This is a genomic window from Prevotella sp. BV3P1 (genome assembly GCF_000479005.1).
In the GTDB taxonomy this organism is placed as follows: Bacteria; Bacteroidota; Bacteroidia; order Bacteroidales; family Bacteroidaceae; genus Prevotella.
The window spans coordinates 57,672-115,342 of the sequence record NZ_AWXC01000051.1 but is presented as its reverse complement, the minus strand read 5'-3'; the positions used below and the strand labels follow the sequence as shown (position 1 = coordinate 115,342).

Annotated in this window: 49 protein-coding genes and 2 pseudogenes (1 of these 51 only partly in view); 26 read left to right on the top strand and 25 right to left on the bottom strand. The window is 45.0% G+C overall.

Going from position 1 to position 57,671, the window contains the following annotated elements; genetic code table 11:
• Window positions 1-854: the 3' portion of a DUF5687 family protein gene (locus HMPREF1254_RS09685; protein WP_023058413.1), read on the top strand. It extends 685 nt beyond the left edge of the window; the window shows 854 of its 1,539 coding nt (coding positions 686-1,539); its start codon lies off the left edge, out of view; its stop codon occupies window positions 852-854.
• Window positions 855-881: 27 nt separating this feature from the next.
• Here HMPREF1254_RS09685 and HMPREF1254_RS09680 read toward each other — a convergent pair whose 3' ends face one another.
• Window positions 882-2,087 (bottom strand): L-serine ammonia-lyase, encoded by a 1,206-nt coding sequence (locus HMPREF1254_RS09680; RefSeq protein ID WP_023058478.1) that lies wholly within the window; start codon window positions 2,085-2,087, stop codon window positions 882-884.
• 142 nt (window positions 2,088-2,229) lie between these two features.
• Between HMPREF1254_RS09680 and HMPREF1254_RS09675 the strand changes: the two genes are divergently transcribed.
• Window positions 2,230-2,895, top strand: a complete 666-nt coding sequence (locus tag HMPREF1254_RS09675) for an MgtC/SapB family protein (RefSeq protein ID WP_023058432.1) — start codon at window positions 2,230-2,232, stop codon at window positions 2,893-2,895.
• Between the two features lie 435 nt (window positions 2,896-3,330).
• Here HMPREF1254_RS09675 and rny read toward each other — a convergent pair whose 3' ends face one another.
• The 4 genes from rny to HMPREF1254_RS09655 all read right to left on the bottom strand — a co-directional run bounded on the left by rny (window position 3,331) and on the right by HMPREF1254_RS09655 (window position 6,408).
• A complete protein-coding gene (gene rny, locus HMPREF1254_RS09670; RefSeq protein WP_023058456.1) occupies window positions 3,331-4,863 on the bottom strand; it encodes a ribonuclease Y in 1,533 nt (510 codons plus the stop codon).
• A 172-nt stretch (window positions 4,864-5,035) separates the two neighbouring features.
• Complete coding sequence (locus HMPREF1254_RS09665) at window positions 5,036-5,338, bottom strand: cell division protein ZapA (protein ID WP_023058501.1); 303 nt, start codon at window positions 5,336-5,338, stop codon at window positions 5,036-5,038.
• A gap of 8 nt (window positions 5,339-5,346) precedes the next feature.
• Window positions 5,347-5,640: a hypothetical protein gene (locus HMPREF1254_RS09660; protein ID WP_036872006.1), complete on the bottom strand. Its 294-nt coding sequence runs from the start codon at window positions 5,638-5,640 to the stop codon at window positions 5,347-5,349.
• 138 nt (window positions 5,641-5,778) lie between these two features.
• Window positions 5,779-6,408 (bottom strand): hypothetical protein, encoded by a 630-nt coding sequence (locus tag HMPREF1254_RS09655; RefSeq protein ID WP_023058409.1) that lies wholly within the window; start codon window positions 6,406-6,408, stop codon window positions 5,779-5,781.
• Window positions 6,409-6,706: 298 nt separating this feature from the next.
• On the opposite strand from HMPREF1254_RS09655, the gene rfbA reads away from it, so the two are divergent.
• The 11 genes and pseudogenes from rfbA to HMPREF1254_RS09600 all read left to right on the top strand — a co-directional run.
• The gene (rfbA, locus tag HMPREF1254_RS09650; protein WP_023058488.1) at window positions 6,707-7,588 is read left to right on the top strand and encodes a glucose-1-phosphate thymidylyltransferase RfbA; all 882 of its coding nucleotides are present in this window, start codon (window positions 6,707-6,709) and stop codon (window positions 7,586-7,588) included.
• 53 nt (window positions 7,589-7,641) lie between these two features.
• Window positions 7,642-10,158, top strand: coding sequence for a GumC family protein (locus tag HMPREF1254_RS09645; protein WP_023058431.1), 2,517 nt, complete (start codon window positions 7,642-7,644; stop codon window positions 10,156-10,158).
• A gap of 68 nt (window positions 10,159-10,226) precedes the next feature.
• Window positions 10,227-10,661: a BT0820 family HAD-type phosphatase gene (locus HMPREF1254_RS09640; RefSeq protein WP_023058502.1), complete on the top strand. Its 435-nt coding sequence runs from the start codon at window positions 10,227-10,229 to the stop codon at window positions 10,659-10,661.
• A gap of 103 nt (window positions 10,662-10,764) precedes the next feature.
• Window positions 10,765-12,546, top strand: a complete 1,782-nt coding sequence (locus tag HMPREF1254_RS09635) for a bifunctional metallophosphatase/5'-nucleotidase (RefSeq protein ID WP_036891218.1) — start codon at window positions 10,765-10,767, stop codon at window positions 12,544-12,546.
• The gene (gene nudC / locus HMPREF1254_RS09630; RefSeq protein WP_023058457.1) at window positions 12,543-13,322 is read left to right on the top strand and encodes an NAD(+) diphosphatase; all 780 of its coding nucleotides are present in this window, start codon (window positions 12,543-12,545) and stop codon (window positions 13,320-13,322) included. The genes HMPREF1254_RS09635 and nudC overlap by 4 nt, the downstream gene beginning before the upstream one ends.
• Window positions 13,323-13,353: 31 nt before the next feature.
• Window positions 13,354-14,655 carry an NCS2 family permease gene (locus HMPREF1254_RS09625; protein WP_023058434.1) on the top strand — a complete coding sequence of 434 codons (1,302 nt, stop codon included), beginning with the start codon at window positions 13,354-13,356 and terminating at the stop codon, window positions 14,653-14,655.
• Between the two features lies 1 nt (window position 14,656).
• Entirely contained in the window at window positions 14,657-15,640 is a 984-nt protein-coding gene (locus HMPREF1254_RS09620) for a Gfo/Idh/MocA family protein (RefSeq protein WP_023058443.1), read from the top strand.
• Between the two features lie 16 nt (window positions 15,641-15,656).
• The gene (locus HMPREF1254_RS09615; RefSeq protein WP_231385845.1) at window positions 15,657-16,748 is read left to right on the top strand and encodes a DUF4421 domain-containing protein; all 1,092 of its coding nucleotides are present in this window, start codon (window positions 15,657-15,659) and stop codon (window positions 16,746-16,748) included.
• An 8-nt stretch (window positions 16,749-16,756) separates the two neighbouring features.
• On the top strand, window positions 16,757-17,605 hold the full coding sequence (locus tag HMPREF1254_RS09610; RefSeq protein WP_023058423.1) for an N-acetylmuramoyl-L-alanine amidase-like domain-containing protein: 849 nt from the start codon (window positions 16,757-16,759) through the stop codon (window positions 17,603-17,605).
• Between the two features lie 317 nt (window positions 17,606-17,922).
• Window positions 17,923-19,173, top strand: coding sequence for a phosphoglycerate kinase (locus HMPREF1254_RS09605; protein ID WP_023058490.1), 1,251 nt, complete (start codon window positions 17,923-17,925; stop codon window positions 19,171-19,173).
• Window positions 19,174-19,275: 102 nt separating this feature from the next.
• Window positions 19,276-19,434, top strand: a pseudogene (locus HMPREF1254_RS09600) (hypothetical protein); the annotation flags it as partial.
• Window positions 19,435-19,478: 44 nt separating this feature from the next.
• On the opposite strand, the gene HMPREF1254_RS09595 reads toward HMPREF1254_RS09600, so the two are convergent.
• The 7 genes and pseudogenes from HMPREF1254_RS09595 to HMPREF1254_RS09570 all read right to left on the bottom strand — a co-directional run bounded on the left by HMPREF1254_RS09595 (window position 19,479) and on the right by HMPREF1254_RS09570 (window position 25,354).
• The gene (locus tag HMPREF1254_RS09595; protein WP_036878936.1) at window positions 19,479-19,970 is read right to left on the bottom strand and encodes a hypothetical protein; all 492 of its coding nucleotides are present in this window, start codon (window positions 19,968-19,970) and stop codon (window positions 19,479-19,481) included.
• On the bottom strand, window positions 19,960-20,187 hold the full coding sequence (locus tag HMPREF1254_RS09590) for a hypothetical protein (protein WP_036878934.1): 228 nt from the start codon (window positions 20,185-20,187) through the stop codon (window positions 19,960-19,962). Before HMPREF1254_RS09590 ends, HMPREF1254_RS09595 begins: the two co-directional genes overlap by 11 nt.
• A 502-nt stretch (window positions 20,188-20,689) precedes the next feature.
• On the bottom strand, window positions 20,690-21,130 hold the full coding sequence (locus HMPREF1254_RS11865; protein WP_081699068.1) for a hypothetical protein: 441 nt from the start codon (window positions 21,128-21,130) through the stop codon (window positions 20,690-20,692).
• 172 nt (window positions 21,131-21,302) lie between these two features.
• Window positions 21,303-21,530: a hypothetical protein gene (locus tag HMPREF1254_RS12075; RefSeq protein ID WP_036878931.1), complete on the bottom strand. Its 228-nt coding sequence runs from the start codon at window positions 21,528-21,530 to the stop codon at window positions 21,303-21,305.
• Between the two features lie 877 nt (window positions 21,531-22,407).
• A pseudogene (locus tag HMPREF1254_RS12380) lies at window positions 22,408-23,174 on the bottom strand (RHS repeat domain-containing protein); the annotation flags it as partial.
• Window positions 23,175-23,535: 361 nt separating this feature from the next.
• The gene (locus tag HMPREF1254_RS09575) at window positions 23,536-24,111 is read right to left on the bottom strand and encodes a tetratricopeptide repeat protein (protein WP_036878928.1); all 576 of its coding nucleotides are present in this window, start codon (window positions 24,109-24,111) and stop codon (window positions 23,536-23,538) included.
• A gap of 631 nt (window positions 24,112-24,742) precedes the next feature.
• Window positions 24,743-25,354: a hypothetical protein gene (locus HMPREF1254_RS09570; RefSeq protein WP_036878925.1), complete on the bottom strand. Its 612-nt coding sequence runs from the start codon at window positions 25,352-25,354 to the stop codon at window positions 24,743-24,745.
• 409 nt (window positions 25,355-25,763) lie between these two features.
• Here HMPREF1254_RS09570 and HMPREF1254_RS09565 point away from each other — a divergent pair, with 409 nt between their 5' ends.
• Together HMPREF1254_RS09565 and HMPREF1254_RS09560 are read left to right on the top strand one after the other, a co-directional pair.
• Entirely contained in the window at window positions 25,764-26,999 is a 1,236-nt protein-coding gene (locus tag HMPREF1254_RS09565; protein ID WP_023058482.1) for a site-specific integrase, read from the top strand.
• A gap of 18 nt (window positions 27,000-27,017) precedes the next feature.
• The gene (locus HMPREF1254_RS09560) at window positions 27,018-27,380 is read left to right on the top strand and encodes a hypothetical protein (protein WP_036873657.1); all 363 of its coding nucleotides are present in this window, start codon (window positions 27,018-27,020) and stop codon (window positions 27,378-27,380) included.
• 257 nt (window positions 27,381-27,637) lie between these two features.
• On the opposite strand, the gene HMPREF1254_RS09555 is transcribed toward HMPREF1254_RS09560, so the two are convergent.
• Both HMPREF1254_RS09555 and HMPREF1254_RS09550 read right to left on the bottom strand, forming a co-directional pair.
• Complete coding sequence (locus HMPREF1254_RS09555) at window positions 27,638-27,937, bottom strand: helix-turn-helix domain-containing protein (protein WP_023058498.1); 300 nt, start codon at window positions 27,935-27,937, stop codon at window positions 27,638-27,640.
• Window positions 27,938-27,952: 15 nt separating this feature from the next.
• Window positions 27,953-28,258, bottom strand: a complete 306-nt coding sequence (locus HMPREF1254_RS09550; protein ID WP_023058447.1) for a helix-turn-helix domain-containing protein — start codon at window positions 28,256-28,258, stop codon at window positions 27,953-27,955.
• A gap of 222 nt (window positions 28,259-28,480) precedes the next feature.
• Between HMPREF1254_RS09550 and HMPREF1254_RS09545 the strand changes: the two genes are divergently transcribed.
• Both HMPREF1254_RS09545 and HMPREF1254_RS09540 read left to right on the top strand, forming a co-directional pair.
• Window positions 28,481-28,819, top strand: a complete 339-nt coding sequence (locus tag HMPREF1254_RS09545; protein ID WP_023058439.1) for a helix-turn-helix domain-containing protein — start codon at window positions 28,481-28,483, stop codon at window positions 28,817-28,819.
• Window positions 28,820-28,822: 3 nt separating this feature from the next.
• Window positions 28,823-29,140 (top strand): helix-turn-helix domain-containing protein, encoded by a 318-nt coding sequence (locus HMPREF1254_RS09540; RefSeq protein ID WP_036873533.1) that lies wholly within the window; start codon window positions 28,823-28,825, stop codon window positions 29,138-29,140.
• Window positions 29,141-29,226: 86 nt separating this feature from the next.
• On the opposite strand, the gene HMPREF1254_RS09535 is transcribed toward HMPREF1254_RS09540, so the two are convergent.
• The 6 genes from HMPREF1254_RS09535 to HMPREF1254_RS09510 all read right to left on the bottom strand — a co-directional run bounded on the left by HMPREF1254_RS09535 (window position 29,227) and on the right by HMPREF1254_RS09510 (window position 42,611).
• Window positions 29,227-34,692 carry a helicase-related protein gene (locus HMPREF1254_RS09535; protein WP_023058389.1) on the bottom strand — a complete coding sequence of 1,822 codons (5,466 nt, stop codon included), beginning with the start codon at window positions 34,690-34,692 and terminating at the stop codon, window positions 29,227-29,229.
• On the bottom strand, window positions 34,679-35,110 hold the full coding sequence (locus HMPREF1254_RS09530; RefSeq protein WP_023058468.1) for a DUF1896 family protein: 432 nt from the start codon (window positions 35,108-35,110) through the stop codon (window positions 34,679-34,681). The genes HMPREF1254_RS09535 and HMPREF1254_RS09530 overlap by 14 nt, the downstream gene beginning before the upstream one ends.
• A 319-nt stretch (window positions 35,111-35,429) precedes the next feature.
• The gene (locus HMPREF1254_RS09525) at window positions 35,430-37,559 is read right to left on the bottom strand and encodes a type IA DNA topoisomerase (RefSeq protein WP_023058387.1); all 2,130 of its coding nucleotides are present in this window, start codon (window positions 37,557-37,559) and stop codon (window positions 35,430-35,432) included.
• 33 nt (window positions 37,560-37,592) lie between these two features.
• Window positions 37,593-38,993 carry a DUF3945 domain-containing protein gene (locus HMPREF1254_RS09520; protein WP_023058451.1) on the bottom strand — a complete coding sequence of 467 codons (1,401 nt, stop codon included), beginning with the start codon at window positions 38,991-38,993 and terminating at the stop codon, window positions 37,593-37,595.
• A 172-nt stretch (window positions 38,994-39,165) separates the two neighbouring features.
• Window positions 39,166-40,863 (bottom strand): ABC transporter ATP-binding protein, encoded by a 1,698-nt coding sequence (locus HMPREF1254_RS09515; RefSeq protein ID WP_023058494.1) that lies wholly within the window; start codon window positions 40,861-40,863, stop codon window positions 39,166-39,168.
• 2 nt (window positions 40,864-40,865) lie between these two features.
• Entirely contained in the window at window positions 40,866-42,611 is a 1,746-nt protein-coding gene (locus HMPREF1254_RS09510; RefSeq protein ID WP_036878971.1) for an ABC transporter ATP-binding protein, read from the bottom strand.
• A gap of 198 nt (window positions 42,612-42,809) precedes the next feature.
• Here HMPREF1254_RS09510 and HMPREF1254_RS09505 point away from each other — a divergent pair, with 198 nt between their 5' ends.
• The 4 genes from HMPREF1254_RS09505 to HMPREF1254_RS09490 all read left to right on the top strand — a co-directional run bounded on the left by HMPREF1254_RS09505 (window position 42,810) and on the right by HMPREF1254_RS09490 (window position 48,312).
• Entirely contained in the window at window positions 42,810-45,185 is a 2,376-nt protein-coding gene (locus tag HMPREF1254_RS09505) for a TonB-dependent receptor (protein WP_036873531.1), read from the top strand.
• A gap of 17 nt (window positions 45,186-45,202) precedes the next feature.
• Window positions 45,203-46,411, top strand: coding sequence for a hypothetical protein (locus tag HMPREF1254_RS09500; RefSeq protein ID WP_023058479.1), 1,209 nt, complete (start codon window positions 45,203-45,205; stop codon window positions 46,409-46,411).
• Window positions 46,412-46,535: 124 nt separating this feature from the next.
• Window positions 46,536-47,516, top strand: coding sequence for a helix-turn-helix domain-containing protein (locus HMPREF1254_RS09495; protein WP_023058437.1), 981 nt, complete (start codon window positions 46,536-46,538; stop codon window positions 47,514-47,516).
• 472 nt (window positions 47,517-47,988) lie between these two features.
• Window positions 47,989-48,312, top strand: a complete 324-nt coding sequence (locus HMPREF1254_RS09490) for an RteC domain-containing protein (RefSeq protein ID WP_023058485.1) — start codon at window positions 47,989-47,991, stop codon at window positions 48,310-48,312.
• Between the two features lie 42 nt (window positions 48,313-48,354).
• Here the strand turns inward: HMPREF1254_RS09490 and HMPREF1254_RS09485 are convergent, their stop codons facing one another.
• The 5 genes from HMPREF1254_RS09485 to mobA all read right to left on the bottom strand — a co-directional run bounded on the left by HMPREF1254_RS09485 (window position 48,355) and on the right by mobA (window position 53,595).
• A complete protein-coding gene (locus HMPREF1254_RS09485; RefSeq protein WP_023058422.1) occupies window positions 48,355-49,392 on the bottom strand; it encodes a PDDEXK nuclease domain-containing protein in 1,038 nt (345 codons plus the stop codon).
• A 32-nt stretch (window positions 49,393-49,424) separates the two neighbouring features.
• Entirely contained in the window at window positions 49,425-49,628 is a 204-nt protein-coding gene (locus HMPREF1254_RS12470; RefSeq protein ID WP_196491339.1) for a permease of the drug/metabolite transporter, read from the bottom strand.
• Window positions 49,629-49,939: 311 nt separating this feature from the next.
• Window positions 49,940-51,955, bottom strand: coding sequence for a conjugal transfer protein MobC (gene mobC, locus HMPREF1254_RS09475; RefSeq protein ID WP_023058402.1), 2,016 nt, complete (start codon window positions 51,953-51,955; stop codon window positions 49,940-49,942).
• A gap of 12 nt (window positions 51,956-51,967) precedes the next feature.
• Window positions 51,968-53,197, bottom strand: coding sequence for a conjugal transfer protein MobB (gene mobB, locus HMPREF1254_RS09470; RefSeq protein WP_023058425.1), 1,230 nt, complete (start codon window positions 53,195-53,197; stop codon window positions 51,968-51,970).
• On the bottom strand, window positions 53,182-53,595 hold the full coding sequence (mobA, locus tag HMPREF1254_RS09465; RefSeq protein WP_036873522.1) for a conjugal transfer protein MobA: 414 nt from the start codon (window positions 53,593-53,595) through the stop codon (window positions 53,182-53,184). Before mobA ends, mobB begins: the two co-directional genes overlap by 16 nt.
• Window positions 53,596-54,383: 788 nt before the next feature.
• On the opposite strand from mobA, the gene HMPREF1254_RS09455 reads away from it, so the two are divergent.
• The 5 genes from HMPREF1254_RS09455 to HMPREF1254_RS09435 are packed head-to-tail and all read left to right on the top strand — an operon-like array spanning window position 54,384 to window position 57,549.
• Window positions 54,384-55,166 carry a ParA family protein gene (locus HMPREF1254_RS09455; protein ID WP_023058466.1) on the top strand — a complete coding sequence of 261 codons (783 nt, stop codon included), beginning with the start codon at window positions 54,384-54,386 and terminating at the stop codon, window positions 55,164-55,166.
• The gene (locus HMPREF1254_RS09450) at window positions 55,150-55,578 is read left to right on the top strand and encodes a DUF3408 domain-containing protein (RefSeq protein ID WP_004365107.1); all 429 of its coding nucleotides are present in this window, start codon (window positions 55,150-55,152) and stop codon (window positions 55,576-55,578) included. Before HMPREF1254_RS09455 ends, HMPREF1254_RS09450 begins: the two co-directional genes overlap by 17 nt.
• 1 nt (window position 55,579) lies before the next feature.
• The gene (locus HMPREF1254_RS09445; RefSeq protein ID WP_023058486.1) at window positions 55,580-56,167 is read left to right on the top strand and encodes a hypothetical protein; all 588 of its coding nucleotides are present in this window, start codon (window positions 55,580-55,582) and stop codon (window positions 56,165-56,167) included.
• A 24-nt stretch (window positions 56,168-56,191) separates the two neighbouring features.
• Complete coding sequence (locus tag HMPREF1254_RS09440) at window positions 56,192-56,950, top strand: ParA family protein (RefSeq protein WP_023058465.1); 759 nt, start codon at window positions 56,192-56,194, stop codon at window positions 56,948-56,950.
• Window positions 56,938-57,549: a hypothetical protein gene (locus tag HMPREF1254_RS09435; RefSeq protein WP_036878918.1), complete on the top strand. Its 612-nt coding sequence runs from the start codon at window positions 56,938-56,940 to the stop codon at window positions 57,547-57,549. The genes HMPREF1254_RS09440 and HMPREF1254_RS09435 overlap by 13 nt, the downstream gene beginning before the upstream one ends.
• Window positions 57,550-57,671 lie beyond the last annotated feature (122 nt).

Below are 57,671 nucleotides of genomic sequence, written 5' to 3'. Positions count from 1 at the left end.
TCCCCTACCTCGTCCCTGTGGCCTTATTGACTCTTCTTATCTCCATCAACCGGCACATTCAGTATTCACACATCCAGTCAGAATTGATGCATATAGAAAAAACGAACCTGCACCATGTCAATAAGCTTTCGTTTTTTGAACGGTTTGGACAAACAGGTCTTTACCTACAACTTGAGGTAAAAAACCTATTGCGCAACAAGAATCCCCGAAAAAGTTTCATTACCTCCGTCAGTGTGGTGTTCGTTTTCTCTGTCTTCCTCTCTTTTACAGACATCTACGACAGCGGTGCCATGGTTTCGTTCTTGGGTTGTTACAACTTTGTTGTCTTTGGTGCGGTGATGCTGACACGCATCATGTGCAATGAAGGCAACTACATAGATTGTCTCATGGTACACCAAGAAAACATTCTATTGCTCCTCAAAGCGAAATATATATTCTACTGCGCTATGTTGTTAGTACCCTTCCTGTTGATGATTCCAACAGTCGTTGTTGGCAAATGGTCATTGCTCATGCTCCTGGCTTATGCTGTGTTTACGGCTGGTTTGCAATATTTCATTCTCTTTCAAATGGCCGTCTACAACAAGCAAACCTTACCGCTCAACACCAAATACATAAGTAAAGCCGGAATGGAAAACAATTACAGACAACTGGCCGTCACCATGGGATGCCTCTTCGTACCCAGCATCCTCATTACTACATTGAATGGTTTCATGGGCGAACAACAGGTCTATGCATCCATGTTAGCTGTTGGCATAGTGTTCATCGCCACCAGTAAGCTTTGGCTTCGCAACATTTATAATAGGATGATGCGGAAGAAATACCAACTGCTGGAAGGCTTTCAAAGCTCACGATAACGCAGACACGCTCATTAAAAAGCTAGACTAAGATATCACTGCGGCCAGACCTCCTTCACTGGTTTCTTTATAAAGCGAAGGTAAATCGTGTCCTGTTCTTTTCATCACTCTCACAACCTTGTCAAACGACACACGATGCTTGCCGTCTGAAAATGAGGCATATAAGTTCGCGTCCAATGCCCGGGTTGCGGCAAAAGCGTTGCGCTCGATACACGGAATCTGAACCAAACCACATACTGGGTCGCAGGTCATGCCCAGATGATGTTCAAGTCCCATCTCGGCCGCATACTCTATTTGCATGTTACTGCCACCAAACAACTGGCATGCTGCCGCAGCAACCATAGCGCAAGCCACGCCCACCTCGCCCTGACATCCTACGTCAGCGCCAGAGATAGATGCATTGTGCTTCACGATGTTGCCAAACAGTCCGGCCGTGGCCATAGCGTGTAGGATGCGCGTATCACTGAATTCGTGTCCCTTGGCCAAATGATACAACACCGCTGGCATCACACCAGAGGCACCACAGGTAGGAGCTGTGACAATAGTTCCACCGGAAGCATTCTCCTCACTCACCGCGAGTGCGTATGCATATACAAGTCCACGCGTTTGCAAAGACCTCTTGTACCCTGTCGCCTTCACATAGAAGCTGGGCGCTTTTCGGCGAAGATTCAGGGGACCGGGCAGCACTCCTTCATGATTGATGCCACGTTCCACAGCCGCTTTCATCACGTTCCAACATTCCATGAGATAGTCCCAGATGTCATCACCTTCACACATGGCGACATATTCCCAGTAGCTTCGACCATTAGACTCACACCACTTCATAATGTCGTTCATGGTGTTCAGGTCGTATACATCTGGGGTGTCAAACAGATCATCATCGCCTTTTCCTTCTGACAAGGCACCGCCACCAACGCTATATACTACCCAGCTGCCCAACAGCTCCTGATGTTCACCAAAAGCCTTGAACTCCATTCCGTTGGGATGGAATGGAAGAAAAATCTTGGGCTTCCACACTATTTCCAACTTATGGTCCACGCCTACTACGTCGGTTATAGCAACATCAGTCATGTGCCCTTTGCCCGTTGCGGCCAAACTGCCATAGAGCGTCACTTCATAACTATGGGCATGAGGATACTTCTCCAAGAATATCTTAGAAGCCAATTGAGGTCCCATGGTATGACTGCTGGAGGGTCCCCTACCTATTTTATATAATTCTTTCAACGATTTCATAACTTCACGTTTGTTTTTGATCGACTTAAATCGATGATTTGTCTGCATCAACATACAATCTAGTACAAAGGTAGCTATTTTTCTAATGCTAGTTTGCTATTTTATGAATTTTTATTTATCTTCGCATGAATAAAGGTATAATATGGACATCAATTTGATTCTTCGCATAATGATAGCTGCCCTTTTAGGCGGTCTCATCGGTTTAGAACGCGAATACAGAGCCAAAGAAGCAGGTTTTCGCACGCACTTTCTCGTAGGCCTGGGCAGTGCACTCTTCATGGTGGTATCTCAGTACGGTTTTGAACACATTCTTGCCACACAGCCAAATGTATCTTTGGATCCTTCGCGTATTGCTTCACAAGTTGTATCGGGCATTGGTTTCATCGGTGCCGGCACTATTATTTTCCAAAAACAGGTCATCCGCGGACTCACAACAGCCGCCGGTTTATGGGCAACGGCTGCCATCGGTCTGGCATGCGGGGCTAGTATGTACGTCATTGCTGTGGCTTCAACAGTCATGGTGCTTGCCTGCTTGGAAACGTTGAATTATACGATGAAGCGTTTTGGCAACCGAAACATTAATCTAACATTTATTGCTTCTGACAAGCAACACATTCAAGAAATCCTGAATCATCTTGACCAAGAAAAGATAACTATCAACTCATACGAAATTCACCCTGAAAAATTTGGCACAGGAACAAGCTACAACGTCGAAATGGAAATAACCATCAAGCGAGCCAAAGCCAATAACCATATCTTGTCTTTAATTTCTCATTTTGAGGGAGTTACAGTAGAAAGTATCGAGTAAAACTTTTGCTTTAACTTGCATCCATTTATCAATCGATTTTCAAAGTCAATGGGGTTGGTTTCCAAAGTCTATGGGTTTGGTGTCTAAAGTCATAGAGATTGGCATCTAAAGTCATAGAGATTAGCATCTAAAGTCATAGAGATTGGACGACAAACTCAATGGGATTGAATCCGTTAAATGTGAAGTAGTCGGTGACTGACCAAAGGAGTTGCTGTGCGAAACGCCTCCGCATAACCCCTACCCACAAGGCGCAACAAATAGCTTTCACGCTATGGTCACCCGCACATGCGTTCGATGGATTTGTCATTCAGCGCATTCTCGATGAGTGGATAGCTGTAGTTTTTTGATTGATTAGGCACCAAAAAAGGTGCATCAACATCTTGACACACCTTTTTTTATTCACGCGTACAGTATATATATAATTCTTATCATTTCTTATTTAGCATAGGCCACGCTGCGTGTCTCGCGAATGACGGTGATTTTTACTTGACCGGGATAGGTCATCTCGTTTTGAATCTTGGTAGCAATATCATCTGACAACTTCAGTGTTTCGGCGTCATCCATCTGGTCAGCACCAACGATGACGCGAAGTTCGCGACCAGCCTGTATAGCATAAGTCTTTGTCACACCAGGATAACTCATGGCGATGGCCTCGAGGTCATTCAGTCGTTTGATATATGCTTCCACAATTTCGCGTCGTGCACCAGGGCGCGCACCCGAGATGGCATCACACACCTGGACAATGGGAGCCAGCAGGGTTTGCATCTCTACCTCATCATGGTGGGCTGCGATAGCATTGCAAATATCCGGTTTCTCCTTGTATTTTTCAGCTAACTTACCACCATACAGTGCGTGGGGCAGTTCACTCTCCTCATCAGGTACCTTACCGATGTCGTGTAAAAGTCCTGCACGCTTTGCTTTCTTAGGATTGAGCCCCAGCTCTGACGCCATCACCGCACAGAGATTAGCGGTTTCACGCGCATGCTGAAGGAGGTTCTGTCCATAGCTTGAACGATATTTCATCTTACCTACGATGCGCACCAATTCTGGGTGCAGACCATGAATACCTAAGTCTATCACGGTACGTTTGCCCGTTTCAATGATTTCGTTATCAAGCTGCTTCTTTACCTTTGCCACCACCTCTTCTATACGTGCGGGGTGGATACGTCCATCGGCAACGAGCTGGTGAAGAGCCAAACGGCAAACCTCTCGACGCACTGGATCGAACGCAGAGATAACGATGGCTTCGGGCGTGTCGTCTACAACGATTTCTACTCCCGTTGCAGCTTCCAAGGCACGGATGTTGCGTCCCTCGCGTCCAATGATGCGACCTTTCACCTCGTCGTTGTCAATGTGGAAGACGCTGACAGAATTTTCAATGGCCGTCTCTGTAGCTACGCGCTGGATGGTCTGTATGACAATCTTCTTAGCCTCTTGGTTCGCGTTGAGCTTAGCCTCGTCTATGATTTCATTGATGTAGCCAGCTGCATCTGTACGTGCCTCGTCTTTCAGGCTTTCTATCAATCTGCTTTTTGCTTCTTCTGCACTCAGTCCGGAGAGTTCTTCCAGCATGTTGCGCTCTTGTAGTTGCATTTTGTCAAGCTCAGCCTGTTTGATTTGCAACAATTTCTTTTCATTTTCGATGCGTTGTTGCTGATTATCCACCTCCTGTTTTCTACGTCCAAGTTCTTCCTGACGCTGGGTCAATCCAATTTCTCTTTGCTTGAGCTTGTTCTCGGTCTGTTGGATTTTTTGGTTGCGAAGTTGAACTTCTTTCTCCAACTCAGACTTTTTGTTCAAGAATTTCTCCTTGACCTCCAACAGTTTCTTTTCCTTAATAACTTCAGCCTCTTTGTCAGCGGCTGCTACCAATTCATTATATTTTCCCTTGACAACGTAACGGAAAATCGCATAGCCACCCAGTCCGCCAAGAATCAGCGCTACGATGGCAACAATTACTATACTCATTATTTTTAAATTTAAATTTCATTTATAATAACTACATAAATGAAAGAGGTCGGAAGTATCATGCGTAAGCGCGGCAATCTACACGTTGCACCATACATCTCCACCAAAAATCAGAACGGTATGGAAAGAAATAACTTCCTACTACGTAAGCGTGCGTGATGGAAGGGGTGAACTACTCCTTCAGCGCATCTTCAATTTCAGAAGTTAATTGAGATATGATTTGACTATATGGTGCCACATCATTGCGAGCCGACTCTTTCTCGTAACGCAATGCTATGTCTATCAATGCCATATAGAGTATATCCTTCTCGCTTCTCTTTGCCTTGAAAACAGAAGCGTAAGTATTCACAGTGTTGGTAATAAGCTTGGCTGCCTTACGATAATACTCTTCATCCTCCCGCATGACCGTGACGCTCATGTCGGTATCGTAAACATGCAATCTTATCTGTAGTTTATCTCTATTGTCTCCTGCCATCGCTCCGATTACTTTTCATTCAGTAGCGTGATACATTTATTAACATCTCTTATCAGCTTTGACAACCGTTTCTTGGCCACTTCGAGGTCAGTGGTGGAAATTTCAATCATCTTGGCCAGTTTGAGACTGTTGTAGTCTTTTTGCGCCTGATCTAACTTTGCCTCGAGCTGTTTTATCTTGGCATCGCGCTCATCAACCATGGCATACAGGCTGCTGTTCTCCTGTTTAGTTTCCTTGTACTGGAGAACCATCTGCCTCATGCGAGTAGTAAAGAGCGTTAGTGTCTTCTCATTAGCATCCATCGACATACAATTTGGTCACAAATTTAGCTTAATAAATTGACAATCACAAATTATCAGTAATTTTTTTATCCATTACTTTAATCTTTGCAGACATTGTCACTTTCGCTAACCAATCATCATGTTTGGTTTCATTGGTTGTTATTTTTGGTTCTCATTTCCTGGTTTCGGTTCTTTTTTAGCCAGCATAACTACCTGATGAATGAAATCGGTGGTCCACTTTTGTGAGAATCCCAGTCGTTTATCGTATTGCCGCACTGCAACGACAGCCTTGATGACGCCGGCATCCTTATAATCGTTTTTGTTGAAGATGTCGTTCACGGTCTTTTCTGTCATGGTATACAACGCACTCTTGAAAATGGATGGCATACGCAACTTAAACTTCATCAAGTTTCCCACGAGCATCATCAGCTCTTGGGTGAAACCCTGAAACTGAAGCAAGTATGGCTGCACATCTTCCAGCTTACGACAATTCTTACGAATACTCTGATCGATTTCTTTGAAAAAGATATCATCCGTATGATACATTTCTTTCAACATGTTTTTGCATCGTGCTTTCTCGCCCACTCCCAGCTTGTTGTTTACAGTGGGCACGCGCAGAGTGATTTTGAACGTCCGGAGATCCGGCAGCATCTTTAAGTTATTGATACCCAATTGGGCTGCAATAGCGGATTGAAAGTAAACCCTGATGAGCGTCATGTAGTCTTCCATCCCACCGGTAGTTTCTTTTCCATCTTTCTTTCCAAACAGTTTAGATAATAAATTTGCCATTATATTGTAAAATTAAATTCATTTTGTGACCACGAGATTTTTCTTAAATCTCTACAAAGGTATGACAAAACAATAAATATACAAAACAAAAGATACAAATTTAGCTGTAGCGCTTTCCTATTTCAATAATTATTTATACCTTTGTACACAACTTTTGAAAAAGTTCAACAAGTATGAATCTTGTGCCTTATTAGCAACCAAGGCTCCATAAAACATACGAATTGATTGTTCAAGTGATAGCCATAACAACTACAATCCTGTCACGATTGTCAGATAAATAACCAATTGGATTCAAAGAATGAAAGGAATCGTTTTAGCCGGTGGCTCCGGAACACGCCTTTATCCCATTACCAAAGGAATAAGCAAACAGCTCATTCCTATTTTTGACAAGCCCATGATTTATTACCCGGTATCAGTTTTGATGCTGGCCGGAATCAAAGAAATTCTCATCATTTCGACACCCTATGACCTACCAGGATTCAAGAGACTTCTTGGCGATGGTCATGAACTCGGTGTAGAGTTTTCATACGTTGAACAGCCAAGTCCTGACGGATTGGCACAAGCGTTCATCCTGGGTGAAGATTTTATTGGTAACGACTCCGCATGCCTTGTGCTGGGTGACAATATATTTTACGGAGCGGGATTCACCGCTATGCTGAAACAAAGCTTAGAAGATGCCGAACAAAGAAACAAAGCAACTGTTTTCGGCTACTATGTGAACGACCCTGAACGGTATGGCGTGGTGGAATTTGACGATCAAGGTAAATGCCTTAGCATTGAAGAAAAGCCCGCACATCCTAAAAGTAATTATGCTGTAGTGGGACTGTACTTCTACCCAAACTCCGTGATTGACATTGCAAAGAAAATCAAGCCAAGCGAACGAGGAGAACTGGAAATCACGACTGTCAACCAAACATTCCTTGAACGACAACAACTACAAGTTAAGACTCTGCAACGTGGCTTCGCATGGTTAGACACCGGAACACACGACAGTCTTTCGGAGGCAAGCACCTTTATTGAGGTGATTGAAAAAAGACAGGGATTGAAAGTCGCCTGCCTGGAAGAAATCGCTTTCAAGCAAGGATGGATTGACGCCAAACAACTTAAGAAACTAGCAGAACCCATGTTGAAAAACAATTATGGAAAATACTTGGCAGACATCGCCAACAGAACCATTTAAGAAAATGGCTGGAAAAGAACAAACAGGAAAAAGAATTTATATTATAGCATAAAATGGAAGAAGAGATAAAGAATCAAAAATTGGAGAACGTAGAAGGACAAGAGGAAAATTCATTCTTCAATTTACAGACCATCATGCAGGCAATCATCCTCAATTGGAAGTGGTTCGTGCTGTCGCTCATCATCTGTCTGGGAGCGGCAGCCATCTATCTGCGATACACACCACGCATCTATCAGTCGTTCGCCAAACTGCTAATTAAAGAGGAAGATAATAGAAGAGGAAGAAACTCATTGCTCTACTCTTCGAACTTGGGCATGATGTCAAACTCAACAGGCATAGAAAACGAGATGGAAATTCTCTCTTCCCTGAAGCTGGCAGAACAAACGGTGAAAGACCTGAAACTCTATGTAAAGTATACCACCGAGGGAAGGGTGAGAGACATGATTATCTATAAGAATCAGCCCATCAGCGTAGACCTTGATCCTGCACATCTTGAAAAGCTACAGTCACCCATCTCGATGACTATCCAGAGAATAGGCAACTCATACCAGGTAACGGGAAGCTACGAAACCTCTGTCGAGGGAAAGGGTTGGCAAACCTTTAACATCGACAAGAAGATTAGCCAACTGCCATCCACAATAGTCACCAAAGCCGGCATCCTATCGTTCATGAACGAAAGTGCTGGCTCCATGAAAGACGGACAATCATTCAAGGTATCCATACTTCCACCCAAAAGTGTTGCCGCAGGATACAGAGGCGCTTTCTCCGTAGCGCAGAACGATAAATCTACATCCATCGCCCTTTTGGGTGTCAAGGATGAAGTACCAACTCGCGCCATTGATTATTTAAAACAATTGGTCATCTGCTACAACCGACAGGCCAACATGGACAAGAACGAGGTAGCACGCAATACAGAAGCCTTCATTAACAGCCGTCTGGAAAAGATCAGTGAAGAATTGGGAGCTACTGAAGGACAGCTGGAAAGCTATAAGAAACGTAACAGAATGGTAGACCAAACGATGAATGCCGGTCAAGCCATGCAAAACGCAAACGAGTACGACCAGAAGCTAGCAGAAGCCAACACACAGGTAGCCCTGCTCAACAGTGTACAAGAAAGCATGTCGCAGCCCAGCAACCAATACCAAACGCTCCCTGCCAACGTAGGCATTTCAGACGCTACAGTGAACGGCTTGATTAGTAAGTACAATGAAATTGCATTGGAAAGAAAGAGACTCCTTCGCAGTGCTTCCGAGACCTCACCAACGGTTACACCCCTTACTTCTCAATTGGATGATTTGAACAACAGCATCCATCGTGCCATGGCTCAAGCCAAGAAGGGACTTCAAATTCAGCGCAATAATGTTGCTTCGCAATACGGCAAGTACCAGGGACAGCTCACTGCCAGTCCGGAGCAGGAAAGAATGCTTACACAGATTGGACGACAGCAAGATGTTAAGTCAGGACTCTATTTGATGTTATTACAGAAGCGAGAAGAGAACTCTATCTCGCTTGCTGCAACTGCCGACAAAGGCATATTGATAGACGAGCCCGCCAACGGTGGACAAGTAAGTCCTAACAGACAACTCATCTTCCTCATCGCCTTGCTCTTGGGACTTGGTATACCTGCACTTATCTTGTTCTTGATTAACTTCTTCCGCTATAGGATTGAAGGACACGACGATGTTGCCAAACTCACCACGCTTCCCATCTTGGCCGATGTCGCTGTTGCCAGTGATACAGCCAAGACAAAAGCTGACATTGTTGTTCATGAAAACCAGAACAACCAGATGGAAGAAATCTTCCGGAGCATGCGAACCAATCTCCAGTTTATGCTGAAAGAAAACCAGAAAGTCATCCTCTTCACATCGAGTACCTCTGGCGAAGGAAAGACATTCAACGCCTCCAACCTGGCTGTCAGCTTCGCACTACTTGGCAAAAAAGTGATTATCGTGGGACTGGATATCCGCAAACCACGCTTGGCCGAACTCTTTGAAATAAATGACCATCATCATGGCATTACTATGTTGTTGACCAAGGAACAGCCTAACTGGGAAGAAATCCAGAGCCAAATTTTGCCATCGGGCGTGAATAACAACCTGGATCTTCTCATGTCTGGACCCATTCCTCCAAATCCTGCCGAATTAATTGCGCGCCCATCACTCGACGTCATCATCAACATTTTAAAAGAAAAATACGAATATATTCTCATTGACTCAGCTCCAGTTGGACTCGTCACCGACACGTTGCAAATAGGACGTGTGGCAGATGCCACGGTTTACATGTGTCGAGCTGATTATACGCCCAAAGAAAGCTTCGGGCTCATCAACAGCTTGGCAAACGAAAAGAAAATTCCTAACATGTCCATCGTTATCAATGGTATCGACATGTCCAAAAAGAAGTATGGCTATTATTATGGATATGGCAGATACGGAAAGTATGGAAGGTATGGACGATACGGCGGAAAATATGGGAAATACGGTTCGTACGGTCACTACGGCAATTACGGTTCTTACGGCAATTATGCCAACAGCCACTATGGAGACAAGAACGACACGTCCATCAAGCGTTAATGCGCTTGGTGACGTGCCAACACCATTTTTATATTCGCCACCATTCAAATTTAACTGATTTCAAATAGATGACAATAGCTGTTGATTTTGACGGAACCATCGTAGAACATAAGTACCCCGCGATAGGACAAGAGATACCTTTCGCTACCGAAACACTCAAAATGCTCATCAAAGAGCATCACAGACTCATCTTATGGAGCGTGCGAGAGGGAAAACTCCTGCAAGAGGCTGTAGATTGGTGTAACGAACGCGGGGTAGAGTTTTGGACTGTCAACAAGGACTATCCAGAAGAGGAAGGTACCTCCAACAACAACCACTTCTCCAGAAAGATTAAGGCCGACCTTTTCATCGATGATCGCAACATTGGCGGGTTGCCCGACTGGGGACAAATATATCACATGATACACGAGCATAAATCAACCAAAGACTTGATTCGTGAAGCCTACTTGCGAGGACAAACTGCCGAAGAGGCCAAACCCAAAAAGCGTTGGTGGAAATGGTGAGTTGTGCTGCCAAACAACCTGTCTACGAATTGACCAAATAACCTTATCATTCGCTTCGGTTAGTCATTTTTTTCTACTAACTTTGCACAAATGAGGGATAAACATGAAAAGATATATTACGGGGTGCCTCATTGCACTTTGTTGCAGTACAAGCATCATGGCCAAGAGCAAAACGATTGATCTTCGCATCATCCAAACCAGTGATGTCCACGGTAGTTTCTTCCCTTACGACTTCATCAATCGCAGACCAAAGGCAGGTAGTCTTGCCCGAGTGATGACCTATGTTGACTCACTGCGGGCAAAATATGGGAAGAATCTCATTCTACTGGACAACGGCGACATATTACAAGATCAGCCAATCTGCTATTACAGCAACTATGTCAACACGCAAGGTCCCAACATCGCAGCATCTGTTATCAACTACATGCGGTATGACGCACAGACCATAGGCAACCATGACATCGAAACTGGGCATGCCGTGTACGACAAGTGGATTCGTGAAGTGTCGTGTCCTACCCTCGGAGCCAACATTGTCAATACCCAAACTCAACATCCATACGTTCATCCATACACCATTCTTGAGCGGGATGGTGTCAAGATTGCAGTTATGGGCATGCTCACGCCAGCTATTCCCAACTGGCTTCAAGAAAAGCTATGGAGTGGACTTCGGTTTGAAAACATGGTGCAATCGGCACGCCACTGGATGAACGTTTTACAAACAACCGAACACCCCGACATCGTCATTGGTTTGTTTCATTCGGGCAAACAGGGTGGCATTACCACCCCAACCTACGAGGAAGACGCCTCCTTGCGCGTGGCAAAAGAGGTTCTTGGCTTCGATTTGATACTCTTTGGACATGATCACACCCCTCACAGCAGCACCATTCTCAACAGCAAACGCCAACCTGTTGTCTGTCTCAATCCTGGTTGTAACGCCATCAACGTAACCGACAGCGAAATTAGGATTACGCTGAATGAGCATATACGAAAAGGAAAGAAAACTCATGTCGTATTGCGCAAGCAGGTCAATGGACGCGTAGTGGACATTAGAAATGAGCAGATTGACCAAAAATTCATGGCGCATTTTCAAGACGACATCAAGGCCGTCAACGCCTTTGTCAATAGGAAGATTGGCTCATTTCAACACACTATTTACAGTCGTGATTGCTACTTTGGCAGTTCAGCCTTTACGGATTTGATTCACAACCTACAGTTGACGGTTACTGGAGCCGATATCTCGTTCAACGCACCCCTTGCTTTTGATGCCCAAATCAAGGCAGGCGACGTGTTTGTAAGTGACCTTTTCAACCTCTACAAATACGAAAACAATATCTATGTGCTCAAGATGACAGGCGAAGAGATTCGCAACTACCTGGAAATGAGCTACGATTTATGGGTCAACACCATGACCTCTCCCGGCGACCACATCCTCCTCATCGACGACAAGACCAAGGATGACCAACAGCGTTATGGGTTCAAAAAACTTACATTCAATTTCGACAGCGCCGCCGGCATCGACTATGAAGTTGATGTCACCAAGCCAAAAGGGCACAAAGTAAACATCTTGAGAATGAGCGACGGTACGCCATTCAGCCTCAAGAAGACGTATAAGGTTGCCATGAACAGTTACAGAGGCAACGGCGGTGGTGAACTCTTGACGCGTGGAGCGGGCATCTCCATGACCGAATTGAAACAACGTATTGTGTTCGAGAGCAAACACGATCAGCGTTATTACCTCATGAAATGGATTGAAAAATGTGGAGAAATAAATCCCAAACCCAACAACAATTGGAAGTTTGTACCCGCAGCGTGGATTATACCTGCATTGAAACGAGATAAAATGCTTATCTTTGGACAACCACAAAGAGAGGAAGATGAGAAATGAAAAACCTGTTTTTTATTTTTTGTAAAACAGACATCGTACTCGAAAAACAAGCAAACGGTCAATATACCATACCGCTTGCCGATGAACCACCGATACCCACAAAGCCCTGGACACACATCATGAATGTGGCAAACCTGGCAGACGGCACTCCTGTTCGGGCATTTCGAATAGATGAACCCATCACCGACAGTCAGCAATATGAGATGTGTGGCCTGCGCGCTTCGTTCTACAAGCTGCCCCACGACTTATATTTAATGGCGGGAAAGTGCCACGAGCTGCTTTATTGGGACTTCAACACCAAGTTTTGCGGCGTATGCGGTGGCCCGATGCAGACGCACACCGCCATTTCAAAACGATGCACCCAGTGTGGAAAAGAAGTGTGGCCACAGTTGGCCACAGCCGTCATCGTGCTGATACACCGTGGAGATGAAGTGCTTTTGGTTCATGCAAAAAACTTCAAATCCGACTTTTATGGTCTGGTGGCGGGATTCGTCGAAACTGGCGAAACGCTGGAAGAAGCCGTTCACCGAGAGGTCATGGAAGAAACGGGTATCAAAATCAAGAACGTTACTTATTTCGGTTCGCAGCCTTGGCCCTACCCCTCCGGCTTGATGGTGGGGTTCAATGCCGATTATGTAAGCGGTGAGGTACGGTTGCAGCAATCAGAATTAAGCAAGGGGGATTGGTTCTCCAAAAACAATCTTCCCACCATTCCGGAGAAGCTCTCCATTGCCAGAATGCTCATAGACGCCTGGCTGAAGAAAGAAAAACAATAACCACATATTAAGAATCATCAAACCATATCTCATGAAACCATTCACAAAACTGCTTGGATTTGAGGCCAAGAGCATGAAAATGAAAACCGAATTGATTGCCGGTGCAACCACTTTTTTGACAATGAGTTACATCCTCGCCGTCAATCCCGCCATTCTCTCGAGCACGGGAATGGATAAGGGTGCGCTCTTCACGGCCACGGCTTTGTCTGCCGCCATAGCCACCTTGCTGCTGGCCTTCATGGCCAAACTGCCCTTTGCACAGGCGCCCAGCATGGGACTGAACGCCTTTTTTGCCTACACGCTCTGTCAGGCTATGGGCTATTCATGGGAACAATCCCTGGCCATCATGCTCATCGAGGGTCTCGTGTTTCTTCTCATTACATTTTTCAATGTCCGCGAATTGATTCTCGACAGCATACCCAAGAACCTGCGGTACGCCATCTCTGCGGGCATTGGCATGTTCATTGCGTTTATCGGCCTTAAGAATGCGGGCATCATCGTGGCCAAAGAAGGCACGTTTGTGGGCCTGGGTGCCTTCACCCCCGAGTCGACATTGGGCATCATCGCCATTCTGCTGAGTGGCATCCTGATGGCGCGCAACGTCAAAGGCTCGCTGTTCTATGGCATCATTGCCGCCACGCTCATTGGCATTCCCATGGGTGTCACCATGATTCCTGATGGCTGGCTGCCGGTTTCCGCACCACAGGACATTTCACCCGTTTTCTGTCATTTCGATTTCAACGGGTTCTTCAACATTAAAACCCTATTAGTGATTTTCTCGTTGCTCATTGTCAATATCTTCGACACCATTGGCACCTTGGTCGGTTTGGCAGAGAAAACGGGCATCGTACAACCCGATGGTTCCATTCCAAGAGTGAAAGAAGCCATGATGAGCGATGCCATTGGTACCACCTGTGGTGCCATGCTCGGGTCTTCCACCATCACCACCTACATTGAAAGTGCATCGGGTATTGCGGAAGGTGGCCGAAGCGGCGTGACCTCAGCATTCGTGGGCATTCTGTTTCTGCTTTCCCTCTTTGTATCGCCCATCTTTCTCCTCATCCCCAGCGCTGCAACCAGCGGCGCGTTGGTGTTGGTAGGTGTGCTGATGCTGGATTCGGTAAAAAAGCTCGACTTGAGTGACGTCAGCGAGTCATTCCCCGCCTTCATCACCATGATTACCATGGTGCTTTGTTATTCTATTGCCGACGGCATCTGCCTTGGCATCTTGAGCTATGTGATTTTGAAGTTGTGTGTTGGCCGTTGGAAACAACTCAACATCACACTCGTAACGTTGGCCATTCTGTTCATCATTAACTTCGTTTTCAATTAACATGAAACATATCAGTTGGGGATTCATAGGATGTGGCGAAGTCACCGAATTGAAATCGGGGCCCGCCTTTAATGAGGTTGAAGGGTCGCATGTAGAAGCTGTATACAGTAGGAGCAAGGAAAAAGTGCAATCGTACGCCGAGCGTCACCACATCAAGAAATGGTATACCGATGCGCAGCAGCTCATCGATGACCCTGAGGTGAACGCCATTTACATTGCTACCCCACCCTCCAGCCATGCCACCTACGCCATCATGGCCATGAAGGCGGGCAAACCTGTGTACATAGAAAAGCCCTTGGCGGCCAGTTATGAAGACTGTGCGCGCATCAACAGAGTGAGCCAGCAGACGGGGGTTCCCTGCTTTGTAGCCTACTACAGAAGATACTTACCCTATTTTCAGAAGGTGAAAAGCATCCTGGACAGTGGAACCATCGGCACGGTAACCAACGTGCAGGTGCGTTTTTCTGTTCCTCCTCGGGATCTGGACTACAGCGGCAGCCGTCATCTTCCATGGCGACTGCAACCCGACATCGCTGGCGGTGGCTACTTTTATGACCTGGCACCTCACCAACTTGACTTGCTGCAAGAATTCTTTGGCGTGATTACTCGGGCGCATGGCTATTGCGCCAACCGGGCACACCTATACTCGGCCGAGGACACAATCAGTGCCTGTTTCCTGTTTGAGAATGGACTTCCAGGAAGCGGGTCTTGGTGCTTCGTGGGGCATCAAAGTGCGAAGGAAGACAGCATCGACGTGGTTGGCGAGCAAGGCTCACTGTCGTTTTCGGTTTACAACTATCATCCCATTCAATTAATCACCTCTGACGGCATCCGAAACATCACGGTTCCAAACCCATCGTACGTTCAGCTACCCATCATCAAAGCGGTCACCGAAGACCTACAAGGCATCGGTGTCTGCACCTGCACGAGCGTCAGTGCCACGCCAGTGAACTGGGTGATGGACAGAATATTGGGTAAATTTTAACCGCATACCTATTTTGATGCTACACTACAAACGATACACACTACTGCTGCTGGTCGTATTTTCGACCCACATGCTGGCTGATACCATCCCCGAGAGAAAAGGTTTTTTCAAGAAACTAACTCAAGGGGCGGTCAGGTTTGTGGAGAGTTTTTCGGACGTAGACACCAATTATGTCGAGCCACAGCATTACAATTATACCGTGATGCTGCAAAACACCAACACATACGAGGGCTATCGCTTGCGTAATCGCAAAGGACAATCTGTCACCTTAGCACCCCAACCGAGCATCAAAGTAGGTCCTTTCGTTGGCTACAGGTGGATTTTTCTGGGTTATACGTTCGATCTCAAACACTACGACAAGAATAAGAATCGCCAAGAAATAGACCTTAGCCTCTATTCTTCACGCCTCACCGTAGACTTGTTTTATCGTAAAACGGGCAACTTATATACCATCAGAAGCCTGTATATTGATGATAAGATCGATACAAAACCCCTTGAGAAGCAACCGTTTAATGGGTTCAAGTCGAGCATCAAAGGCTTCAATCTCTACTACATTTTCAATCACCGCAAATTCTCTTACCCAGCAGCTTTCAGTCAATCTACCGTGCAACGAAGAAGTTATGGGTCGCCTATGGTGGGCATTGGCTATACCAAGCACAAGATGAGCATCGACCTGTCTGGACTCAATCATCTGGTCACATCGGTGCTAAAACCAGGGGAAAAGGGCAAAACGGAAGAAGAAACTCGTCTGACATTTGGTAATTATCACTACTCCGACTTCTCGGTTTCCGGCGGATATGCTTACAACTGGGTATTTGCCCACAACTGGCTGTTCGCCTCGTCCCTATGCTTAGGGCTGGCGTACAAGCACAGCGTGGGTGACATTCTGAATGAACAAACGACTACCCATGATTATAATCTGAAGAATTTCAACGTCGATGCAGTAGGCCGGCTTGGCGTAGTGTGGAACAATACGCGCTACTATGTGGGTTCAAGCGCCATCTTCCACGCATACAACTATCAGAAAGGCCAATTTTCAACAAGTACCATTTTCGGCAACTTCAACATCTATATAGGATTCAATTTTGGAAAAATAAAACAAAAATAATTTGATATATGCGACTGCTATTCTTACTATTATCTACCTTCTGCCTACAGGTCTTCGGGCAAACCCTACAGTATGAAAAATCTGACAGTGTCAAGGTTGAGCAGCTTCTCGCCTCTGCACGCAAGCAAGACAAAGGTACAAACATGGTGATTTATTTTGCTCGTCAGCTGATTGGTACGCCTTATGTTGCCAAGACCTTGGAAAACAACGACCGGGAGAACTTGGTTATCAACTTGCGCGAACTTGACTGTACAACGTATGTGGAAAATGTTTTGGCACTTTTCTTATGCCACAAGAACCATCAAAAGCGTTTTCAAGACTTTTGCCAATTTCTGCGACTCATCAGATATCACAATGGAAAAGTGGCTTATCCCAACCGTCTTCACTACTTCTCATCCTGGATAGAAGACAACGTGCGCATGGGCTACATCCAACATGTTGAAGAGCTTGACCCGCCTTTCTCGGCTACACAGGTGCTTGACCTGCACTACATGACAACCCATCCGCAATATTATCCGATGATGAAGGGTAAGCCGGAGGTCATCGCAGCCATTCGAGAGATGGAGATTGAGCTAAGTGGCAACGAATATCTGTACATTCCCAAGGACAGCATTCGCAATACGCCCCTCCTCAGGCAATGCATCAAAGACGGTGACATCCTGGCTATGCTCACCAGCCGAAAAGGGCTGGATACCAGTCACGTCGGCATAGCCATCTGGCACGATGATGGCCTGCATCTGCTCAATGCCTCCTCCATTCACGGAAAAGTGGTGGAAGAACCGATGACCCTCAAGACGTACATGAGTAGGCAACGCTCACAAATTGGCATCAGGGCGGTCAGGTGTGCCGGACAGTAAGCTCAAGGGTTGACGGCCAATTGAACAGGTCTTTTTATTCAACCTCAAAACACAGGTGTTTACCGGCTTTTCCCATTGCCGTGTAATCTCATTGAGTTTGGTTGTCAAAGTGATAGAGTTTGGTTGTCAAAGTCAATGATATTGGCAGTTAAAGTCATGGAGATTGGTTTTCGAAAGAAAAACAATGGAATCAATCAAGCTACAGAGTGATGACAAAATAAAAAGAACCCATAAAATAGAGTGGATTCACAGCTATTTTTCGTAACTTTGTCAACACAACGAGAATAAATTATCATTAACAAATAAAAGATTCGAAAATGAAAATTGATCAATTCAATTTTGCTGGAAAGAAAGCAATTGTACGCGTAGACTTCAATGTTCCATTGGATGAAAATGGAAAGGTAACCGACGACACTCGCATTCGTGGTGCTCTGCCTACGCTGAAGAAAATTCTTGCAGACGGCGGTGCTGTCATCATGATGAGCCACATGGGCAAGCCCAAAGGCAAAGTGAAGGCTGAATTGTCACTCAAGCAAATCGTTAAGAACGTTTCAGACGCTTTGGGCGTTGACGTGAAATTTGCAAAAGACTGCGCTCATGCCGAGAAAGAAGCAGCTGACTTGAAGATGGGTGAAGCACTGTTGTTAGAAAATCTTCGCTTCTATGCCGAAGAAGAAGGCAAGCCCGTAGGTGTTGAAAAAGGCACACCGGAATACGACGAGGCAAAGAAAGCCATGAAGACCAGTCAGGCAGACTTTGCCAAGAAGTTGGCTTCGTACGCAGACGTATATGTAAACGATGCCTTTGGTACCGCTCACCGCAAGCACGCTTCTACAGCTGTGATCGCCGATTACTTTGACGCCGACAGCAAGATGTTGGGCTACCTGATGGAGAAAGAGGTGACTGCCATTGACAACGTGTTGAAGAACGCACAGCATCCTTTCACCGCCATCATCGGCGGCAGCAAGGTTAGCTCTAAGCTGGGTGTTATTAAGAACTTGCTTGACAAGGTAGACAACTTGATTATCGGCGGTGGCATGGGTTATACCTTTGTCAAAGCACAAGGCGGCAAGATTGGTAAGTCGCTACACGAAGATGATTTGATACCAGAGGCTCTCAATGTGATGAAAGCCGCCAAAGAAAAGGGCGTCAACCTGTCGTTGTCGGTAGCAACCGTTTGCGGAAAGGAATTCTCAAACGACACCGAACGCAAAGTGTTCCCCATCAATGAAATTCCAGACGAGTGGGAAGGCATGGACGCATCGGAAGAGAGTTTGGAGAACTGGAAGAAGATTATTCTCAATTCCAAGACCATATTGTGGAACGGTCCAGTTGGCGTGTTCGAGTTGGAGAACTTCGCACACGGTACTGGTGAGATTGCCAAGTATGTAGCTCAAGCCACACAAGAGAATGGTGCATTCTCTCTGGTTGGCGGTGGCGACTCAGTGGCTGCTGTCAACAAGTTTGGCTTGGCCGACAAGGTTTCTTACGTGTCTACTGGTGGTGGCGCTATGCTTGAAGCCATTGAGGGAAAAACTCTTCCCGGTGTAGCTGCCATTAAAGGCTGAAACCAGCATGCAAGGGATATTTTCTTGCAGGCATAAATAAAATTGGGTAGGAGGTAAATGTTATTCATAAAAGGCATTTATCTCCTACTTTTCACATTTAGAGTGCTGTACAACAAAGCCGTGAAAGCCCTTAATACTTATCATTATGTAGCTACTACTCAACGACTGCTCGGTAAACTTGAAAGCTATTCCCTAACTCTCGTCAGGCTGCAACAGCAAGCTGTGCAACTGACAAATGCCCTTGAAAGTAAACAAGAATGAATGCTGATAAATCAGCATACCCAACGTTAGTACCGTGCTACGGTTTAATTATTACCTAAAACATCATTTTTTTCAACTAAACTTAAATTCTCGATGAAATATATGTTCGATGTTAGTGGAGTTAATTCTAACTTTAAATCATATTTCTCTCTTAAATCATCTTGTGTATAACCAGTTAAATTTACATTTCTTTTAAAATTAAAATCTTTAAACCTAAACAACACTCCATCTATTCGACCTGTATAGTACCCATTGAGAGATGTTTTAAATATTTCCAACTTTGAATTATCCTTTCTAATTAATAGGAATGAAAATAGAACAAAGTATAATATTAAAAATAACATCAACATCCTCATTAACAAAGTAAATCTTTTTAATGTACTTTTATCGTTTGTGACTACCAATGTAATCAAAACCGCTATAAGTAAAAGTATAACATAATAAAGATACGTTGTCATTAAAGTAGAATAGTAATAATAAAATGATATTGTACCTATAATTATTAGTAAAATATTCTCAACTTTTTTATTTTTCATTTCTTTTATCACTATGACTACTACTTGTAACCGCTTTAACAGATTTCACTACTATGTCTGTTTTAGCTTTTACCCCCGTCTTTTCTTTTGCGTATTTTCTTGCATTTGCATTTGAATTACCTCTAACAATATCAGCCTGATGTTTGTCACTTTTTATTCTTGCATCATTCTTACCAGCGTGAGTATTTCTTTCTAGTTTACTAAGTTTCGAATACAATTTTTTATTACTATCCTTCAGTGACCCTAACAGTTCATCTGCTTTTTTGTTAGTAAGGCCGTCTGACTCATTGCCTGCATAAGGGATTCGTATTGGGTGTCCCTTGTACTTACAGATATAGGTTGCATTTGGGGGCTTATTTTAAAATTCAATCCTAACTTCTTATTGTTTATGGTTAACAACTATTTAACGTCATTCATTCTAATTTATTGCTTTCGCCCTTTTATGTTCATACTATTCCTCCCACTTTTAGCGAGTTCCATTGAATTGCAGTGCGGACATTGAACATAACTTCTAACCTGGAGCGCAAAGTGCCGAAGCGTTCTCGTAAAGTCTTTTTTCTTTGTTTTGGGTAAAAAAACAGCCAAAGGCTGAGCCTGCCTTTATACCATATTATTTAGAACTAAATTGATTATCAGGTGGTTATCGTTTTCCAATGACAATAACCTCGGGCAGAGCTTTTATTTGCATCTATCACTTATTTGGAATATTCATAATTTCTTTATGAATCTCCATTGGCATTCCCCAATTGTGGCATTTGAATAGCTTTTATTACTTCGCCTCGATGATTAGTCCATACCTTAATACTACAGCCCACAGCAGCTATCCCTGTTGATGTTATAGTATAGACGGAGTTTCCTTTTAGACTTATTCTTTTTTCGCTTGATTTTATTCCATCACGATAAACAGAGTAGCCCTTGGGGATTCTGTCTAAATATATTCTTTGGGGAGGAGAATTTGCTGAATCAGTCCAGAATAAGGATATCGCCCCTTCGTATGATTTTCCATCTGGAGTAATTGAGTCATTCTCAATACTAAGATTATAGAAAGAACTCTTATATGCACATAAGGATTGAGAGCCGAAATTAAAGTAAAAATCAACTTCTCTATTACAGCTGCATAATAATAAAGAACATATAATAAACGTTACTTTCCTATTCATTACTTTATTATGATTAGATCTTTCGTATAAATTCCACCATTTATCAATTGTCTCAATTATCTTATCTTGAGAGTTTTCTTATTATAAAATAGGTTTCTTAAGCCATTTTTTTTGAATTTTATTATCAACAAATTTATTGAAATTTTCAAACTCTTGTGCTTCTTTGTCTGCATCATGCTCCTTCGGTGAAGTAGTACATACCAGTTTCTTCATCAAACTCCTTGGCGTTGAGTTCTACTCTACAATTGGCTGCACTCGGCATGGAATAAGCAAGCTTGCCTCTGCCCTCGTTGACACAATCGTTGAATCGATAAGGTGTGTTCCAAGTGTTATTGCAATTCGCTTTCCCTGCGATCGCCGATTTCCGCTTTGGAGCGCCATTACGTAGTAAATAGACCATATAGTATAAATCCAACGCCACCTACATATCCTTGAAGTGATGATATATAAGCGTTAGTCCATTTAGAATATGTATTTTTATCAAAATAAGTATAACAACAGCATAATATACCAATATATATAGAGCAATAGTTATCATATTTTTGTGTAAAAATATTAACACTCCCAATAACAAGACCTATCAAAAGACCTATCAAATAGAAAAGCCGATAGTTACTCATGAGTTGCCTCTTTTTTAACAATATTAGAATGAATATACTACTCAGTAACACCCCACATCCCCACATTATATGCATCATTTTTCCTTCCTTTTAGAATTTTCTTCTTTCTTTTTTTTCAATTATTTTATCAGTAACTCTTTCTAATCCGGAATTTTTCAGATTACGTCCCTGGTCAAGTATTTCTGTACCGAGATTAAATCCCTCTTCGCCTATCTTTTTTCCAACACCAGGCACTAACTTATTTAAGAGTATCTCAGTACCTTTTTCAAATAGTCTAAAAGCTGCATCTTTTAATCCATTACAATAGTCACCATTTGCAACATCTAATATCATTTCCCCCGCACTTCCGACTGATGACACCACATTTCCTGCAGCCACCATAGGCACACCGACCTCTGCTCCAGCTACACTTAGGGTTGCAGCATATCCACCTAAAGCAACACCATCACCAACATCTTGCATTCCTTTAACAACTTTCGTACTAAATTTATAATGACTTGTTATTTCAAATCCTTCATCAGAATATCTAAAAGTATTATAAGTGTATCTGAATTGTTTGTTTGTTGTATTTTTATTTTCAATTATTGGACCTGCCTTTTGCTTATGCCAAAGATTATACCATTTTCGTGACAGATTAGCTATCCATTTCTTTCCAAATCGTCCATCGTGATCTATATAAGACAATGGATTATTGAAGCAATAAGAATAAGTAGAAATGCGTGGGTATTTCTTTTCCGAAGGATCCGTACTCATCCACAGACTCAATCTCGGCTCATAGTATCTCGCACCATAATAATACATACCTGTCTCCTCATCAAACACCTTGGCGTTGAATTTTACTCTACGATTGGCTGCACTCGGCATAGTGCAAGCAAGCTTGCCTCTGCCCTCGTTGGCACAATCGTTGAATCGATAAGGCGTGTTCCAAGTATTGTTGCAGTTGGCTTTCCCTGCGGCCGCCGATTTCTGCGTAAGCTCCAATTCATCAATGAACACTTCGCCAAACGGCACATACTCGATGTGCTGCATGACCTCACCATCCAAGTTGGTGATGTAGCTACTGCTACCCAAATGGTCTGGGTGATAGTAGAACTGCAGCCGCTCGTTAGTGCCAGCTTCGCCAGCTCTCGTCTTGACCATCGCCCTTGCCTGCGCCGCCTCCGGCGTGCCGTCGTTGCAGCAGAATTGGTGTGCCAACGAGTGGAAAGTGAGCTTGCTCTATCTTTTCCGAGTGCAGCCGACAATGTCCTTTGGACAAACTTGACCGTTTACGTAGTCGTCATTGTCCTGACCGTTGTATGCGATGTCAAAGGTACGATAATTTTCCTTGATCGCCTGCAACTGCTCACTATATTTTTCTTTTAGTCCACCGTCAAGCCATCAGCTTCATTGCCCGCATACGGTATTCGTCTTGGATCTGTCCCTTATGTTCACCGATATATGCTGCTTTTTGATTTTACTTCAAATTCAATCATAACTTCTTATTGTTTATGGTTATCAATTATGTAACGTCATTACTTCCTGTTTATTGCTTACGGCTTTTAATACCCTTATATGGGTAATGATGAACACCCATATAAGGGTATTGCCTGTTACCCTTATATGGATGTTGGAGCGCGCTCTTGTATGGGCAAGTTCAAACAATCTAAATATGGTTTAGCACTCTCTTGTTGTTTTAATGTTATACATTCTGTTATTTATCGCTACTGTGGCTTGCCGTTTGTGTGCCACGTTTGTTGTTCTTTAATTTGACCGTCATATTTTGAAAATTAATGCTTCTAACATTTATTTCACAACTTTGTTGTTTAACTCATTTATAATATATTGTTCCTTTCGCTTAACTTGCTTCTTGGTAAAATCACTATATACACCTCTTCGCCTCTGCGCAAGATGTTTTCCTATAAGGCTATATGCTTCTTTTAATTTTCCAAGATTTAATTGACAAATAGCCTTTAGATATAAAGAGTCGTTTTTAATAGACATTGCCCATTTCAGGCCTTCCCCATGAACTCCATATGCAATAGAATTTATCCTTCTTTTAAGTATTCTATTCAATTGTACAATGGCTTTTAAATATTTTTCATTTGAGTATAAAGCAACTGCATAATTGTACATTACAAGCACATCATTGGGCTCTAACTGAATAGCTTCCATGGAAGCTTGTTCACTTTCTTTATACATGCCAAGCATATAATAAGCGTTTGATAATTCCGTACATATAAAATATTCAGATGGGTATTTAATTTTCATTTCTATCAAATAAGTCTTTAAAACTTGCCAATTAGAATTACTTTTCAAATTATCTAAGGTGTTTTGAAACTTCATTATTTCTTCCTTTGATAGTGTTATTTTCCTTTCCATTACTTCCCCTTTCTTTTATTGGGATTAGGCCTCTTTTTATAGACTTGTTTTTATCCCCTCGATTATTATTTCCATGTTATACATTCTGTTATCTATCGCTATTGTAGCTTGCGTTTTCGTGCCACGTTTGTTGTTTCTTTCGATTGTTCTTTACTGTTTTATATATACATACAATGAAACCGATTACATTCACCGCGATACCTATGTAAATAATAATGTATTGCTCTTTTGATATACACGGTTCCCAATCGTTATCTAAACAAGGTTCACACAATGGCTGATAATATCTAAACAACAGAAATAAGACGAAGTCTATTACCGTCAGTCTAAAGAAACAACTTTTAAAAAATCTATTTATCAGGGGTGTCTTTATCGATTTCATACCTAAATTCCCTTCCTTTGTTTTTAGGATTTTTAATCCAATTATTATATGCCTTCATAGAGCCTTTTAGAATACCATCTATATTTCTCTACTCTACTTTCCTGTGCGCGAATTACCCTTTTTTAAAAGGTTTCTTAATGCTATACATTCTTTCATTTATTGCTGCGATGGCTTGGCGTTTGTGTGCTAAGTTTGTTGTTCTTTTTATTCTGACAACTCCCGATTTGGAACATTACCAAAAATCATGTGTTATTTGTTTTCATATATAATTTCTTTTGTTTCATAGTGTCGTCTATATATTTTTTCTAATTTTACTATTCGATTATTTTTATCATAAGTAAATACACATGTATATGAAATAATGATGTCAGACATATTGGGCTTGTAAGTATAACTATATTGGGTAATAAGACTATCCTTGACTATAATGTTAATACTAACTACATAGTCAACACTGGCATCAAGATACGTGTAATACTTATTGATATCTTGTATAGAAATCTTTTTTCGCTCCCCTATAGGCTTTGTAAACGATAAGATTTCGCTTGGGTCATAACTTGACAAAATATCAGCAATAATACACGCATCTTTATATACAACCTCGGGATATTTTAGAATTATTCCATAATCAATCAGGCTATAAGATTGATATAAAAATATCTTTTGATATTTGATTTCATCTGCGGACAATTTAACCAATCTACCTCGTTTATTATACACCCCGATTTTTTTTTCGTTTAGAAATAAACTTCTCTCTACCTTACAACCATTGCTTAAAATTTTTACAACAGTTTGTGATTTCAATTCTAAACTATTTAGAATTGAAATCACAGAAAGTATCAATATAGCACAAAATCTCATTACTAATCTTTTATTTAGTTTCTATAACTCATCATCCCTTTTGACAAAAATCTATCCTTAATGGTCAAAAAATGAGCGGACATAGCAAATGATTTGTGAGTCAGTCAGTTCTGATTATTTGACCATTCGGGGGAAAAACCGCCAAAAGACGGACTTTTGCCAACTTTGGACAGAGCAGCGTTACTAAAACATTACCCTATATCCAAGTAGAAAGGAATGGCAAAAACGGTAACGAACGGGCTAATCCCCAACTGAAATCTTCCGCAAAGATAGCCCAATAAAGGGAGAATGGGAAGAAAAAAGGCAAAAAAATGAATGCTTGGAATCTTTCCCATCAAAGTACAATGAATTGCGTATCAGCGGATAACCTGACAATAAATAGTTTTGTAACTTATAAAAGGTCAGAGTTATGCGAAGTACGTTTAAGGTTCTGTTCTACCTCAAAAAGAACGCCCCGAAGAAAGACGGTTCCGTTCCCGTGATGTGCCGTATCACTATCGACGGAACCATTGCACAGTTCAGTTGCAAATGCGACATTCTCCCCAATCTATGGGATGTCAAGAGCAACCGGGCTTCGGGAAAAAGTTCCGTCGCATTGGAAACCAACCGCTTCTTGGACAAGATTCGGGTGGGTATCAATGCCAAATACAAGGAGATTGCCGAAAGGGACAACTATGTCACGGCGGAGAAAGTAAAGAACGCTTTCTTGGGTTTGGAGATGCGGTACGAGACACTGCTGACGGTCTATGCCCAGCACAATGAGGATTTTGCCAAGCAGGTATCTGCCGGTCTGCGTCGCGATTCCACATACCATAAGTATTGTACCGTTTACAAGCACTTGGAAGAATTTATCAAGACACGCTATCGTCTGAGCGACATTGCCCTGCGAGAGCTTACACCTGCATTCATCACGGACTTTGAGATTTTCCTCCGCACGGAAAAGCAGTGCTGCAATAATACCGTATGGATCTACATGATGCCTTTGCGCCGAATGATTACCATTGCCCAGAATCACGGCTGGATTGTTCGAGACCCTTTCGTGGATTACAGCATCTCCGCCGAGAGTACGGAAAGGGATTATTTGACCAAGGACGAGATACGTCAAATGATGGATTTGAAGTTTCGCCGCAAGTCCATGGAGTTGGTGCGTGACCTGTATGTTTTCTGCTGCTTTACCGGCTTGTCGTTTACCGATATGAAGAACCTGACCAAAGACAATGTGCAAACTTCATTCGACGGCAAATTGTGGATTATGACCAAGCGACAGAAGACGGGCGTGGAATCCAACATCATGCTGATGGACATTCCATTGAGGATTATCGAAAAGTATGATGGCATGGCAAAGGAAAATTATCTCCTGCCCGTTCCTCAGTACATTACCGCCTGCAAGAACCTTAAAACAATCATCGGACTTTGCGGTATAGAAAAGAACATAACGTGGCATACCAGTCGCCATACCATGGCAACGGAAATTTGTCTGACCAACGGAGTTCCCATCGAAACGCTCTCCAAGATGCTCGGACACACGAATATCCGCACGACACAAATCTACGCCAAAATTACCCACGAGAAGGAAAGCCGGGATATGAATTCCCTTTCCGACAAGTTAAGCCGGATAGAACAGTTTAGCGGTATTACCATATAATAATAAGGAAGAATGTCTATGAAAAGAGAAATCATAACCATTGGCGGTAACGGAGAAATACATATCCCAGCTACTCGCGTTTGGATGTCTGCTTGTGAGATTGCCGACCTGCTCGGGGCATTCTCCGGCAAGGTGAGCGCACAAATCAAAGCGATATTCAAAGAAGTTCTCCTGATGGAGACGGAAGCGATGAGAACAATCCACTCCGAACAAGGATTTATTGATTTATACAGTATCGAAATGATAACGATGCTGTCGTTTCGTATTGCCACACCACAGGCAAAGACTTTGCGAAGGTGGATAATCGGCAGGCTTTCGGAGAAGAAAGTTTCCTCTCCACCCATGATTGTCTGTTACACCGTTGGCAGACAACATAATTAAAGAAAAGCAGGCAGTAAGAAGATAATTCCTACTGTCTGCTTTTTGCTTACTGCACATTCCGTTGTAACTTGATTTGGGCGTATGATGAGCCAATGAAGAGAAGTGGTCGAAGAAGCCATCAAATCTTACGTAAGAATCTCGGAAAACTTACGTAAGTTTTCTGAAATCTTACGTCACTTTTTTGAGAGCTTGTTTTATCGTGGTCAAAACAAATCGACAATACGACAAAAATCAAGGCAACAGCGACAAACATTTCATCATTCCTCAAATCGTGGGTGGTAGTTCTCTTGCAGCAACTTTTCTACCTCCTCCTCTTTATAGAGGACTTTCCCTCCTAATTTGACAAATGGAATACGCCCCATATCACGATAGTCTTGCAGGGTGCGTCGATTGACATGCAGCCGTCGGGAAAGTTCCTCGTCCGTCAAGTACCGCTGCCCTTGAAGCGTTGGTCTGTTTCTTTTCCTCAGGGCATCTATCCCTTTTATCATACGGTCGGAGGCATTGAGGAAGTGCATGATTTCTTCGTCATTCTTGGTCTTTACATTATTACTCATAGTTCTACTTTGGATTTAGTGGTGATTAAGATACTGTGTTATGTATGGAGAGACCGACTTGTCTACCAGTTTCTGAACATCCTCCGGTTTATAGTACATCTTGTAGCCTATCTTCGTATAGGGTAAAGTCCGGTTACTCCGATAGGTTTGCAGTGTACGCAAGCTGACGTTCAGGATTTGGCAGACATCTTGGTTGTCCAGCCATTTGCCCATTCTTTTCTCGTCCGATTCCCGACAGAGGGCATCGACCTTGGCGGTCAGGATGCGGAAACGCTCCATCATGGCTTCATACGTTTTCTTTTCGATTGCTATTACTTCCATATATCAATTTTTAGTTTGGATATTACGATATGCAAATGTAATGACAGCGTATGCGAGAAAGAGATACTTTCATCAAATTGCGTGCTTGTGGCTTTGATATGACAGCCTGTGTCTTCGGGCTTGAATACTTGACAATAAAAATCTCTATTCAGTACATATTTAGCATACAATCCAAACGATTTCAAAGCCCGAACTTTGCACCATAATCAAATTAAAAGAGCGATGGATGTCATTACAATTGAGAGCAAAGCCTACCACGATTTGGTGGGCAAGATAGAGAAAATTCTCCGATATGTGGAGAAAGAGGAACAGGCGAAGGAAGAATACGAAAACCGCCTGATAACCAACAAGGATTTAGCCGAAATACTCGGCATCAGCCAACGCACCCTCCAACGGTTGCGAAGTTCGGAACGTATCGGTTACAAGATTATCCTTGGACGATGCTATTACGACTTAAACGACATAGAGGAGGCGATACGCAAGAAGAGCCTGTACTGCAATCCTCAAAACATCAAAGAGCTGAGACAGAATTTCCTGCTTAAAGCCAAGAGAACGAAATAGCATATGGAACTATTGGACAGAGACACTTTTCTTGAATGGATGGAGCGGATTATGACCCGTTTCGACCATCTGAAGCAGACCATTCCCGATATTCCCCAACGTCCGATGCTCAACGGCGAGCCGCTCTTGGACAATCAAGAGGTCTGTATGATGCTGCAAGTCAGCAAGCGAACCTTGCAACGTTACCGAGATTCGGGGACGCTGCCGTTCCACATCATCTATCACAAAACGTGGTATCTGGAATCAGAGATAACTGCCTTTATGGAACATCATTTCACCGAGAATAAGAAACGGAGAAGAAAGAGGAAAAAAGAAGAATGAGTTCTTTGCTTTTTTATTTTAGTTGTGCAAATCCCGTCCCGTCGTGATGACGAGGCGGGATTTATACTTGGAGTCCGTTTCATAAATCATATTTTCGGTCTGACGACAAAGACCTTGTTTGCCAATGACGGCACACCGTCCGTAAGGGGCTGTGTATCCCTAATACTCTGCCTCGCGTCTTCGGGCAGTCTGTCGGTTTGAGCCGAAAGCGTGCAGACGGAGGATGCGTTAGCGGTAGGCTCAATCGGACGGGACTGCCCTGAGATGTTCCCTTCCATTTCCTTCTGCTCTTCTATGTTCTCTTCTTCCTGCTGTGCGTCTCCCTGCTCAATGGGCTTCAAGGAAAGCTGTATCTGACGGTCGAGTGCGGCAAGTTCCGTCTTGAGGTCTTTCAGTTGCTCTTCCTTTTTCCACGAGCCATTGACCACCTCCTGCAATACGGGAATATCTTTGGCTATCTTCACCGTATCCGCCTCATATTTCTGTATCAGGCTCGGGATCTTTTCCAACGCATTGAGAAAGTTCATGGAGGCAAGTACCGGATCTGTGGCAATGTTACCGTTGTTGTAGCTGTACTTCATGCCACTCTCTCCCATGATGAAAAACCTGTTCTGCGATAAGTCGAAAAGACTCTGTGAGGAGGATTCGGTCTTGACCACTATCTTGAAACCGTAAAGAGTGCCGATGTCGAAATACTCCCCTTTGGTACGGGCATGCTCCTTGACTTCCGCAAGTTTGGCTGCGATCCGTTTCGGGTCGCTGCCTTCCACGCCTTTCAGCTGTATCGGGTTGAGTTTGTTACCGTCCTTGTCCTTTTGCACCCTGCTCTCAAACAGATCCCGGTCGCTTTTGAAGCGTGCTATCAGTTCCTTGTTCCCATCCACGACACGCAACACCTCGTCCAATCGACTTCGGGAAGTCTGCCTGCTGCGCATAAAGGAACGTCGCTCACTCTCCAAGCCAGCAATCTTCTTCTCTAACTTCGCCTTTTCCAACAAGTCCGTATTTCCCGAAAGAATGGCTACATACTCGGAAAAATTCATCCCCGACTTCTCGTCCATGCTTCCCTCGTCGATGGTACGGCTGCCAAGACGATTGTTCTTCAGCTGCTCTATAAATAATTGCTTATTATATAATAGGTTGAACTTATAACTGTCAAGTGATTTTTCCACTGCATAAATGATTACATCCACCTTGTTGTCCGCATGAAACTTGGCTACTTCGTTTCCTTTACGCACCGCCCGTCCGTCCCGCTGTTCAAGGTCGGAAGGACGCCAGGGACAGTCAAGATGATGGATAGCCACGGCACGTTTCTGGGCGTTCACGCCCGTACCGAGCATAGAGGTGGAACCGAACAGTACCCGAATGGTTCCCTCGTTCATGCCCGCAATGAGCGTCTTTCGAGCCTTGTCGCTCTTCGCCTCCTGTATGAAGCGTATCTCCTGAGCGGGTATGCCGTGGTCCTCCACCAACTTCCGTTTGATTTCGCTGTAAGGATTCCACTCTCCGGGCTTGTAGGTTCCGAGGTCGGAGAATACGAACTGCGTACCTTTCTGTGCGTCATACTTCCGATAATACTCTGCAATCTTGGCGGCACAGTGGGAAGCCTTGTTGTCCACATGATCCGAGTACTTCTCGGGATCTATGAGCCTCAAATCTAAGCTCATCTTCCTCGCCATGTCAGTTGCTATCAGCATCTTGGCTTTTTCTTCCCGTTCCGTAAGCGGAGCTCTTCCCAACAGCTCGGCATTGCCCGTCTTGGCAAACTCCACCAATTTGGCGATGAACTCCTCCTGTTCGGGCGTTGGCGGGATATTGTGCATGATTTCGTTTTTCTCGGGTCGGTCTATGCCGATGTCCTTTGCCGTCCGGTAGTCCGTTATCTGGGCGTAGAACGCTGCCAGCTCTGGTACTTTGATGAAATAGCGGAAACGCTCCTTCTGCACAATCTCGTTGGTGACGGAGAACTCGTAGTCGATACTCTTCTTGGCGAAGATAGCCGCCCAAGCATCGAAGGTCTTGATATTCTGCTGTTCCAATGCCTGCGGGCGGAGGTACTTAAAGAGCAGATACAGCTCCGTGAGGCTGTTGGAGATGGTCGTTCCCGAAAGGAAGGTCGCTCCCAAGTCCCTACCCGTCCGCTCCTGAATGGTGCGGATGGCAAAGAGCATGTTGAGTGCACGCTGACTGCCCTCGCTGTTGCCCAATCCTGCCACACGGTCGTGGCGGGTGTTGAACATCAGATTCTTGAAAGTGTGCGACTCATCCACAAAAAGATGGTCTATGCCCATTGTCTTGAAATCCACCGCGTCGTCCTTTCGATTGTCAATGCGGAATTTGATGTCGGAAAGTTTTGCCTCCAAATTCATTTGACGCTTGACCAATCCCTTTTCCATGGAACGGGAAATCGTATGCCCCTGCTGACGCAACACTTCCAAGTTCTCCTCTACACTGTCCAACTCATCCTGCAAGATGCTTTGCTGTATCTCGTCCGACTGGGGTATCATACCGAACTGATCGTGCGTAAGGACAATGCAATCCCAGTTGTTGTTCTTGATGTCATGGAAGATACGCTGCCTTTTATCGGGTGTAAAATCGTTCTTGCCCGGGTAAAGCAGTTTTGCGTTCGGATATGCCGTGTGGAATGTTTGCGCAATCTCCTGCACGTTGGCTTTCAGGGCAAGAATCATCGGCTTGTTTGCTAAGCCCAATCGCTTCATCTCGTAGGCTGCCACGCACATGATGAGCGTTTTTCCTGCTCCCACCTGATGGTCGCAGATACCCCCTCCGTTGAGTTTGAGCATCCATACGGCATCCTTCTGACTGCCATACAGGCTTTCAATACCCAATCCTTTCAGATTGAGGTCGGGAAACGTCTGATGCGAGCCGTCATATTGCGGTCGCACAAAGCAGTTGAACTTGTCGTTATACAGTTTTTCCAGCTGCTTCTTGAAATCGTCCGGCTGCTCGGCAAGCCAGTCTGTAAAGCCGTTTCGTATCTCATCAATCTTTGAATTTGCCATCTGTATGGCTTCCGTATCCCTTACCTTGACCTCCTTGTCTCCGACCATAATCTTCTTGGTGATGTCGGGAGAAGTATTCAATAGGGCGTGTTTCATTAGCGTAACACCATCATAGCGGCGGTGCTGTCCCCGAACACAGAACTTGTCCCAGATGTTGGCATTGTGCAGGCGTGCATCGACAGAGTACTCGTCCGCACTTGAATTGTAGTGTATCGCCACCTCCGTGTCGAAGAGGAAGGAGGCATAGTCCGAGTATATCTGTACGGGAATCCATCTTTCCCCGAAGTTAAAGTCAAGGTCGGCGAAAGGAATGGGGACAGGCACGGCATCCCTAAGCGCCTGCATGGAGGCAGCGGCTCTTGTATCTTCGGGATGCTCCAACAGATAATGTCCGATGTCGTCCGCCTTGGCGACCACATTCCCTGATATGAACTTCTCGCTTGTCTCATATCCACCCTCCAACGGATTGTAATAGACTTTGCCGTTTAATTCGTTCAGGATGTCCTCTTCCGTTCCGTCGGACAACAGGGAAGCCATGTATTCGAGATCCACGCTTCCGAACTTATTCAGGGATGCGGAAAGGGCTTCGGTGGCAGTCTCCACCTGAGTTACATCGTGCAGACTGAAAGAGACGGGCTGAGTGAAGATGTCCGCCTTGACCGTCTTGCCATCCACCTTGCGTTCCAAGAAAAGTATCTCACGTCCTCCAGCGTCCATCAGAATCATTTCGTGGTTCTTGCGATCGTTGAGATGCCCGTAAAGACGTACAAAACGGTCATACAGGTCATTGAGATGCTGCCGAAGAGAAACATTCTCCGCCTTGTGCTCCGCTTCATAATCATAGAGAGCGTGATAGGCGTCTCTCAGGTCTATGTAGCCCAGCATCTTCTGCCGTTCTTGGGAAGAGAAGTCTATGGGCTGAAACAGGCGGTTGTCCTCCATATCACGGACAAGCGTACCTACCTGAAAGTCCGAGGCGAGCAAAGAACCCTCTTTGAGGTGTTCGTGCCATAAGCCCTCATAGGGACGTGCCAGCATCCCTTTCTCCTTATCCTGCTGCCACCACAGCTCGCCCGTATCTTTTAATCCATTTGCCGTCTCGCTGCTTTGTGAAGTCTCGGGAAACAGAGAGGGGGAAGAAACCGGCTTCGGTTTTGCGGCTGCTTTACGCTTGGGCTTCTTTTCTTGAATGACATTTCCGAAGAGGTCGAACAGTTCCGTCTGTGGCGATACATTCGTTTGAATGGGTTCCGTAGTCGCGGGCTTTTCTTCTGTGTGTGCACCATCAGAAGACAGAGGCTTTTGCACGGTCTGTTTTTCCTCAGAATGAGCAGGGAGAATAACTTCGCTCTGTTGCTGTGTGGGGATATGTTGTTGGTATAATGACAGGTCTAACCGCTTTTCCAGATCTGCCCGCAGGATTTTACCCATATCATTGGCAATGCCTTCCGCCCCTCCGCTGTGGTGGAACAGGATGGCGGGTTTCCCGTATGGATCGGTGTCCTGCTTCCACTCGGTATGCACGATTTGTGACATGCTCCGCAGGTAGGTGTTGAACATCACACCGCTGGGACGCTTCTCGCTTTTGATGAAACGCTGCTCCTCCTCGGTAAGGCATGCCTTGTTACTATTCTTTTGCAGGACAATCAGGTCGCTGCCCACTTCCGTTCCGGCATTCTCCGAAAAGAGATTGTTCGGCAGACGGACTGCCGACACAAGGCGGGTATGGCTCATCAGCCATTCCCGAACAGGTTCGTTCGAGGGAGCGTTCATAACGCCTTGGGAGGTGATGAATGCCAGCACGCCGCCTTCACGAAGCATATCCACACCCTTGACGAAAAAGTAATTGTGCAGGGACATGCGTGCCACCTTGCGTGCCGGCTCGTCCGTCTTGCTGAAGACCGGGTCGAAGACGGCGATGTCCCCAAAAGGAATGTTGCTGCTCACCACGTCAAAATAACCGTTGAACTTGGATTCGATTTCCTCAAATCCACGGATGCGTATCTTGTCGTCGGGATGCAGGGCGGAAAGCAGTTGTCCCGTCAGGATGTCTTTCTCAAAGCCGAATGTGGTGTGTCCTTCGGCTGTGATAGTATTGAACGAGCGGATAAACTCGCCCATTCCTGCCGACGGGTCGAGTATCTTGCCGGGGGTAATGCCTGCCTCTTGCAAGGACGCGGCAATCTCCTGTACTATGGGTTCAGGTGTATAGAAAGCGGTCATCACCGAGTTTTTCAGACTCTGCATATAGCTTTTGTACTGAGTCTCCGAAGCGGTGTTGTCCCGAATAACCCGATGCAGTTCCATAACCAAGGGGAAGAGTTCCACTTCCGACTTGTTCCAGCGTGCGATGTCCTCCATCGAGTTTGCCGGTGAAAGAATACACTTTAAGGCACCGAAACCCGTATAAGCCCGCAACACCTTCATTTCCTCCTCCGTAGCCGTGCGATGCTCCCGATGGAGGGTAAAAACCGTTTGGATGGCATCTATATTCGCCCGAAGATGCTCTTTCTTGTTATAGCTTGCCATCTTCTTCGAGTTTTAATTGGATAAAGCCCGTCAGTTCCGTGTATAGGGCATTGTATTCGGGGGTATAGGCGAAGTCGTCCGAAATAGGATATTTGGAGAAGATCTCCTCCGCAAACGGACGTAATCGTATTGCTGTCTCCCGTACCGCTTCGAGCGGCACATCTGCTGAGAACTCGTTCCACAGAACGGACGTGAGCGTGTCGTGTCGGGAGAAATGCAGTCCCGCATAAAGGGTTTTGTTGGCGATGCCGATACATTCGGCTACGGAAAAGCCGTTGTCAAAGGCTTCGGTATAGGCTTGCGAGGCGGCTTCGGCACGCTCCTTCACGAAAGGAATGTCGTCCGCCAGCTCGGGGTGGCTCTCCCTGAGAAATGAGAGCAGGGAAAGTTCGTAGTATGAAAAATGAATGACTGTCATATGAATGATTTTAGTGAATGTTATGGATTGCCCGAAAAGCTAATTAGTAATCAAGAGAAAGCTAATGAGCTTTCAGCCGGTTGCTCGGTATCTTTTCTGTTATTACTCGGTATCTTTTCGGAGATTACTCGACATCTTTTGAACGACCGTTTATCGGCTCTGAAAAAAAACTTCTCTAAAGAATACTTTTTTGAGGCATAACCCTATAATGCAAAGGCACTCGACGTCCCCGCCGAGTGCCACCACTAAAATCCGCAGTAAAACAATAAGATTGTTATGACCGCATCATTCAGTGGCAAAATTAGCAATTTACGGGGATTTATCTTCGGGATTTGCCCGTTTTCTTGCGTTCGGGGAAGACAAAAACCGTTTTGAAGTCCCCGTCTAACGAGAGCGAAGCCTCGAACCGCTTGCCTGCCTTGGAGGTAAAGCCCTTGATGATGCCGGTTTCCCCATTTACAGCTAACTGGGTCAGCTGTTCGTCCGTAAGGCTTTTGCCCGCAACGGTGCGGAAAAGCGTCCATCCGCAATCGGCATCCGAACATTTGGCACATTTGGAATGAAATACCATCGTACCCTTACCGCACTTGGGGCAATGGATGTCGCTTCGCCTTTGAGGGAAGAGGATTTTGGACGAGAGCAGTTCGTCGGTAATCTGCGTGGCATAAGACTCGATGTCCTTGCGGAAATCTTTTTCCTTCATCTCTCCACGTTCTATCTTCGCCAAGTCTGCCTCCCACTGCCCGGTCATCTCGGCATTGCCGATTTTCATTTCCTTGACGATGGAATAGAGGACAAGTCCTTTTTCGGTAGGCACGAGCGACTTCTCCTTACGTACCATATACTCGCGGGTAAAGAGCGTTTCGATGATGGCGGCACGGGTGGCAGGAGTGCCGATGCCGCAATCTTTCAGACAGACACGCAGTTCCTCGTCTTCCAACTCCTTGCCTGCCGTCTCCATTGCAGAAAGTAAGGAACTTTCCGTGTGTAGCGGTTTGGGCTTGGTTGTCCCTTGTGCCAACGAACAGGCGGAAATGGCAAGTTGCATGCCTTCGTTCCATTCCGGAATGAGGACTCCTTCGCCATTCTCACGGCTTTCTCGCTCTTCGGCTTCGAGCTGTTCCTTGTCTTTGCCTTTCTCGTTTTTAAGGATGCTACGCCAGCCTTCCTGCCTGATGATTTCTCCTTTGAGCGTGAACTTTACACCTTCGCACAAGGCGGTTACGGTGGTAACGTCTTTTTCACACCGAGGGGAGAAGGCTTCCAGCATACGCCCCGCAATCATATTGTAGATGACCGCTTCCTCTCCGAATACATCTATCGGCTTTTTGCCCGTGATGAGCAGGGCGTGGTGGTCGGTCACTTTCTTCCCGTTTACCGACCGGGCATTGAGGACGAAAAGGTTACGGGTATGGATACCCCATACGGGATGGTCGTGCAGGAAGGCAATCAATGCGGGGATTTCCTCGAAGACATCCTCCGAGATATAACGACTTCCGGTGCGCGGATAGGTAATGTATCCTCTTTCATAAAGTTTCTGTGCCAGCGTGAGGGTCTGTTCTGCCGAATAACGGTGTCGGCTGTTGGCTTCCTTCTGCAAGGTGGTCAGGTCGTACAAAAGAGGCGGTTCCTGCTTCGCCTCCTTGCGGACTATCGTTTCTATTGTGATGTGAGAGGCGGCTTTGATCTTCTCATACAAGGCGGTGGCTTCTTCCTTGTTGAAGCAACGTTCGGGATTAGAGAAACGGAAGTTTTCATCGCCGTCCTTTACGGAAAGGCTTAGCTGCCAAAACGGTTGTGGCGTAAACTTTTTATTTTCCCAGAAGCGGGAGCAGACCATGCAGAGCGTCGGAGTCTGTACCCTGCCTAACGAGTAGGTGCCATAACCTGCCGCTATGGAAACGGCTTGGGTGGCATTGATGCCCACGAGCCAGTCGGCTTCGCTGCGTGCTCGGGCGGCATAGTAAAGATTGTCGTACTCGGCTCCGCTTTTGAGATGGGCAAGTCCTTCCCGAATGGCTTTGTCCGTGAGCGAACTGATCCAGAGTCGCTCAAAAGGCTTGGCGATGCCAAGATACTCGTAGATGAATCTGAATATTAACTCACCCTCACGTCCTGCGTCGGTGGCTACGATGATGCTCTCTGCCGCTTTGAAGAGTTTTTCAATGACTTTGAGCTGGGCAACGACACTCGGGTCTGCCTTGTAGCCTTTACCGCTCTTGACTTGGCGGGGAATAAGGGTAAAGACGGGAGGAAGAATCGGAAGGTTCTCCTTGTGAAAACCTTTGAAGCCGTAGGCTTCGGGCATGGCCGCCGTTATCAGGTGTCCCAATGCCCATGTGACGGTGTAGTTACTGCCTTCTATATAGCCCTCTTTTCTGTTTGTTGCCCGAACGACGCGGGCTATCTCACGGGCTACGCTCGGTTTTTCTGCTATGATGACTTTCATACGATTTTACTTTTGGATGTTAGTGGTGGCGGATTACATTTTCATTCCCTTGGAACGCTTCTGTTCCTGCTTCTCTTCTTTCTGCTCGGCGGTGGGCTGTGTCTGTCCTTCTTTCAGAGGCTCTTTCACATGCTTCGTCGCTTCGTTGGTCTTGCCTTCGGAATTGACGGCTACCTGTGTCTTGGAGGCGTTGTCGGGAACAACTTCTTTGGCTTGGGGCTTGTCGGGATTCCATTTGAAGAAATCGAACTTGTCCTTCTCAAAGTTGGCACGGACGTATGCGTTGAACGGCTGTCCCTGCTTGTCTTTCAAGCCTTCCATATAGACCGTTCCGCCTTCCTTGAGCTTGGCTTGCTCTTCCGGCGAGACCTCCCTTCCCAACAACTTCTTGGGTATGCGGACTCCTTGCCGCTTCTCCTGATTTTCTGCTTTACGGCTGTCTTGCTGCTGTCCTTGGCTTTGCTTGGGTGAGCCGAAACGAAATTCAATTGCCCGCTTGTCGGCGTTGAACTGGAGGTTGGCGTTGAAACTCTTTCCCGTCTTGGCTGTCATTCCCTCCACATAGATGCTCTTGCCTTCCGACAAATCCTTCTTCTGCTCTTCGCTCAGTTTTACGCCCTTGATTTCATCAGGGATACGAACTTTATCGGCACTCAAAGCGATGATGTCGTTGGTCAGTCGGTCGATACTCACGAAACTGCGGGTGGGTTTATCGCTATTGGGAAAGGTCAGTTCCACGGTACGTCCGAGGTTGCCCGTTTCTCTCAGGGCATTCTTGTCCTCGTCGGTGAAGGTGTGCCCGAAGAACTCCCGCTCCAACTGAGGCTCCTTGCGGATGGCGTGGACAACGGGGATAAATCTGCCGTCCTCTGTCTCACGTAATGAAAGGCGTGCGTCCGTATGGAGAGCTACGTCTCCGATTTTTACGCTGATGGGGACAAGGTGGGGTGATTTTCGGTATTTTAGCATGGCTTCAAGCTCCTTGCCCTTTTCAAGGCTCTCACGGCTCACGCCCATCTTGGAGAACTGCTCCCAGTCAATCTTCTCGGGGTCTATCTCCTGAAAGGTCCGCTTCTGCTCTCCTGCATAGTCCGAAGGAATCACACGGGCAGAGTCCAGCATCTCCTTGTTGGAGGGGACATCCGGAGCTTTGAGCATCTCGGCGAGAACCCGTGCGCTGGCAACAACACCCTCGAAGGGGACTTTGAAGAAGTGAAATTGTGTGGGGTTCTTGAACTGCCGCATGAAGTTGGAGAGGAAATTCTCCAAGGCGTTGCTGTGCTTGTCGAACTTCAAGAAACTCTGCTCATGTTCGGCGGTAGGCGGTACAGTTTTCAGTCCGCCTTTCTCGTCCGTCCCTGAGACGGCTTTGAGATTCTCGTCCTTGGGGTCTTTCACCAAAAGGACTTCTTGGTCTTTGATTTTTTCGTCCATATTACAATGTATTTAATGACACCAACAGCGGTGTATGAACAAAGGTAAATCAAAGAAACTGTGCATATTAGCAGTTGGAAATAACTGCGTACTTGTGGCATTGATATGGATGAAAGTGGCAAAAAAAGAGGTATGACTCAACACCATACCTCCATATTTTTTATTGATTAAATTATTGCATCGACAATAGTTTGCAGTACATTCCGTCTTTTGCTGCAAGTTCTGAATGCGTCCCGTTCTCTACAATGCGTCCCTTGTCCATCACGATAATCTGATTAGCATTGCGAATGGTTTGCAGGTGATGGGCTATGACCAAAACTGTACGATTTCGGATAAGGGCGGACATCGCCTGTTGTATCTTATATTCATTGACAGGATCGACATTGCTCGTTATCTCGTCCAAAAGAATGATGGGAGCATCTTTTAGGAACGCACGGGCGATTGAAAGCCTTTGTTTCTGCCCTCCAGATAGTCCCAAACCGTTTTCTCCGATTTTTGTTTCATAACCTTCCGGCAGACTGACGATAAAATCGTGTATCATCGCCCGTCGTGCAGCTTCCTCGATTTCTTCCTGCGTAGCATTGCGGTTGCCCACTTTGATATTATTGGCAATGGTATCTGAAAAGAGAATAACATTCTGCATCACTACACTGATTTTACCGAGTAGATAATCATAGTCCATTTCTCGAATGTCTATACCACCGATACGAATACTGCCGGTCTGCGGTTCCCAGAAACGGAGTAACAGGTTGGTAATGGTTGTTTTACCAGAACCTGACGAGCCAACAAGTGCCGTTACCGTTCCTTCGGGAACATGGAACGTGAGATCTTTCATCTCAAAACCTTCCTTCTCATAATGGAAACCAACTTTGTCAAAGGAAAGATTGAAATGGGTTGCTGTTTTCGGCTGTTCAGGATTGGTGATAACAGGGGCATTCAACAAATGGGAAATGCGTCCGTAGCTGTCCTTTACCTTGATGTAATTCAGCCAATGACTTTCCATATTGACAAAAGGCTTGTAGAATTCTTTTGAGACGATGACGAACATCAGATAAGCGAAAAGAGAAAGTTCACCTTGCTGTGTCCACCAAAGACCGATTGTAGCCATCAGAGCGAAAGCCAATTCTATCAAAAAAGTGTATCTACCCACACTTACAGCAGCCAAACGGGAAATATTCTTACTGCTTTCTCCAAATTCACTGACAGAGTGGTCGAGTCTGTCACGGAACATTCCTTTTCCACCAAACACTTTCAGCACGGGTATGCCCTTGACATATTCCACGAAGAGACTGACCATATCCGCCAGATTATCCTGTGCCTCCTCCTGTGCTTTCATTCCCGAACGAATGCCCCGATACAGAGAAAATAGGGCAATGGGAAGAATGGCAACCATCGTCAATCCCATGCGCCAGTCCACACAGAACAGCCCGACGCCGAGTATCAGAGCTACAATGAAGTCGGCGGACATTCGCGTCCAAAGATGACCCACAACCATCTCCATATTATCGACGTCTTTGTGAATGACTGTACTTATCTCTCCCAGACGCTCATTGGTATAGAAACCGAGTGAAAACATTTTCAGTTTCAATATGATTTTCTCGCGGATACGTTCCACAAGATCAAATCCGGCAAAATGCTTACTCATATCGGCAATGGCATTGGATATGGTTTTCAAGACCAGCAGACTGCCGAGTACCCATGCTGCCAAAATGAAAGAGATGCTTTCTCCCTGTATATGACGGTTGATGAGAAACAAGACTGTGAGCATTATCGCCGTGCCGCAAAGGGCATAAACCACGAAAAACAGTGCGGAGATAATCAGATGCCGCACTCCGCGAGCGGTCAATTCATTCAGTATATTGCGTACCATTCTTATTCCTCCTCTTCTTTTAATTGCCATTTACTTACTTGTTCCTGTGTTTCCGTCATATTGCGGTACAGAGAACAGTCTTTCATCAGTTCTTGGTGTGTTCCTTTCGACACAACCTGCCCTTTGTCCATCACAACAATACGCTCCATATCCTGAATGGTATTGAGACGGTGAGCAATCGCAATGACGGTCTTGTTGCGCTGCAATTCATCAAGAGCTTCTTGAATTAGTTTCTCATTCTCTCCGTCCAATGCGGCAGTAGCTTCATCGAGAATAACTATTGGAGAGTCTTTGAGCAATATTCGGGCAATGGAAATACGCTGTTTTTCTCCGCCGGAGAATTTTACGCCGGCTTCGCCTGCCAGCGTATCATAACCATTCGGCAAGCCCATGATAAAATCATGAATACGAGCACGCTGTGCTGCCATTTCCACTTCCTTTTGTGTGGCGGTTGGTCTTCCTATACGGATATTATCCCGAATGGTTGTGTTAAAGAGAAAAACCTCCTGCTGTACCATCGAAAAATAATCAGCGATATTACGTTCGGAGAGTTCCGTAATATTCTCTCCTCCCAGTCGTATAGTACCTGTTTGGGGTTGCCAGAACCCCATCATCAAACTTGCCAGCGTGGTTTTTCCCGACCCGGATTCGCCCACGATTGCAGTATGGCTTCCTCTCGGAAATTGAAGACATACATCTTTCAGCGCATTGTCTTCCTTGTTTGGATAGGAGAACGTAACATGCTCGAAACAAACATCCGTCTGTGTCGTATCTGTTTTCTTGTCCGCAGTTTCCTTTGTCTGTACCTCTGTAATGGACTGTACTTTTGCCAACGACTGACCATAGACGATTCGGAAATGTTGGAATGTTGCCAACTTAGCAAAGGAGGACGAGAATAGTCCGCCCAATATCAGGGCAAGGATAAAACGTGCCACCGTCAGTTCGCCCGAAGTCATCAGCCATAGCCCGACAAGGGTCATTACCACGATACCACCTTCCAAGAACATCGTTATGAGCGCCATCGGAACAGTAACGCTGAACATGCTCCGCTTCACCCAATGAATATAATCGCGCATACCGCCAAGTACCCGTACCGTTCTGTTTTCCTCGTTACTGAAAGCCTTGATTACCGATATGGTAGCCACATATTCCAAAAGGTCTTCCGACATTTTTTGCGTACTTTCCATAAAGTGTTGAAAGTTCTTTCCCCAAAGTGTTTTGACAGCCATTTGCAGAAGAAATGCTACAGGCAAAAGAGAAATGAGCGACAGCCCCAAACGCCAGTCCAACACCATAATGATTATCCAGAGTAAGGCAGGAAAAAGCGTAGCCGAAAGGATTTCAGGTAATCCGTGCGCTAAATAAATTTCAATTTGTTCCACATCGTGGTTGATAATATTCACCAATTCGCCAACTTTCCGTTCTTGAAAGAAACCGAGTGGCAAGCGTTGCAGATGACTTATGATACGCAACCTCAATCGTGTAAGGGCATTGTAAGCCGACCGGTGTGCCCGCCAAATCGATGTTCCATAGAATACTCCCCGAAGCAGTGCGAATAGTACCATTATTCCTCCAATACCCGAAACTATTATGGGAGAGAGCGTGCCATTCATCAACTTATCCACTGCCCATACTACCAGCAGTATAGGGAGTGTACCAAAAATAAGGTGCAATATGACCACTGCATTGGAGAGCAGACTGCGGCTCTCCCGTTCCTCATCAAGAGGTCTGACTTTTTGTTTATCCATATATGTGTCGTTTTGATTTTTCTGCTGCAAAGGTACGGCAACGAACATGGGTAAAATAACCCCGATAAGCATTACACTACCCCCAAACAACAATTTGCACGCATATAAACACAACAGGGGCATAAGCGTGAACAGCGGGGGTATTTATTTACTCGGCAGGTAAGTACCTTTGCACAGAATTTCATAAACAAATAAGATATGTCAATCAGCTCAATAGTCCATTTATATAAAAGAATGCTCATTGTCGGATTTCTATTGTTGTGGTCTTATCCTATGTTTGCACAACTGCAACCAACTGAAATAAAAGTTATTGATGCAGAGACTGGAGACAACATAGAATTTGCCACCATACAATGGAAAGGTTTGAATGCTCCAACGTACACGAATGGTACGACTACAAATAGGAAAGGCATTGCAAAACTAAATGCATCAAGTAATCAAAAACTTATGCTTATGGTAAGTTATGTCGGCTATCAGTCTATTACCGATACGATTACTGCAAATGGGAAGCGTTATACCATAAAACTACTCCCGGAATCAACAGAGCTGGCAGATGTAGTCGTAGTTGGGAAAACAAGAACACAAGTTCTCAGAGAGTCGCCTGAAGCAGTTTCTGTAATAAATGCGAAAGAACTTCAAGGCAGATCTATTTCGTTAGAAACCGTTTTGAATAAAACCATAGGTTTGAAAGTCGGGCATACCGGTGGTTTGGGGAGCAGTTCGAGAATTATTGTTCATGGATTGGAAGGAAACCGCATTCAAATCTTATGGGACGGAATACCAATGAGTACTTCTGATGGGGCTTTTTCTCTTGATGAAATTCCGATAGACATTATAGAAAGAATAGAAGTCTATAAGAGTATCATTCCTGCCCGTTTCGGTTGCGATGGATTGGGAGGCGCTGTCAATATCGTTACGAAAGAGTTTAGTACGGATTATTTAGATGCCTCGTATGAATTAGGTTCTTATCAAACACACAAAGGAAGCGTCTTCTCTCGCAAGAATTTTCCAAAGAGTGGCATTCTGCTCGGTGCGGGAGGTTATTATACATCTGCAAAGAATGACTACTCTTTCAGAGTTCCCGAGAGAGAGAATCTGTTGGTAAGGCGTGACCATGACCGTTTTCGTTCGTATATGTTGAAAGGAAAAATTGCTTTCACGAAACTTTGGTTCAATGAGATTAGTACCGAGTTCGGGTACTATAATCGTTTCAATGAAATCCAAGGCATCTTAAAAAACATACAACACGCCGAAGACCAATCAGGAATGTTTATGTTGGAAAACAAACTGATAAAAAGCGGAATGCTGAACGACCGCCTTCACTTTGAGTCCCATTTCTCCCTCTCGCATACAACAAACAATTTTGTGGATACGGCACGAGTTAATCACGATTTCGAGGGAAACATATATCCGAGTCCGAACGGAATGGGAGAAACGGGGGACGTCCCTCATAACTCAAACGACAAAGGATTGGAAATCAACGAACGTATCAATCTTGATTACAGATTGTCTGCCAATCACAGTTTGAATCTGAACACACTCATTAACTATGCACGAAGACAACCGAGCGATAACATTGCAAGTCAGCATGCAGGTTTTGTCATCGGGGGATTTCCCAGTAAAAAGACCAGTGTCGTATCGGGGTTGACTTGGGAGGCAAAACTCTTTGACAAGAAACTGACGAATATGCTCTCCGCAAAGTATTTCCACCTCCATTCCGAGATAGAAGATTTGACTTCATACGAGATGATTGAGGCTCCGAAGAAAAAGAACAATACGACCTCACAAATCGGCTGGATAGAGGCAATAAAATACGAGCCTTTCAGAGGTTTTCATCTGAAAGCATCTTACCAGCGGGCAATACGCCTCCCCAATTCGCAAGAGTTGTTCGGCGATGGTATCATCACCTTTCCTGCTGCTGGATTGAAACCGGAGAAAAGCCACAACTTCAATCTGGGCTTCTTGATAGATAAAAACGACATACTCGGCTTATCGCGATTGCAGTTTGAAGTGAACGGCTTTTATATGCAGGTAAGTGATATGATAAAACTGATGAAACAGCACATGGCAGCCGGATATGTGAACGCAGAAAAGGTACATATTAAAGGTATAGAAACCGAATTAAAACTGGACATCTCACCAACGGTCTATGCCTACGGAAATCTGACTTATCAAGATGTGCGCGATGTCTTGAACTATTTACCCGGTACCCAAGCCCCCAATCCGACAAAAGGATTGCGACTGCCGAACATTCCCTATTTATTCGCCAACTTCGGGGCGGAGTATCACAGCGACCGGTTATTCAAGAATTGGTATGTCAAGGCTTTCTGGGACGGCAAATTTACTGAGGAGTTCTTCTATTTCTGGGAACTAACCGAATTGCAGAAACGACGTATTCCCCGCAGTTTCGTCAATGACATAGGTCTGCTACTGACCTACAAAAACAAATATTCCGTAGCCTTGGAATGCCATAATATAATGAACAAAGAGGTCTGGGACCAGTTCCGCCAACCATTGGCAGGACGGACATTCCACCTCAAATTCAGGTACGTCTTCTCGAAAGGAATTTTCTAATTTAACAAATATAAAAGATGAATACAACAATTTTCAATCGCATAGCCTTTTCCGCTATGCTGGTCGGCGTCATAGGGCTGACATCTTGTAACAAAAATGATGAACCTACGCCTACCCCTCAAGAGGTGCAGCAGCATTTTGTCTTTATCAATCAGATTGACCAAAAGACCGACTATTTGGGGACATTCTCGGATCTCTTGCAGAAAGAGGTCAACAATAAAAATACATACGAGTTCGGCTTCGGTACTTATCCCTTTGTCCATGGCAATATAGTATTGATTGCCGAAGGAGTGTGGGGCGATAAAATTCATCAATTCACTAGAGATACCAAAGGACATTTGGTGAAAGGTCAGACAATGACTTTTGGGCAGGACTCTCGTCCGGGAGAAATTGCTTTCTTCAATAATGAAACAGCCTATGTATCGCTCAGTAAACGAGGGAAGATTGGCATATTCAATCCTCAAACAATGCAGCAAAAAGATGAGATTGATCTTGCAAAATATGCAACGAATGACAATAATCCCGACCCGGGATGCAATGTAATCCGTGATGGAAAACTTTACGTCTCTCTTAATCAGAAAAATTCACCTCACACCTCATGGCCCGGAACGGGAGCAGAGGTTGCCATCATTGACTTGAAGACAAACACGGTAGAAAAGGTAATTAAAGACAATCGAACTGCATCTGTAGGACTTTTTCGTCATTCCTCGGCTATCAAGGACGAACATGGAGACATCTACTTCTACAGTATAGGCATGGATGGGATGAATCCTTTGAAAGACGGCTTCTTACGTATAAAAAAAGGAACTGATGAATGGGATAAGGATTATTACTTCCAATTATCCAAAACAAAAGTAACAGGTCTAGACACTGATGCTGCCTATATCCTTCCGTTCTATTATGCAGGAGGTGGAATAGCATATGCTTGTATTAACATCCCTGCTTACACTCAACACAATGACCTTATGCAATCATCAATTCTTGATTTCAACTATCAACCGGTTAAAATCAATCTTTGGAATAAAACCATCGAAAAACTCGATCTTCCATTGACCACAAGCATGGGAGCTTTTGCTTGTACACGATATAAGGATTTTATAGTCTTTGGTATGACGTGCAAAGAAGGCACAGGATACTATACTTACAATACCAAAACGGGGGAATGCTCGCAAAGACCAGTTGTTACCACCATAGGAGTACCTTCAAGTTTAATCGCATTTGAATAAGCTCCCATTAAAAACATTTCTCATGGAGCTATTGGTCCTTTTCTAAGAGTAATACGGATAAAAACTTGTGATAATTCGAGTTTTTATCCGTATTTGTTTGTAACTTTGCAAAAAGACATAAAATATGACTATAGAATTTTGTGCCATCAACAAACCCGAAGATTGGATGGAGATGGTTGCCGAGCAATTTGGTACATCAGTAATAAACGATGGATTTACTATTCCTTCTTCTATGGGTAGTGGATTTTTCAAACAGTATTATCCCCTGCCATGGCTCACATTGACTTACATCAATTTCATAGCATACGAGCCGATAACTATGGTACGTCGCTCGGTGGAAAAGTCGAAATGGATTCCTGTGATGTTCTATATCAATGAGCATAAGCACGAGCAGATAATTGGAACAAGTACTAAAACGGTCGGAGTGGACACGCTCGATGGCATCTTTATGCCTTCAAGCAGCATTCCGACTGAGTGGAGTTTTCCACCAAAGAAACGATACGAAAATATTACACTGACTTTCAATAAAGATTGGATTGAAAAGATTGATGCAGCATATGAAACCTATATCGGTCGGCTTCTCCAATCGGACAAGGCTTTTTATTTGTTTGAGACAATTACACCTGCAATGCAACAGGTCTTGGATAACATTAAATCAATAACTGAAATCGACAATCCTTTTTCAACGCTTCATTTGCATGGAAAAACTATGGAATTACTGACGATGTACTTTGAAAAGATCGAAAAACGTTCGGAAGTAAAATCTCTTGCCAACCTAAACTTGAATGATGTTGAATCAGTATTCCGTGTTCGTCGCCAGATTCTTCAAAGTCTCAGTGATGTACCGAGTATTCCCGAATTGGCGCGTGAAGCTAATATGAGCAGTTCCAAATTACAAAAGTGCTTCAAGCAGGTTATTGGAAAAGCTATCGCCGAATATGCCCTATCCGAAAAGATGGAATGGGCAAAACGACTGCTTTCCACTCGCCTCTACTCGGTGTCAGAAGTAGGCTATAAAATTGGATATGCCAATCTCAGTCATTTCACGGAGGCTTTCTGCAAATATCACAGGATAAAACCCAAGCAATATCTTGATTCGTTGTAATTCAACTTAACAGGGGTATCACTATACTTTTTACGGATATTTTGTCTCAATAAAACATATGAACTTTGCCCGTAAATTAAAAGGGCAACGAAGATAACACCTGATGAGAATCTTCTTTTCATATCTCTTGCTCTATCATCTGTTTTGACTATTCAATGTTATTCAGATGTATTTACTCTTTCAGAAGAATAGTAAAACCATTCATAGATTAGGAATATGAAAAGACTCGTAAAAAAGAACTCTTTTAAAATGCTACTCTCTGAAAATACAACGAAAGCTACTGCTTGCTTAATAAGAGAAATCTTAAAGCTCGTAGCCACAGAGAGAAAAGTATGTTCATTATTTAGAACCTTGCATTACACTCGATTTCAATTGCAGATTATCCACGCGAGAACTGGATTAACAGTCGAAATGGGGGAAAAATGTATCGGAGTTACTCTTTGTCATTGACACAGAACTGAAACTGCTAGATATGCGGTTGCATGGATTGTTCCCTGCTCCGCAGAAGTCTGTCAGCAATCTCCGTTGGACAGGCAAAGCGACAGATTTAGTGGAACTCCTTTATGCTCTCGACACCTGCGACTGTATCAACAACGGAGAAATAGGCGTGGAAGAATTGGCAGACGCCCTTTCCGAACTCTTCGGGATAGAGATAAAGAACTGCTACAACGTATATATGAATATGAAGCGTCGCAAAGATGACAGCCGCACTTATTTCCTTGACGAACTCCGTGAGAAACTCAATAAGCGTATGGTGGAGAGCGACCTGAAAGGCGGCAAGTTCAAGAAGCGGTAAATCAAAAGGGAGATATTCCAGATTCGGAATATCTCCCTTCATTCATTCTTTGATAAGCACTTCCAACTTTTGGGCTATAGCCTCTGAGGTTGGAAGCAGTTCCTTGTATGCCTCCGGCAATTCGGGTGATAGGCTGTATGTTGCCACCCCGATAGGCATTGTAGAAGTTTTGAGGGCATATTCTACAATCGTTCGGCTCTTGGATTTACAGATGATAATGCCGATGGCAGGATTTTCATGCGGGAGCCTCACGGTATCATTCAGTACATTGAGATAAAACTCCATCTTTCCTTTATATTCAGGCTTGAACTCTCCGATTTTCAGTTCCACTGCAATCATTGCCTGCAAGCGTCGGTTGTAAAGCAGCAGGTCGATGAAGTACTCCCTGCCATCCACTTCCAATCGGTATTGGTTTCCCATAAAAGAAAAGTCCGTTCCGAACTCCATCAGAAAAGAGCGGATATTCTTGATGATAGCCTGTTCCAACTCATATTCCGAATGTTCCTCTCCCAGTCCGATAAAATCCAGCATATACTCGTCTTTTACGGCAAGCACCGCTTGGTTGCGGATGTTTTCGGGCAGCGTGGTATCAAAGTTGCTTTGTCCGAGCAAAAAGTTCTCATATGTTTTCAGTTCTATCTTGTGTATCAGCACATCCTTAGTCCAACCGTATTTCTTAGTCGCCAGAATATAGAACTGTCTCTGCTGCGTCTCCTTGCACTTAGTCAGAATAACGATATGCTTCGACCAGCTAATTTCTCCAACTAATGGTTGGAGAATTTCGTTCGATTGATATTCTGCGTAAAATCGTGCCATGTCCCACATATTGGAAACTCCGAAGCCCTTGATTCCCGGGAACTCTTTTTGTATGTCCTGTGAGAGGTTTTCCACAACGGATTTTCCCCAACCGAGAGCCTTCTGCTGTTCGGTAATTCGTCTGCCTATCTCCCAATAGAGAGTTATCATTTCCTTATTGACGGCTTTCAATGCCTCATACTGTGCAGAGCGGATTCGCTTTGTTATCTCTTCCTTAAAACTCAGGTATTCCGCCGATGTGAGCGGTATATTGTGCGTACTCATATTCTTTCTTCTTTATAGTATGCTTGTACCTCTTACCGAAAAGCCTTTATGACCCTGAACACTGCCCACAAGCAGGTAAAAGGAGCGGTAAAGACTCCGATGACAACAAAGAGGAGGAGTTTGAGGATGTAGTAAACTATCCACTGCCCGTTTGTCCCTGCTACCATTTTATAAGGAATGTACTTTTCCACAAAGAGATAGCCCGACCATATCGCCATTAGCGTATATCCGGACATCCATCGCATATCCTCAAAACCTTTGGTCGCCAAAAAGTTCCACTTGAAACCTATGGCAAACAGAGCTGCCAAGAGTAACAAACTACATACGCTCCTCCACTTCTCGCCTTGTCTTCTCTTTTGAAAACAAGGCGTGCAAAGTATCGGCACATACCTTTCTGCACATTCAGGGCAAAGTCCCTTTCCGCAATCGGAACATCGGGCTATCGCCGGCTGTTCTATGTGATTAAAGCAATTCATCTGATTCAAATTCTTACGACTTCAAAAATACAAAAATCCACTTGTTGAGCCAAGAAAATTACCACTTATTTTTATGATTTCTTGGTAGTTAAGAGCTTGGATAGTTCGGGATCATTAGCTATCCGTAGCAACTCTCGCTCCACGATTTCCCGCACCTCCGTCTTGACACGGTCATAGTTCGCCTTTATCTCCTGTTCCATCATATCCTCTCCATCTTCATTTGTAAAGTCAGTAAGAACAGGTATCGGACGATAGGCTGCCGTTTCCCTTGCCACCCTCGCATTGTCCACCACAATCTCACAGTGGAAAATCTTCTGTTCGATGCGTTCGGAGAAATTATCGGCAACCGCTCCTACAAACATACCTTGCGTGAGTGTGGAAATTTTGCTCTGAGGTATCAGGCTGTCCATCTGTGTGGAGATGGAAGTGGTCTTGTCGCTACGGGTGATGCTCATACTCTGCCGTTTCTGAAGCACCTTGCCAAACCTCTCCGAGAGCGTCTTTGCCGTCTCACCGACCACCTGTCCCGAAAAAATGTTCCCGACCGTGTTCATTACCACGGCAGCTTCCTTGTCTCCATAATCCCGCTTCAACTGGGAGAAGTCCTGAAAACCTAAACAAACCGCCACTTTGTTGCTTCGTGCGGTGGCAATCAGGTTGTCCAATCCCTTGAAATAGATGGTAGGCAACTCGTCTATCAGCACCGAACTTTTCAGCATTCCTTTCTTATTGATGAGTTTGACAATGCGCGAATTGTACAATCCCAATGCCGCCCCATAGATGTTCTGCCTGTCGGGATTGTTTCCCACACATAGGATTTTGGGAGCTTGGGGATTGTTGATGTCCAATGTAAAATCATCTCCCGTCATAATCCAATAGAGTTGCGGACTGATCATCCTTGACAGCGGTATCTTGGCAGAGGCTATCTGTCCTTGCAACTGGTCTGCCGCCCCTCCGAGCCAAGCGTCCATGAAAGGAGAAAGATAGTTCTCCAATTCAGGATAAGAGGTGAGTATCGGGAAAATATCCTCGTACTTGCGGCAGAGAAACTCAATGGCGTGCGGAAAGGTGCAGTACTTGCCACCTTCAAAGATGCGGAGATACCAGATGATGGCGGCAAAGAGGACGATGGGCGACTCCACGAAGAAATCCCCCTGCTTCTGCACCCACGTTTTGTTCAGGTTGAGCATAATCGTATAAGCCGATTCATAGGCATCCGATATGTCGCTCATGAAATCGGGGTGTATCGGATTGCAGCGGTGCGACCGTCTCGGGTCATCGAAGTTGATCACATAAAACTTCGGCTTGACCTTATAGCCATTTGAATGATGCAGCAGATGATTATACACAATCGTGGAGAGGTCGGGATACTTGAAATCATAACAGTATAACGCAAAGCCTTTCTCAATCTGCTGCTTGATGAAATTGTTGATGATGGCATAGGACTTGCCGCTGCCCGGTGTTCCCAAGACGGATACCGCACGGAAAGGATTGACCACGTTTATCCAACCCTTGTTCCACTTCTTACGATAATAGAAACGGGTCGGCAGATTGACCGAGTACTCGTTTTCCAATAGCCTTGTCTCCTGCATAAAGGATTCGTTTTCCTGATTGAAGACATCCTCCATCAGGTTGTTCTTCAAGAGCCGGCTCATATAGAGTCCCGCCATCAGCAGACAAACATACCCTACGGTTATCGTAAAAGTATAGAGAGCCGCATTCGCCTCTATGGGTAGTGGCAAGGCGAGTATCCACCAATTAAGGAAGAAAAAGACAAAGCCGATGCCCATGAATGCTCCTATTTTCGCCCAAGTGATGTGCTCCTCTTTCACGCCTTTCGTGCCCAGACAGGAAAGACCCATCAGTACCAGCGCAAAGAGTTTGGTATAAAGCATGTTGCCGAACAGCCCCGCCGTGCGATGGAAATTCATCAGTATCCTGTCCACCACACCGATGTTCAGTCCCCATAGTTTGATGGTTTCGTAACAATACCAATAGAGGTGGGCAACTACCAAAATAATACTTACGGCACGCAGAAAATCCATAATTTTCGCCAGTGCCCTCAAATCATCTTCTTGTTGTGACATAGTCTGTTGTTTTTAGAGTTTACGATGTTTTCTTTTCTTACGCTGCATTCTTCTTCTGAACTGCTCTTCCTCCCAATCCGTACCGTGAGCCTCCAACGGCAGGTCAAGCAGACCTCCCAATACGGAGTCTTCATCCGAGTTCGAGGTTTGGGAAAGACTACTTTTTTCACTCTGCTGTATAGAATCGGACAGTTCGGGGTGCGGACGGTCGAACCATTCTGCTACGGCATTCGCCGAAAGTTCCTTGCCCAATCGTGAGCCATTGACCACACATCCGTTATTGTGGTCTATGAAGGTGATGCCATAGAGCCTACCTTCTTCGTTTTCACGGAAGAGTACATCAATACCCTTGCGATGGAGATTATCCCTAAAATCCTCTCTTGTGGCTGAACGATTCATAGCCTGTTCCACGCCCCACTTGGTTTTAGGTGCAAGCTGTTTCTCTTTCAACTTTTCTTTGGCAGTCTTGAATCGGTTTTGCAGGGCTTCATATCCGACAGATTTCCCAAAGACCGAGGACTTGAATGGATTTCCAAACTTTTTGCCATTTTCATCCGTGACAAAATAGACCAGCCCGTTGTAAGGCTTTCCGTGTACTTCTCCCTTAACTTCCTCCACACATATATTATAGGTGGAAAGCAAGGTTCGGTATTCTTTGAAACTCGGACAATGGTAGAATTTGGCTGCCGGTTTGATGACCGAAACCAGTTGCTTTTTAAGGCTTCCCTCTTCGGGACGGACTTTCCGCAAGCGAAACGCTTCCTTGAATTGTTTCCTGTCGGCAGGGTGTAATCCATACTTTTGCTCCATCTCCCGTGTGATACGCTTGCTGGCGTAGAAGTTATTCCCATCGTTAATCTTCCGTCCCGTCTCATCCACTGCCAAGGTCACGATGTGTAGATGATGCCGGTCTATGTCCTCATGCTTATAGACCACGAAAGGCTGATTGCCATAACCCATCTTCTCAATATACTCCAATGCAATGACGGAGAACTGTTCATCGGAGAGCTTGTCATCGGGATGCGGGTTCAGGGAGATATGAATAATGGGCTTTTTCGTGCGAATTTGGCTTGGCATATATGCCATAAAGTCTTGCATGCAAGCAGTAATATCATGCCCACCATCGGCAGGACAGAACACCTTATTCGTCTCCAAGATCTTTGCTACACCTTCGTTTACCTTCTCTCCATTGTACGCCAATGCCCCATATAGTGAGCTTCCGTAACTTATTTTTGCGACCATTTCTCTTGAAATTCTCGGGTTAATTGCACAATTTCCCCTCCGATGACCGCCAATTCGAGTGTCATTTTCTCCAACTTGGCGAGCATCGCAAAGGCTTTCTTCTCCGTAAAATTGCTTTTCAAAGCGACTACAGTTTGATTATAATTCACTCCGACACTGCGAAATTGTCCGTACAAAGTCGTCAGTTTCTGATAATAATCGAGCAACGAGCGATCCACTTTTATCACCCGAAAGGTCTCGTTGAAAACTCTTGCCTTGATGAATGCCGATAAACTCTGAACACCTGCCACTTCCTTCATAGATAGGAATTGTGCAAATTCGGTAGGCGTGAAATTAACGGAAACACGCTTCTCCGTCTTCTCTTTGGAGCTTATACTCCTCATTTCCTTTTGTCTCATTTGTTTACTATGGATTTTAGTGTTTCACGACATCACCGGCATTTGAGGCATCGCATTCTTCTTATCAAGAAAAAACGACTTCGGAGTTTTTTCAGCTCTCTGCAAGAGCAAGGGTTTTATGCTGCAAAAACGAAGTCGTGCAGCATAAGACATACCTTGCTATTTGCACGGACGCAAATAAATCCGTCCCGAAGGACGGTGCGTTACCTTCTCGAAAAGAATATCTCCTAATGCCTTCAATGCACCGGCTCATCGCTTGGGTGCAAAGTTACTACCTATTGTGTATAAGTTAGTTACAAGCAACGAAGCCATAAACAACCAAATCGAAGCCACAAGTACGCACTTAGTAAAAAGGGGGCGAAAACAGCTTGAAAGACATCTATATTTGCCCCGTCAGACAGGTGTTCACCGGTAGGAGGGCATACCAACTTCCACAAGTCTAAACACCTGTTTGTAGCTACTTGAACAGGCAACCAAGGGTATGGCAATAGGAATGAGAATGGGCATAGGGCAGCAGCTCCGTATATACTTGCACAAGTGTACAATGGGAGACGTGCGGGAGGATGTATGCAAGTGTATCCCCCGTCATGTTTTCCGATACTTAGGCAAGGAGGGAAATCCCCCTCCAAGTAAGGCTCTATTCCCTTATCAAAGCCTCCGGCGGTATGCCCACATGGAAATCCATTTCCTTATGGCGGCAATTCCCCATCTGCCTTTTCAGAGGAGTAAAACAAGGTGTGCATACACCTTCCCATCCATATATGTAAAACCATTAAACAGAAAATGAAATGAAAAAGAAACCTGTTTTTATCGCCTTCTCCACTCAGAAGGGTGGTGTCGGCAAAACGACCTTCACGGTCTTGGCAGCAAGTTACCTGCACTATGTTTGCGGGTATAATCTGATTGTCGTGGATTGCGATTATCCGCAATTCAGCATCAATGCCATGCGTCAGCGTGATGCACAAGGCTTGGAACGCAACCCATCGCTGCAGGAATTGGCTGTCGCCCAGTTCTCCGGTGGGTCTAAGTCCACATACACCATTCTATGTTCAACGGCAGATACAGCCGTGGAAACAGTCAGGGAATATCTGGAAACGAATGAAGCGGATACGGATTTCGTCTTCTTTGACCTGCCCGGCACCATCAACAACGATGGTGTGGTGAACACGCTCTCCGGAATGGATTACATCTTTACGCCGATCTCCGCAGACCGTATCTCGTTGGAGAGTACCCTGAGTTTTGCCTCCGTCATCAAGACAGGCATCACCGACAATCCACAGACGGAGAATAAAGGGATATACCTTTTCTGGAACATGGTGGACGGCAGGGAGAAGACACCGCTCTATGCGCTGTACGAAACAGTGATTGCCGAATTGGGACTTCCTCTTTTGCCGACTGCTGTCCCCAATACGACACGCTATAAGAAAGAGGCGACAGATAATGGGGCGACACTGTTTCGTTCCACCATCTTTCCTCCTTCCCGCACCCTTTTGCGAGGCAGCAAATTGAAAGAACTTGTAGAAGATATTCTTAACATCATTAGAACAGAAGATTATGGCAGAGAAGAATAAAGGAAAGGTCGATCCCGTAGCCATTCGGGAATTGATTTCACAGGGTATCCCGATGAAAAAGAAAGAGAGTGAGATGGCTGCATCAGCCACAGTCGAGGAAAAGAAAAACGATATGACTGAAGTACCCCAAGAAACGGCGGAAGAATTCCATTCTCCCATTCGTACCCGTCGCAGGAATGTCGCCAAGGGAGACTATGTATCACTCTTCATGCACCGCAATGATTTGTTTGACCGAAAGGCTATCTACATCTCCAAAGAATTGCAGGATAAGCTGGCGGAGATTGTCCTCTTCATCAGGAAGCGGGAAATGACGCTGGGAATGTATGTCGAAAATATCCTCCTCAAACATTTAGAGGACTACAAGGAAGAAATCAACCGGTTAAGCGAACAGAATTTCAAGAAATTATTGTGACATGAAACAGACATTTTTCATTCTGCTGCTGGTCGGCTTAGCCTATCTCGGCAGCGTGCAGGTCGTGCGTTTCCTGTACGACCTCTATCGAAAAGCCAAGCGACTCTATCAAGACTTAAGACTCTTCTTTAAGGAACGGGGAAAAGACAAAGTCGTTGTTACTATACGTATTCCCAAGCGGGAGTTCGTACAAGAGGAGAATGTCCTGTTGGCCGAACTTCCCATAACACCCGAAGAGGAGGACGAGGAGAATAGCAAGCCTGTTCTATCTTCGGAACTTCTGGATATGGAGAGTGAAGAGGAGTACGTTCAGGTGGAGTTTGAGGGAGAAAGCCATTCTCTCTCAGAAAGTATCACTGCGAAAGAACTGCACCACATGGGAAGTGTCCTGTCCCGTAAGGAGGTTCCCATAGAGGAAGAGGTCAAAGCGGCAGAAACCATCTGTAAGTTGCACGATTCACCGATGCTCCAAGAGATAGAGAAAGTTGCCGGCGGACGTATCCATGAACTGCTGGAACGTGTCATGAATCAAGCTCACAAGGCGGTTCAGTCCGGGAACTTCGATTACAGCAAATTTATCAAGATATAGTATTCACCCATCAAAAGAAAAATCATGAGCAATCCGATTCACATCGCCATTGCATCCCCTTTGGGAGGTGTCGGCAAAACCACGCTTACCGTACTTGCGGCAAGTACCCTTCATTATCATTTAGGATACAGCGTTGCGGTAATAGACTGCAATTATCCGCTCTATACGACGGCTTACCTAAGGGGAAAAGAAACTGAGGGACAAAATAAGCAAGGATTTTCCGATAAGTGCCTCAAAAATATGATGCGGCAACCATTATGGCTTCAACCCTATCCAATTGTTTGTGTCCCCATAGCAAAAACATGGAAGGAAGCAGAGCGACTCAATACGGGAATTCGCCCCAAGTGTATCTTTTTCGACCTGCCGCCATTGATGCGAACCGAAGGTACGGTGGAGTTATTGACCCGTATGGATGCGGTCATCTTTCCCGTTACGGGTAATCCGATGGATGCCGATGCCGTCCGCCGCTTCATTGAGATTGTAGGCGAACAGGTATTAACCATGGGCAAGGGAAGCATCAAGGAACTCTGCCTGCTTCGTAACATGGTCGGCTCTTGGGAAAAAGAAGAAGTCCAAGAACGCTGTCGAACGCTTGCCGATGAGACGGGAGCTGTACTTATGCAGACCTCCTTGCCATATTCCAAACATTTCCGTCCATGCTTCGCTGACGGCAAGGCGGGTATCTGCACGCTCCGTTCTCCAAGAGGCGGAACATCAGGTCGGCTTGCCGATAGTTTGGGAAAAGAACTACTCGAAATCATCTCCCGCCTATGTTCCGAATAGTTTTTATAGCATTCCTGCTCTATCTCCTATATTTGCTTCTATTCTTTGGATACGAACGGAGAAAGAGAATGGCAAGACGAAAAGCCAAAAGGGAAGATCTCACAGAAGAGGTTTCCGAGGCTGAAATCATCGGTAAAAGTCGCTTTCAAATATGCCACTCGAAGCCACAAGTACGCAGTTATCCGGAAGTCGATTCTACGGGGAAAAAGAGTTCTACATTTGCCATGGAAAACGGAAACGAGCACTCCGGAGATACGGGAGGACTTCCTGAAATCGACGATGTTCCCCTCTGGTATGAAACGGATGGGGCAACGGCAGGAGAAGAGGAAGAGGTCGAAGTGGCAGTGCCGAACGCTGAAAAGGAGACATACGACGGAGGAATTGACTTTGCACGGGTGCAGGAAGCCTTGTCGGTCATACACCGAAACGCCTCTTCCATAGCGGAGCGACAAAGAGCCGGTGAGACATTGACCGAATTGGAAGGCACTCGTCTGATGGAAACACTCCGAAGCGACAAAGTTCGTTCTTCCACGATAGACGATATTGTCCGCAACCGTTTTGAAGAGCTTTATGTTCCCTCTGAGGGCAAGGGCAAATAGTAACAAACCCATTAAACAGTCAAAGACGATGAAAGAAAAAGAGTACGGCTGACATACGAGAGAAGCCACCACTGAAATCCGAAAGTAACAACAGTATTCACCCGTCGAGAGAACATATCCAA

Bases quoted from the DNA above. Each gene is read 5' to 3' on its own strand.
- HMPREF1254_RS09680 (WP_023058478.1), bottom strand. From the start codon at position 2,087: ATGAAATCGTTGAAAGAATTATATAAAATAGGTAGGGGACCCTCCAGC.
- HMPREF1254_RS09675 (WP_023058432.1), top strand. From the start codon at position 2,230: ATGGACATCAATTTGATTCTTCGCATAATGATAGCTGCCCTTTTAGGC.
- rny (WP_023058456.1), bottom strand. From the start codon at position 4,863: ATGAGTATAGTAATTGTTGCCATCGTAGCGCTGATTCTTGGCGGACTG.
- HMPREF1254_RS09665 (WP_023058501.1), bottom strand. From the start codon at position 5,338: ATGGCAGGAGACAATAGAGATAAACTACAGATAAGATTGCATGTTTAC.
- HMPREF1254_RS09660 (WP_036872006.1), bottom strand. From the start codon at position 5,640: ATGGATGCTAATGAGAAGACACTAACGCTCTTTACTACTCGCATGAGG.
- HMPREF1254_RS09655 (WP_023058409.1), bottom strand. From the start codon at position 6,408: ATGGCAAATTTATTATCTAAACTGTTTGGAAAGAAAGATGGAAAAGAA.
- rfbA (WP_023058488.1), top strand. From the start codon at position 6,707: ATGAAAGGAATCGTTTTAGCCGGTGGCTCCGGAACACGCCTTTATCCC.
- HMPREF1254_RS09645 (WP_023058431.1), top strand. From the start codon at position 7,642: ATGGAAGAAGAGATAAAGAATCAAAAATTGGAGAACGTAGAAGGACAA.
- HMPREF1254_RS09640 (WP_023058502.1), top strand. From the start codon at position 10,227: ATGACAATAGCTGTTGATTTTGACGGAACCATCGTAGAACATAAGTAC.
- HMPREF1254_RS09635 (WP_036891218.1), top strand. From the start codon at position 10,765: ATGAAAAGATATATTACGGGGTGCCTCATTGCACTTTGTTGCAGTACA.
- nudC (WP_023058457.1), top strand. From the start codon at position 12,543: ATGAAAAACCTGTTTTTTATTTTTTGTAAAACAGACATCGTACTCGAA.
- HMPREF1254_RS09625 (WP_023058434.1), top strand. From the start codon at position 13,354: ATGAAACCATTCACAAAACTGCTTGGATTTGAGGCCAAGAGCATGAAA.
- HMPREF1254_RS09620 (WP_023058443.1), top strand. From the start codon at position 14,657: ATGAAACATATCAGTTGGGGATTCATAGGATGTGGCGAAGTCACCGAA.
- HMPREF1254_RS09615 (WP_231385845.1), top strand. From the start codon at position 15,657: ATGCTACACTACAAACGATACACACTACTGCTGCTGGTCGTATTTTCG.
- HMPREF1254_RS09610 (WP_023058423.1), top strand. From the start codon at position 16,757: ATGCGACTGCTATTCTTACTATTATCTACCTTCTGCCTACAGGTCTTC.
- HMPREF1254_RS09605 (WP_023058490.1), top strand. From the start codon at position 17,923: ATGAAAATTGATCAATTCAATTTTGCTGGAAAGAAAGCAATTGTACGC.
- HMPREF1254_RS09595 (WP_036878936.1), bottom strand. From the start codon at position 19,970: ATGAAAAATAAAAAAGTTGAGAATATTTTACTAATAATTATAGGTACA.
- HMPREF1254_RS11865 (WP_081699068.1), bottom strand. From the start codon at position 21,130: ATGAATAGGAAAGTAACGTTTATTATATGTTCTTTATTATTATGCAGC.
- HMPREF1254_RS12075 (WP_036878931.1), bottom strand. From the start codon at position 21,530: ATGGTCTATTTACTACGTAATGGCGCTCCAAAGCGGAAATCGGCGATC.
- HMPREF1254_RS09575 (WP_036878928.1), bottom strand. From the start codon at position 24,111: ATGGAAAGGAAAATAACACTATCAAAGGAAGAAATAATGAAGTTTCAA.
- HMPREF1254_RS09570 (WP_036878925.1), bottom strand. From the start codon at position 25,354: ATGAGATTTTGTGCTATATTGATACTTTCTGTGATTTCAATTCTAAAT.
- HMPREF1254_RS09565 (WP_023058482.1), top strand. From the start codon at position 25,764: ATGCGAAGTACGTTTAAGGTTCTGTTCTACCTCAAAAAGAACGCCCCG.
- HMPREF1254_RS09560 (WP_036873657.1), top strand. From the start codon at position 27,018: ATGAAAAGAGAAATCATAACCATTGGCGGTAACGGAGAAATACATATC.
- HMPREF1254_RS09555 (WP_023058498.1), bottom strand. From the start codon at position 27,937: ATGAGTAATAATGTAAAGACCAAGAATGACGAAGAAATCATGCACTTC.
- HMPREF1254_RS09550 (WP_023058447.1), bottom strand. From the start codon at position 28,258: ATGGAAGTAATAGCAATCGAAAAGAAAACGTATGAAGCCATGATGGAG.
- HMPREF1254_RS09545 (WP_023058439.1), top strand. From the start codon at position 28,481: ATGGATGTCATTACAATTGAGAGCAAAGCCTACCACGATTTGGTGGGC.
- HMPREF1254_RS09540 (WP_036873533.1), top strand. From the start codon at position 28,823: ATGGAACTATTGGACAGAGACACTTTTCTTGAATGGATGGAGCGGATT.
- HMPREF1254_RS09535 (WP_023058389.1), bottom strand. From the start codon at position 34,692: ATGGCAAGCTATAACAAGAAAGAGCATCTTCGGGCGAATATAGATGCC.
- HMPREF1254_RS09530 (WP_023058468.1), bottom strand. From the start codon at position 35,110: ATGACAGTCATTCATTTTTCATACTACGAACTTTCCCTGCTCTCATTT.
- HMPREF1254_RS09525 (WP_023058387.1), bottom strand. From the start codon at position 37,559: ATGAAAGTCATCATAGCAGAAAAACCGAGCGTAGCCCGTGAGATAGCC.
- HMPREF1254_RS09520 (WP_023058451.1), bottom strand. From the start codon at position 38,993: ATGGACGAAAAAATCAAAGACCAAGAAGTCCTTTTGGTGAAAGACCCC.
- HMPREF1254_RS09515 (WP_023058494.1), bottom strand. From the start codon at position 40,863: ATGGTACGCAATATACTGAATGAATTGACCGCTCGCGGAGTGCGGCAT.
- HMPREF1254_RS09510 (WP_036878971.1), bottom strand. From the start codon at position 42,611: ATGGATAAACAAAAAGTCAGACCTCTTGATGAGGAACGGGAGAGCCGC.
- HMPREF1254_RS09505 (WP_036873531.1), top strand. From the start codon at position 42,810: ATGTCAATCAGCTCAATAGTCCATTTATATAAAAGAATGCTCATTGTC.
- HMPREF1254_RS09500 (WP_023058479.1), top strand. From the start codon at position 45,203: ATGAATACAACAATTTTCAATCGCATAGCCTTTTCCGCTATGCTGGTC.
- HMPREF1254_RS09495 (WP_023058437.1), top strand. From the start codon at position 46,536: ATGACTATAGAATTTTGTGCCATCAACAAACCCGAAGATTGGATGGAG.
- HMPREF1254_RS09490 (WP_023058485.1), top strand. From the start codon at position 47,989: ATGCGGTTGCATGGATTGTTCCCTGCTCCGCAGAAGTCTGTCAGCAAT.
- HMPREF1254_RS09485 (WP_023058422.1), bottom strand. From the start codon at position 49,392: ATGAGTACGCACAATATACCGCTCACATCGGCGGAATACCTGAGTTTT.
- HMPREF1254_RS12470 (WP_196491339.1), bottom strand. From the start codon at position 49,628: ATGTCCGGATATACGCTAATGGCGATATGGTCGGGCTATCTCTTTGTG.
- mobC (WP_023058402.1), bottom strand. From the start codon at position 51,955: ATGTCACAACAAGAAGATGATTTGAGGGCACTGGCGAAAATTATGGAT.
- mobB (WP_023058425.1), bottom strand. From the start codon at position 53,197: ATGGTCGCAAAAATAAGTTACGGAAGCTCACTATATGGGGCATTGGCG.
- mobA (WP_036873522.1), bottom strand. From the start codon at position 53,595: ATGAGACAAAAGGAAATGAGGAGTATAAGCTCCAAAGAGAAGACGGAG.
- HMPREF1254_RS09455 (WP_023058466.1), top strand. From the start codon at position 54,384: ATGAAAAAGAAACCTGTTTTTATCGCCTTCTCCACTCAGAAGGGTGGT.
- HMPREF1254_RS09450 (WP_004365107.1), top strand. From the start codon at position 55,150: ATGGCAGAGAAGAATAAAGGAAAGGTCGATCCCGTAGCCATTCGGGAA.
- HMPREF1254_RS09445 (WP_023058486.1), top strand. From the start codon at position 55,580: ATGAAACAGACATTTTTCATTCTGCTGCTGGTCGGCTTAGCCTATCTC.
- HMPREF1254_RS09440 (WP_023058465.1), top strand. From the start codon at position 56,192: ATGAGCAATCCGATTCACATCGCCATTGCATCCCCTTTGGGAGGTGTC.
- HMPREF1254_RS09435 (WP_036878918.1), top strand. From the start codon at position 56,938: ATGTTCCGAATAGTTTTTATAGCATTCCTGCTCTATCTCCTATATTTG.